General features: G+C 61.9%; 49 protein-coding genes and 2 tRNA genes (2 of these 51 cut by a window edge). 22 read left to right on the forward strand and 29 right to left on the reverse strand.

What is annotated here, in order from left to right; all coding sequences use genetic code 11:
- The 10 genes from EP837_RS00285 to EP837_RS00330 all read right to left on the reverse strand — a co-directional run.
- On the reverse strand, positions 1–985 hold the 5' portion of the coding sequence (locus EP837_RS00285) for a polysaccharide biosynthesis protein (protein WP_066523611.1). Its footprint begins 293 nt before the window's first position; only the first 985 of its 1,278 coding nucleotides appear in the window; the start codon lies at positions 983–985; its stop codon lies off the left edge, out of view.
- On the reverse strand, positions 978–1,778 hold the full coding sequence (locus EP837_RS00290; protein WP_066523612.1) for a WecB/TagA/CpsF family glycosyltransferase: 801 nt from the start codon (positions 1,776–1,778) through the stop codon (positions 978–980). The genes EP837_RS00285 and EP837_RS00290 overlap by 8 nt, the downstream gene beginning before the upstream one ends.
- A complete protein-coding gene (locus EP837_RS00295; protein ID WP_066523613.1) occupies positions 1,775–2,686 on the reverse strand; it encodes a P-loop NTPase in 912 nt (303 codons plus the stop codon). The genes EP837_RS00290 and EP837_RS00295 overlap by 4 nt, the downstream gene beginning before the upstream one ends.
- Complete coding sequence (locus EP837_RS00300) at positions 2,683–4,041, reverse strand: GNVR domain-containing protein (protein ID WP_066523615.1); 1,359 nt, start codon at positions 4,039–4,041, stop codon at positions 2,683–2,685. Before EP837_RS00300 ends, EP837_RS00295 begins: the two co-directional genes overlap by 4 nt.
- Entirely contained in the window at positions 4,038–5,456 is a 1,419-nt protein-coding gene (locus tag EP837_RS00305; RefSeq protein ID WP_066528386.1) for an ATP-binding protein, read from the reverse strand. The genes EP837_RS00300 and EP837_RS00305 overlap by 4 nt, the downstream gene beginning before the upstream one ends.
- Before the next feature lie 5 nt (positions 5,457–5,461).
- Positions 5,462–6,283, reverse strand: coding sequence for a polysaccharide biosynthesis/export family protein (locus tag EP837_RS00310; protein WP_066523617.1), 822 nt, complete (start codon positions 6,281–6,283; stop codon positions 5,462–5,464).
- 26 nt (positions 6,284–6,309) lie between these two features.
- Positions 6,310–7,383 (reverse strand): porin, encoded by a 1,074-nt coding sequence (locus EP837_RS00315; protein WP_156518336.1) that lies wholly within the window; start codon positions 7,381–7,383, stop codon positions 6,310–6,312.
- A gap of 416 nt (positions 7,384–7,799) precedes the next feature.
- Positions 7,800–8,003, reverse strand: coding sequence for a hypothetical protein (locus tag EP837_RS20905; protein WP_066523619.1), 204 nt, complete (start codon positions 8,001–8,003; stop codon positions 7,800–7,802).
- Between the two features lie 152 nt (positions 8,004–8,155).
- Complete coding sequence (locus tag EP837_RS00325) at positions 8,156–9,547, reverse strand: exopolysaccharide biosynthesis polyprenyl glycosylphosphotransferase (RefSeq protein ID WP_066523624.1); 1,392 nt, start codon at positions 9,545–9,547, stop codon at positions 8,156–8,158.
- 294 nt (positions 9,548–9,841) lie between these two features.
- Complete coding sequence (locus EP837_RS00330) at positions 9,842–10,069, reverse strand: hypothetical protein (protein ID WP_066523626.1); 228 nt, start codon at positions 10,067–10,069, stop codon at positions 9,842–9,844.
- A gap of 430 nt (positions 10,070–10,499) precedes the next feature.
- On the opposite strand from EP837_RS00330, the gene EP837_RS00335 reads away from it, so the two are divergent.
- The 6 genes from EP837_RS00335 (at position 10,500) to EP837_RS00360 (ending at position 15,885) form a co-directional block, all read left to right on the forward strand.
- Positions 10,500–10,874, forward strand: a complete 375-nt coding sequence (locus EP837_RS00335) for a response regulator transcription factor (protein ID WP_066523628.1) — start codon at positions 10,500–10,502, stop codon at positions 10,872–10,874.
- Positions 10,871–11,995, forward strand: coding sequence for a YaiO family outer membrane beta-barrel protein (locus tag EP837_RS00340; RefSeq protein ID WP_066523630.1), 1,125 nt, complete (start codon positions 10,871–10,873; stop codon positions 11,993–11,995). Before EP837_RS00335 ends, EP837_RS00340 begins: the two co-directional genes overlap by 4 nt.
- Before the next feature lie 158 nt (positions 11,996–12,153).
- Positions 12,154–12,969, forward strand: a complete 816-nt coding sequence (locus tag EP837_RS00345) for a HEAT repeat domain-containing protein (protein WP_156518338.1) — start codon at positions 12,154–12,156, stop codon at positions 12,967–12,969.
- Complete coding sequence (locus tag EP837_RS00350; RefSeq protein ID WP_066523634.1) at positions 12,969–14,408, forward strand: glycosyltransferase family 2 protein; 1,440 nt, start codon at positions 12,969–12,971, stop codon at positions 14,406–14,408. Before EP837_RS00345 ends, EP837_RS00350 begins: the two co-directional genes overlap by 1 nt.
- Before the next feature lie 47 nt (positions 14,409–14,455).
- A complete protein-coding gene (locus tag EP837_RS00355) occupies positions 14,456–15,151 on the forward strand; it encodes a hypothetical protein (RefSeq protein WP_066523635.1) in 696 nt (231 codons plus the stop codon).
- On the forward strand, positions 15,046–15,885 hold the full coding sequence (locus EP837_RS00360; RefSeq protein WP_197486290.1) for a hypothetical protein: 840 nt from the start codon (positions 15,046–15,048) through the stop codon (positions 15,883–15,885). Before EP837_RS00355 ends, EP837_RS00360 begins: the two co-directional genes overlap by 106 nt.
- 275 nt (positions 15,886–16,160) lie before the next feature.
- On the opposite strand, the gene istB is transcribed toward EP837_RS00360, so the two are convergent.
- On the reverse strand, positions 16,161–16,958 hold the full coding sequence (istB, locus tag EP837_RS00365; protein ID WP_066523638.1) for an IS21-like element helper ATPase IstB: 798 nt from the start codon (positions 16,956–16,958) through the stop codon (positions 16,161–16,163).
- Positions 16,958–18,253, reverse strand: a complete 1,296-nt coding sequence (istA, locus tag EP837_RS00370; protein WP_156518341.1) for an IS21 family transposase — start codon at positions 18,251–18,253, stop codon at positions 16,958–16,960. The genes istB and istA overlap by 1 nt, the downstream gene beginning before the upstream one ends.
- A gap of 233 nt (positions 18,254–18,486) precedes the next feature.
- Between istA and EP837_RS00375 the strand changes: the two genes are divergently transcribed.
- Together EP837_RS00375 and EP837_RS00380 are read left to right on the forward strand one after the other, a co-directional pair.
- Complete coding sequence (locus tag EP837_RS00375; RefSeq protein ID WP_066523645.1) at positions 18,487–19,524, forward strand: rod shape-determining protein; 1,038 nt, start codon at positions 18,487–18,489, stop codon at positions 19,522–19,524.
- A gap of 31 nt (positions 19,525–19,555) precedes the next feature.
- Positions 19,556–19,774, forward strand: coding sequence for an NAD-dependent epimerase/dehydratase family protein (locus EP837_RS00380; RefSeq protein WP_066523647.1), 219 nt, complete (start codon positions 19,556–19,558; stop codon positions 19,772–19,774).
- Between the two features lie 285 nt (positions 19,775–20,059).
- On the opposite strand, the gene EP837_RS00385 is transcribed toward EP837_RS00380, so the two are convergent.
- From EP837_RS00385 to EP837_RS00410, 6 genes are all read right to left on the reverse strand, one after another.
- Positions 20,060–20,135: transfer RNA gene (locus tag EP837_RS00385), tRNA-Lys, on the reverse strand.
- Positions 20,136–20,258: 123 nt separating this feature from the next.
- The gene (gene rodA, locus EP837_RS00390; protein ID WP_066523649.1) at positions 20,259–21,374 is read right to left on the reverse strand and encodes a rod shape-determining protein RodA; all 1,116 of its coding nucleotides are present in this window, start codon (positions 21,372–21,374) and stop codon (positions 20,259–20,261) included.
- Entirely contained in the window at positions 21,371–23,440 is a 2,070-nt protein-coding gene (gene mrdA / locus EP837_RS00395) for a penicillin-binding protein 2 (protein WP_066528392.1), read from the reverse strand. Before mrdA ends, rodA begins: the two co-directional genes overlap by 4 nt.
- Complete coding sequence (gene mreD, locus EP837_RS00400) at positions 23,437–23,964, reverse strand: rod shape-determining protein MreD (protein WP_066523651.1); 528 nt, start codon at positions 23,962–23,964, stop codon at positions 23,437–23,439. Before mreD ends, mrdA begins: the two co-directional genes overlap by 4 nt.
- Positions 23,961–24,875 (reverse strand): rod shape-determining protein MreC, encoded by a 915-nt coding sequence (mreC, locus tag EP837_RS00405; RefSeq protein WP_066523653.1) that lies wholly within the window; start codon positions 24,873–24,875, stop codon positions 23,961–23,963. The genes mreD and mreC overlap by 4 nt, the downstream gene beginning before the upstream one ends.
- A gap of 17 nt (positions 24,876–24,892) precedes the next feature.
- The gene (locus EP837_RS00410) at positions 24,893–25,939 is read right to left on the reverse strand and encodes a rod shape-determining protein (RefSeq protein WP_007685698.1); all 1,047 of its coding nucleotides are present in this window, start codon (positions 25,937–25,939) and stop codon (positions 24,893–24,895) included.
- Positions 25,940–26,099: 160 nt separating this feature from the next.
- Between EP837_RS00410 and mutL the strand changes: the two genes are divergently transcribed.
- Both mutL and EP837_RS00420 read left to right on the forward strand, forming a co-directional pair.
- Entirely contained in the window at positions 26,100–27,884 is a 1,785-nt protein-coding gene (gene mutL, locus EP837_RS00415; protein WP_066523655.1) for a DNA mismatch repair endonuclease MutL, read from the forward strand.
- Positions 27,885–27,886: 2 nt separating this feature from the next.
- Positions 27,887–28,429, forward strand: coding sequence for a hypothetical protein (locus tag EP837_RS00420; RefSeq protein WP_066523657.1), 543 nt, complete (start codon positions 27,887–27,889; stop codon positions 28,427–28,429).
- A gap of 3 nt (positions 28,430–28,432) precedes the next feature.
- On the opposite strand, the gene EP837_RS00425 is transcribed toward EP837_RS00420, so the two are convergent.
- The 9 genes from EP837_RS00425 to EP837_RS00465 form a co-directional block, all read right to left on the reverse strand.
- Positions 28,433–28,897, reverse strand: coding sequence for a MaoC family dehydratase (locus EP837_RS00425; RefSeq protein WP_066528395.1), 465 nt, complete (start codon positions 28,895–28,897; stop codon positions 28,433–28,435).
- A gap of 47 nt (positions 28,898–28,944) precedes the next feature.
- A complete protein-coding gene (locus tag EP837_RS00430) occupies positions 28,945–29,475 on the reverse strand; it encodes a DNA-deoxyinosine glycosylase (protein ID WP_066523659.1) in 531 nt (176 codons plus the stop codon).
- Between the two features lie 3 nt (positions 29,476–29,478).
- Positions 29,479–30,579, reverse strand: coding sequence for a redox-regulated ATPase YchF (ychF, locus tag EP837_RS00435; protein ID WP_066523661.1), 1,101 nt, complete (start codon positions 30,577–30,579; stop codon positions 29,479–29,481).
- Positions 30,580–30,648: 69 nt separating this feature from the next.
- Positions 30,649–31,305: a DUF2490 domain-containing protein gene (locus EP837_RS00440; RefSeq protein ID WP_066523663.1), complete on the reverse strand. Its 657-nt coding sequence runs from the start codon at positions 31,303–31,305 to the stop codon at positions 30,649–30,651.
- 110 nt (positions 31,306–31,415) lie between these two features.
- Positions 31,416–33,044: an alpha-D-glucose phosphate-specific phosphoglucomutase gene (locus EP837_RS00445; RefSeq protein ID WP_066528397.1), complete on the reverse strand. Its 1,629-nt coding sequence runs from the start codon at positions 33,042–33,044 to the stop codon at positions 31,416–31,418.
- A 263-nt stretch (positions 33,045–33,307) separates the two neighbouring features.
- Complete coding sequence (gene pth, locus EP837_RS00450) at positions 33,308–33,877, reverse strand: aminoacyl-tRNA hydrolase (protein ID WP_066523668.1); 570 nt, start codon at positions 33,875–33,877, stop codon at positions 33,308–33,310.
- Between the two features lie 171 nt (positions 33,878–34,048).
- On the reverse strand, positions 34,049–34,663 hold the full coding sequence (locus EP837_RS00455) for a 50S ribosomal protein L25/general stress protein Ctc (RefSeq protein ID WP_066523669.1): 615 nt from the start codon (positions 34,661–34,663) through the stop codon (positions 34,049–34,051).
- Between the two features lie 176 nt (positions 34,664–34,839).
- Positions 34,840–35,718, reverse strand: a complete 879-nt coding sequence (locus EP837_RS00460; protein WP_066523670.1) for a TraB/GumN family protein — start codon at positions 35,716–35,718, stop codon at positions 34,840–34,842.
- Positions 35,715–36,629 (reverse strand): TraB/GumN family protein, encoded by a 915-nt coding sequence (locus EP837_RS00465; RefSeq protein WP_156518345.1) that lies wholly within the window; start codon positions 36,627–36,629, stop codon positions 35,715–35,717. The genes EP837_RS00460 and EP837_RS00465 overlap by 4 nt, the downstream gene beginning before the upstream one ends.
- A gap of 162 nt (positions 36,630–36,791) precedes the next feature.
- On the opposite strand from EP837_RS00465, the gene EP837_RS00470 reads away from it, so the two are divergent.
- The 3 genes from EP837_RS00470 to ppdK all read left to right on the forward strand — a co-directional run bounded on the left by EP837_RS00470 (position 36,792) and on the right by ppdK (position 42,707).
- Complete coding sequence (locus EP837_RS00470; protein ID WP_066523671.1) at positions 36,792–37,664, forward strand: glycine--tRNA ligase subunit alpha; 873 nt, start codon at positions 36,792–36,794, stop codon at positions 37,662–37,664.
- Positions 37,664–39,862 carry a glycine--tRNA ligase subunit beta gene (gene glyS, locus EP837_RS00475; protein WP_066528408.1) on the forward strand — a complete coding sequence of 733 codons (2,199 nt, stop codon included), beginning with the start codon at positions 37,664–37,666 and terminating at the stop codon, positions 39,860–39,862. Before EP837_RS00470 ends, glyS begins: the two co-directional genes overlap by 1 nt.
- A gap of 145 nt (positions 39,863–40,007) precedes the next feature.
- Positions 40,008–42,707, forward strand: a complete 2,700-nt coding sequence (gene ppdK / locus EP837_RS00480) for a pyruvate, phosphate dikinase (protein WP_066523673.1) — start codon at positions 40,008–40,010, stop codon at positions 42,705–42,707.
- Positions 42,708–42,763: 56 nt separating this feature from the next.
- On the opposite strand, the gene EP837_RS00485 is transcribed toward ppdK, so the two are convergent.
- Entirely contained in the window at positions 42,764–43,204 is a 441-nt protein-coding gene (locus EP837_RS00485) for a hypothetical protein (RefSeq protein WP_066523675.1), read from the reverse strand.
- 140 nt (positions 43,205–43,344) lie between these two features.
- Between EP837_RS00485 and EP837_RS00490 the strand changes: the two genes are divergently transcribed.
- Positions 43,345–43,421: transfer RNA gene (locus tag EP837_RS00490), tRNA-Arg, on the forward strand.
- A gap of 53 nt (positions 43,422–43,474) precedes the next feature.
- Here the strand turns inward: EP837_RS00490 and EP837_RS00495 are convergent.
- A complete protein-coding gene (locus EP837_RS00495; protein WP_225870557.1) occupies positions 43,475–44,401 on the reverse strand; it encodes an endo alpha-1,4 polygalactosaminidase in 927 nt (308 codons plus the stop codon).
- A gap of 603 nt (positions 44,402–45,004) precedes the next feature.
- Here EP837_RS00495 and EP837_RS00500 point away from each other — a divergent pair.
- The 8 genes in view from EP837_RS00500 to pelF are tightly spaced (at most 19 nt apart) and all read left to right on the forward strand, a layout consistent with a single transcriptional unit that may run on beyond the window.
- Positions 45,005–48,958 carry a cadherin domain-containing protein gene (locus EP837_RS00500; protein ID WP_066523676.1) on the forward strand — a complete coding sequence of 1,318 codons (3,954 nt, stop codon included), beginning with the start codon at positions 45,005–45,007 and terminating at the stop codon, positions 48,956–48,958.
- A gap of 19 nt (positions 48,959–48,977) precedes the next feature.
- A complete protein-coding gene (pelG, locus tag EP837_RS00505; RefSeq protein ID WP_066523680.1) occupies positions 48,978–50,375 on the forward strand; it encodes an exopolysaccharide Pel transporter PelG in 1,398 nt (465 codons plus the stop codon).
- Positions 50,372–51,220: an endo alpha-1,4 polygalactosaminidase gene (locus EP837_RS00510; protein ID WP_066523691.1), complete on the forward strand. Its 849-nt coding sequence runs from the start codon at positions 50,372–50,374 to the stop codon at positions 51,218–51,220. The genes pelG and EP837_RS00510 overlap by 4 nt, the downstream gene beginning before the upstream one ends.
- The gene (locus EP837_RS00515) at positions 51,217–52,959 is read left to right on the forward strand and encodes a tetratricopeptide repeat protein (protein WP_066523693.1); all 1,743 of its coding nucleotides are present in this window, start codon (positions 51,217–51,219) and stop codon (positions 52,957–52,959) included. The genes EP837_RS00510 and EP837_RS00515 overlap by 4 nt, the downstream gene beginning before the upstream one ends.
- Positions 52,956–54,491, forward strand: coding sequence for a hypothetical protein (locus EP837_RS00520; RefSeq protein WP_066523696.1), 1,536 nt, complete (start codon positions 52,956–52,958; stop codon positions 54,489–54,491). Before EP837_RS00515 ends, EP837_RS00520 begins: the two co-directional genes overlap by 4 nt.
- Positions 54,491–55,441: a hypothetical protein gene (locus tag EP837_RS00525; RefSeq protein WP_066523697.1), complete on the forward strand. Its 951-nt coding sequence runs from the start codon at positions 54,491–54,493 to the stop codon at positions 55,439–55,441. Before EP837_RS00520 ends, EP837_RS00525 begins: the two co-directional genes overlap by 1 nt.
- A complete protein-coding gene (locus tag EP837_RS00530; protein ID WP_156518348.1) occupies positions 55,438–56,301 on the forward strand; it encodes a hypothetical protein in 864 nt (287 codons plus the stop codon). Before EP837_RS00525 ends, EP837_RS00530 begins: the two co-directional genes overlap by 4 nt.
- Positions 56,298–57,671: the 5' portion of a GT4 family glycosyltransferase PelF gene (gene pelF / locus EP837_RS00535; RefSeq protein WP_066523699.1), read on the forward strand. 120 nt of this gene lie beyond the right edge of the window; 1,374 of the gene's 1,494 nt are visible here — the first part of the coding sequence; the start codon lies at positions 56,298–56,300; the stop codon falls past the right edge of the window. Before EP837_RS00530 ends, pelF begins: the two co-directional genes overlap by 4 nt.

Raw genomic sequence — 57,671 nt, forward strand, 5'->3', positions numbered from 1 at the left:
TCGGCTTCAGGATCAACTGTGGAAAGCCGAACAGCACCAGCGCAGCAACGATGCAGGTCGCCGCCCATAGGAAGACCAATGCGCCCATAAAGATGCGCTCCGACTTGATCGCTCCATCATGATCGCCGCTGGCCACCGCACGCGTCATACGCGGCCGCTCCAACTGGGTTAGGGCTGTGATGCACACATTCACCGGGCGGAAGAACAGCATACCCACGGCTACCGGAGCAAAGGCGGCGGGCCCGGCGAGCAAGGTCACTATGTAGCTGTGCGCGTTGGAGGTTGCCTCGGTCGAGAGCACGCCAACCAGCGTCCAGGCGGATTGCTCGCGCCACACTGGCTGGTAGTTGTTTAAGGCCCTGACTGGCCCGATCGCGACATGCCGCCGCACATAGGCAAAACCAAAGGGCAGCAGCCCGATGATGCTCGCTGCGACCAAAATTCCGCCGATGCTCGCCAGATCGGCGCCCGTTCGGCTCGCGATCAGTAGCGCGACCAGGATTGTCGCCGCATAGGCGAGGTCCGAACGTGCGGCGCTAGCAGGTTTGTGATGCGCATAGGCATTGGACCGCCCGAACCAGCGCACCAGCGACAGCGTCCCCGCCAACCCAAACATCGCGGCCGCTGCTGGCGATGCCGTTGCCCAGGCTATTCCCGCACAGATTACCCCCTGGCTCAGCGCCAGCAGCAGGTTCACCGGGAAGAAGAAGTCAAACGACTTGCCGTCCGCCTCGTCGCCTTGATTGACCGCGATCGTATAAGGCGTTGAAACCAGCGCGTTGGACAGGCTGTAGCCGAACTGGATGATCACCAGGAGAAAGGCCAGCGTCCCGATTGCGGCCGTGCCCAGATGATGGATCGAAAACAATTGCACGCCCAGATGGCTGACCGACACGATCGCTGATGACAGGCTGGCCAGGCCGAAGCGCCCGAACAGGCTGCCAAGGCTTTTGATGCGCCCTGCCAACGCCGCACCATCAGCCATGGCGATGTTTCCAAATCAGCCACAAGGCGTGCGGATTGGTGGTGATGTAGCGCCAGGCAAGCTGCTTGGGCCGTGTGACCATCCGATGCAGCCACTCCAACCCAGCCTTCTGCATCCACAGCGGTGCGCGCGGATAATCACCCGTCACATAGTTGAAGAGCCCGCCGCATGTAACGATCCACCCGGCTTTGATCCGGTCGCGATGGCGCACGCAAAAGGCTTGTTCGCGCGGTTTGCCCGTACCTACCCAAAGCACATCGGGCGAAGTTGCGTTTATCTCCGCGATCAGTGCCTCTTCCTCTTCACGGGACCAGAAGCCATTGCGTCGCCCAGCCAGTTCCAGTCCCGGCGTTGCCTCGATGATCCGGCGCGCGCATTCGGCGTTCACCTTCTCCTCGCCGCCCAGCAGAAAGTAGCGGACACCATGCTCAGCCGCCCGGCCGAGGCTGTCTATGAACATGTCGGTAGTGCTCGACCGGTCCGCGATCGGCGTGGTGCTGAACCACCGGGACGCCAGCACGATAATCTGGCCATCAGCATGGATGAGATCCGCCTGCGCCAGATCCGCCCGGAACGCTGCGTCGCTGGCGTTCATGGACAGCCCTTGGCCGTTGCAATCGAACACCAGCAAAGCCGGTTCCTGCTGCATCCGTCGCAGCGGCGCATCCCGCACCATCTTGTTGATCAACGCGTCGAGAGAGAGGGTGGAAACCGGCACCCCTCCCACCATCACGCTTTTCTCTTGCCCTTCCGACGAAGGAAAGGGCTGGCGCAGCGCCTGCTCGGTATTCATGCAATCACCGTCCCGGCGATCGGCACGCCCTGACGATCCAGATCGTCGATGATGCGCCGCATGTCGGCGATCACTGTGCCACCCCGTCGCGCAACGATAGCGACTGCATCAAACCCCGCGAGGATGCTGCCGAAAGGGGTTTGTTCGCCCTTGCGCTCGGCAAGGTAGAACAGCATCGACGTTTCCTTCAGGCCCCAGCCATTGGCCGTTTCCGCCAGCGGCCCGCGCGTGATCATGCTCGACGCGCTGCCCGAGGCCCGGCCTGCTGTCATCAACCACAGCCCTTCGATCGCGGTCTTGGCGGCGGGAAGCAGGGCAGCGCTGCCCATCAACTGTTCGGCCAGGCCCGACTTGTTGGCAACGCGGAACAGGCGGTCGAGCGATGGATTGCCCATATCGACATCGATCAGCATCGTCGGACCGTCCATCTGCGCCAGCACTACTGCCAGGTTGGCGGCCATGGTCGCCGCCTCATCCCCCCCATCGACCGACAATACCGCCAGCCGTAGAGAGGAAGGATCGCCAGCCTTGGACGCAGCCTTCAGCTTCGCCCGGACTGTCCGTATTTTGGCCGCATAGGGGCTCGTAGGGTCAAAGGCGGCGACAACCAGCGGGTCGATCCGCTGATCCCCGGCGGGTAGCAGTGAGAAGCCACCTGCCAGCGCCGCCAACAGTCCAGCGGCCTCGCTGTCCAGCATCCCCAGTTCGACCGCCGCTTCATGGAAGGGAAGGCCCTGCGTCCGCGAATGTACATCGACCCGATTCACATCGGATTCCGCCAGGAACCCATGATCGACAGCCAGCTTGGCAAAGCTGTGATTGTCCCGCACGCGGGGGCGCAGGGCGGCGGTCCCGCCGCCGCCCGGCATCATATGAGGTGGGGCGCCTGCCGTGGAACGCAGTCTCATGCGGCCTCCTGCTGTTTGAAGAACCAGCCGCCCGCAACCGGGACCGGCACCAACTCGGTAATCACTTCGACTTCCGTCGCGCGCGCCACGCCAGCAGCGGAGCGAACGCGCGGCTTTAGTATCTCGGCGATGATGACAGCCGCCACTCCGCCGACCAGGCCCAGCGCAACGCCCGCGATCAACCACAGCATCAGGTTGGGCTTGGCAGGCAGAAGGGGCACGCTCGCCTCATCCAGCGGGCTGGCATTGGGCTGGGAGATTTGGCTTTTCAGGGTCGCTTCGTTGAAACGCTGGCGGACCGTGTCATAGGTTTGCCGCGCCGCATCGACATCCCGCTGGAGCACCATCAGTTGATCCTGCACTTCGGACATGCGGATCATTCGGTCTTCCTGGCCGGCCATGTTCGATTTGAGGTCGCCTTCGCGGCGGTTGGCGGCGACGCTGTTCGCGCTGACGGCGCCCGCTTGGCTCGAACGGGCGGAAGCCAGCTTGGACTGAAGCTCCGACAGCAGTGCATTTGCGGCGGTCATGGAAGGGTGATTGGGGCCCAATGTCTTCGACAGTTCGGAAACCTTGGCTGACTGGGTCGCCACCTGCTCTTGCAGGTTCTGCACGATCAGCGAACCTTCAATGTCGGATACCGCGCCCGCACCAGCCTTGCCCCGCGCTGCGGCGGCTTCCGCCTGCGCCTGCGTCAGCTGATAGGACATGTTCTTCAGCTTCTCGGCCTCAAGGTCCATGCGGTTGATGCCGATGATGTCATGCGCCCGCTGGAAGTCGGACAGACGCCTCTGCGCCAGTTCGTAGCGGCGACGCACTTCCTGCGTCTGCTCGTCGAACCATTTCGCCGATCCGCGGGCAGGGGAGGCGCGCAGTTCCACCTGTTCGCGCATGTAAGTGGTGGCGATCAGATTGGCGACTTTCGCGGCCACCTGGGGATTGGGATCCAAATATTGAATCTGCAACACGTTGCTCTGTCGCCCGGTGGTGATCGTCGTATTCTTGGCGACCTGTGAGGCTGCGGATTGCAATCGCGCTTCGGCGGGCATGTCGGCAGGCTGCGCGTTAACGAACCCCGCCTGCTTGGCGACCGCGTTCATCACCTTTCCGCTGCGGATGATGTCGGTCTGTGTCCCCAATATGGATTCTGTGTCGGGCTTTGCCCCCTGCGCCGTGTTGGTGTCGGTCGGATCGGTTTGCGACAGATCGAGTAGCAGCGATGCCGTGCCCATATATTGTCGTGGCTGAAGGAAGGCGGTGATGGCGATCGCCAGGAACAATATGCCCCCGATAATCGCGGCCATCCGCCAGCGCGCCTGCACTGCGGACAACAGGTCGATAGGGTTCATGGTCATAGCCCGTCCACTCCCTTCAGCATGGCCCGCATCTCTTCGGCAGGCGTGGGGGCAGGGGGTGCGCTCGGCACCGGCTGCTTCGCCATCAGCAGCAGGAATTGCGGCGCAAGCGTGTCCTCAAACATGAACAACTCGCCGCCCGGCATGGACGTGAGAGCGGGCTCCAGCCGCCGCATCGCCTCAGCCGCCTGACCTTCGTTGATCGATCCGCCGCCCAGCACTTCATGACCAAGCCGCACCAGCCGGTCATAGGAAATCAGCGACATTTGCGATGCAGCCACGCCCGCCAGCGCAATCATGCGCCGGCTCGCATGGGCTTCCCACAGCACGCGCTGAAACAGCGCATGCGTGGCGCCGCTCATTTCGGCCCAATCCTCTAGCGCGGACGCGAGCCCCTGCTCTACATCGGCCAACGTCATGCGGTCCCGTCCGCCTGCCTCGGTCACCAGTGCCGCCTGCATCCCGAACAGCCGGGCATGATAGGGCGACCCCATGGCAGCGCCCGCCAGCGCATCAAGCGCATCGGGATCCAGCCGCAGCTGCGCATTGTCTGCGCAGCTCATCAGCAGTCTTTCCAACTCGGGCTTCGGGATTGGCGCCACCCGTTGAGGTGCGATGTGCCGCCGCAGCGAGGGATGAGCAGCAATCAGTCCATCGACATCTCCCGCAATGCCTACGAGCACCACCTGCACCGGCGAATGAATGTCGGTCAGCAGCTTCAGCAGTGTCGCGACGTCCGACTTCGCCTCGTCGGATCGTACCCGGTCATATTCGTCCAGGATCAGGATAGAACGCTGACGCACGTCTTCCACTAGCAACGCGGCCAAGCGCGTCACGTCCAGAGGCTCATTCATCAGCTTTCGCGCTTTTTCCTGTCCGGCCGCACTCATCGGCAGTTCGGAAAGGAAAGGCCGGAACAGCGAGTCGAAGTCGGCGTCGCCGCTCGCGGATCCGTAAAGCGCAACGCAGCCAGCTTCGTCCGCCAAGTCGCCAAACACCCGCGCGAGCGATGTCTTGCCCGATCCCCGTGTGCCAAAGATGACCGCATGTTTCCGCTGGACGACGATTGCCTCGACCAGCTTTTCCAGTTCGCTGTTGCGCCCGGCCAAGCCGTGGCGATCCGTTACGGGCATCGCCGTGCTGAAAGCGTTGTAGATGGAATCCCGCCGCAGACTGATTGGCTTCAGCGGTGCGGCGATAGCGCCCATCGACAGAGGCCGGGGGCCTTCATCGGCATTCTCTTCTTTCTGGATTGGCCGAAAGCCGGGCGACACGGGCGTGTCGAGCAACAGGGGCTCGGCTGCTGCCATGCGCGGCCCCCCGGCAGAGGCGTCGGAACGGGCGATGTTGCGGCGAAAGGACATGAGCCAGTCCAGCATTCCGCTGGGCCGGTCATTCACGAAGCCATGATCGATTGCGGTCAAAACAGCTTCTCCCGGATGATGAGGACGTCTTCAGGCTGAACCGGATCATCCAGGTTCGCCTGTATTTCCTTCCCCCCCCGGCGTACTTTTATGCGTTTGGTGGAACCGGCCAGCGTCGGGCCGCCCGCCAGCGCGAGCGCCTGACGGAAGCTTTGACCCGGCACGAAAGAAAAGGCGCCCGGCTGCTGCACCTGGCCGTAAACATAGACTTTCTCTGCAGGCGGCACGAACAATATGTCCCCCGCCTTTAACTGCCTGCTGCCGCCCACCGCCATGTCGGCCAGCGATATGCGCACCGGCCCGCTGCCATCGGCTGGCGTCAGGATGACCGCATTGGCCCCGTCCTTGGTCGATCCGCCAGCCTTTGCTAACATCGACGCGACAGTATAGCCGCGATCCAGTGGATAATTGCCCGCTTGCGGCACATTTCCCAGCACCGTTACGAAGCGGCTCACATAATTGCTCACCTCCACATTGACGGAGGGATTGGTAAGGAATCCGCCGCTCGCATAGCTGGATGAGATTGCCTGGGCGAGCTGCGAACTGGTCTTGCCGCGGGCAGAGACTGGGCCGATCAGAGCGAGGGTGATCGTTCCATCTTCCTTGATCCGCGTCGTGGTCGATAGGTCCGGTTGACCGAAAATGGCGATCTTCACCTCATCATCCGGGCCCAGCTGATAACCGGCGTCGGCAATGGGCTGCGCTGGCGCAGCTGCCGTGGCGGTGGCCGCCGCGCCAGCCGTTTGGGCAGACGCAGCCATTGGACCGGCCGAGGCCAGGAAGATCGAAAGGCTGGTCAGGAGAGTCTCTGTTTTCACAGCTCATGCTCCATCATGTTCGAGGGTCAAAATCGGAACGCCGCGCCCAGTGTCACCTGAGTGCCGCTGAATTCGGCGACATCCGTGTCAGTGCGCCGCTTGTAGTGCTGCGCATCCAGCGTGATGTCCGCGCGATCGGTCAGTTTCCGCTTCAGCAGAGCGCCAAAGCGCTGGTTCCGGTCCGCCGTGATCGAAAAGGGGCGGAGCGCCGCGTCTTGCCGGAACTTGCGCCGTTCCCACTCTCCATAAAGGCCCACCGAAGTCAGCTCGGAAATCGCGAACTCGCCTTGCAGGCGATACCTCGTGCGGATGGCGAAGCCGCTGGCGATCAGGCTGTCATTGACGATGCTGCGCTCCGTTGTCGCGGTCAGTTTCAACCGCGGCACGATGCTGCTCGACAGGCTCAGATCCCAGCCCAGACCGTCATAACTACCCACCGCAGCGGAATCGCTATCGACGTTCAGCCATCGGACCTCGGCATCGATCTGCGTGATCGGTGACACTGCGCGCTTGAACCGCACGCCATAGCTGTTGGTCCGGTTCTCGATGCCCAGCTTGCCCCGGTCGCTATTCACCCGCTCGTAAAAGGCGGTGACCGTCCCCAGACTGGGCATATTATAGCCAACACCTGCCAAATAGGTGTCGCTGGTCTGGTCGGCATAGTCGAACGCGTCATCATTGCGCGTCAGGTCGCGGCGGTAGCTGGCCACCGGGAACAATCCCGGCCGCTCGCATCCCAATTCCGCGCCGAACGCCGTGAAGCGCTGGAGATTTTCGGTTTGCTGGTTGAGGTCGCCATAGTCGGCGCGCTGCTGGCGATAGGATGCCATTGGCGTGATTGAGCATGTCGCGCCAAAGCGGATGACTGCCTTCGCTTCCGTATCCAGCCGCAATTTGCTCCGCTGCCCTTCGGAGATAAAGCGGTCATAGCCGATCTGTCCTCGAAACAGCAGGTCATGCCGGCCGATCGGCTTGCCATAGGTGAGTTCCACCCAAGGCGTGACGATAAGATCCTTTGTCGGATCCTCGATCCGATCATCGACGCGATAGACATTGTCATCATACAGCAGGTCGAGCCCTGCCGTGGCTTGCAGCCCCATCGTTTTGATGCGGGCTTCATCACTGACTGATGAACTTTGTGCGTTAGCGGTTTGCGCATTTGCAGATGTGAAAGCAGCAGCCGTGACGGCGCAGCCCAGGACCGCAGCTACCGCGCAGCAAGACCAGGAGAATTTATGTTTTGCAGGCGCACAAAAGCGCCTCCGAAAGCGGGGAGTATAAGTAATAACCAAAAGTGCGACCCTTTATTGCATTGCAGCAATAAGGGCATGCTAGTCGCGTTTGCACGCAAAACGAACCACCGCGGAAGCGGTTTGTCGCGACTAAGCAACGGTTCGGTTGGTCGCAAAATTGGCCAAAGCGAACAACTTAGTTGCAGTCCAAAGCTGTTCATCTGGGAGCAATGTCAGCGCCTGCTACCTGTTCATCCTGTAGCAAGGTTACGCGGCGAGTCTGGTCAGAAGATGAGCGAACCTATCGCCGCCACCGCAGCTGCGAAGGTACCAATGCCGGCCCAGCGCGACAGGATTTCCACGCCACGATCCGCTCGGTCGGCAAAAGCGCGCGGGGCCGTCTCGAACGCCACTCTCCTCCGTTGGTCGGTCGTGCTGTTCAAGGAAGAAGGTTGCGCAACGGCAACCGTCGCAAAATCGTCTGCCACGTCTTTGGTCCGCCCTGTTCGTGATGACGGACATATCCGATTTTACGCTTAACAAATAGTTTTCACGCGGGCGAAAACGTCATCATTTCGTCGCAAAATCAATGAGGTGGTGCAAAATGCCCACGCGTTAGCGGAGATCGCGGTGACTGGGATCAGTAGGCGTTGCGGTGAACCAGTACGTTGAAGGTCCCGAACAGGATCGCGATGTCGCGCATCAGGCTCCAGCCATGGAGATATTCCAGGTCCGCCTCGACTCGATTGAGGATATCGCGACGCGTTTCAGTCGCCCCGCGGAAGCCCCGGATTTGCGCCAGGCCGGTGATGCCGGGCTTCAGGGCATGGCGGTGCCAATATTGGCGATCGACCTGCCAGAAAAGTTGTTCTTCCGCCGTCGATCCCAACGCATGCGGGCGGGGGCCGACCAGGCTCATTTCGCCGAGCAGCACATTGATCAGCTGAGGCAGTTCATCAATGCTGGTCTTGCGGATGAAAGCGCCAACACGGGTAATGCGGTTATCATCTCTCAGCGTCGAGGCCGCACCTGCCGCATCGCACTGTTCAACGCGCATGCTCCGGAATTTCAGGATATGGAACAGGCGGTTTCCGCGACCTATCCGCTCCTGCTTGAAGAAGATTGGGCCGGGCGAGTCGAGGCGGATCGCTATGGCGATCACGACAATCAACGGCGCCAGTGCGATAAGTAGCGGCACCGTGATGGCAATATCCAGCAGGCGTTTCTTGGCCCGATTGGCGAGGTTGAGCGGACCACGAGCCACGACCAGGGTGGAAACGCCGCGATAGGTCTGGACCGCCAATGGAGCCATATGATCCAGCTCCGGCACGATAATCTCGCCCAGAATATTGCCGCCCTTTAGCATCTGCGCCCAGTCGGCCTTCCGATCGGAAGGGCAGGATATGACGACGCGATCGAAATCGCGGAGCAAAGTGCCCAGGCGGTGAAGCATGTAGGGATCGTCAAGGTCAGCTTTGATCCCTGCCGCTTCGGCATCGACAATCACCATGCCGCTCACATCATGCGGGATCGTTCCCCCGTCTATGATCAGCAATTGTGCGAACAGATCATCGCTGAAATTTCGCCGCACTGCCCGTACGATCAGCAGTCGCTGCACGACGAGCAACGTGCTGCTACATAAAATACCTGCGGAAATGCCCAGCCGCGACAATTGCCCCGTCGCTTTGAGGGAAAAGACAACGAGCAGGAAGATCAGCAGGGTTCCCGCCAAGGCAAAGCAGGCATTACGCAAGCTCGGTGTCACGCGGGTGAGGCAGATGGGGTTATAGGCTTGGTTGTGGAATGCCACGACGCCATAGACAATCATGCCGCCAGCAAGCGGCTGCCAGAATTCGCTCGATAGCAATGGAATGCCAGCCGTGCGGAGGCCCAAAGCAAAACCCGTTGCTAGCGCGGCCATATCAGCCACCAGCAGCAACAAGCACAGCCAAAGCCTCACATTCCGCTGAACGGCGGCCCCTACGGGCTGGCGACTAGGAGACCCTTCGATCGCCAGATCAATTTTCGACATCTGCAACCCTTTTTATGTCCTGACGTCAAACGGCTAACCGGTCCGAAGATCGGCTTGCGTGCATCAGACATCCGCTGCCTTTTGATTTATGTTGCGGAGCAGCAGGGCATAAATGTTTTGGAGTAGCAATCATCGCTGGGACGCCCGGACGGTCTTTTCCGACGATCCGTTGGTCTCAAGGGACGCAATGCCCCGCTCGTGCGACGACCCGAAATTTGACCGCGGGAATTTGCAAGCAAAAATTTATGGTTCAATCGAAGCCCTTGCTCGAATCAACTGCAGTGCGAACGCGACTCAGTCGATGAACCACCAACTGATCAGTGCGAGCACGATGAGCAGCACGGCAGGTCCAGCCCACCGCGATAGCAACTCTATCCCGTTCTCCGCCTCGTCATGCGTTAATGGCCACCAGCCCCGGCTTTGAGACGTCTTTACGGGCGCAATGATGGCCGGATCATGGCGCGGCTGCAGCTCGGTCGGCCCGGAGCTTTTATCTTGAGGTTGAGGTGACAGGTCGATCATCTTCAAATGCCCCGGAGCGCGCCATTTCGCTCATGTGAGTAAAATAGTGGCTTTGGCCAAAAAGAGAAGGGAATTTGCGACCGCTCACACCATTGCAGAGGAGTAAAATCGAGCGTTTCGCGAATGTCGATATCTTAAGGCGACGGGGGTCACCCCGGCGCGGTTACAATCGCTTGTCGTGAAAGGCGAAATTTTCTGTTTGCTCTCGCGTCGGTATTGCGCTGGTTGGTCGGGGCACTGCAGAGCAGCACGTCGGCTCGTTACCAAGGCGAGTTCAGCCTGAGGGCGACGCGTCTCCGTTGAACCGTTTCCCCGCTACGGCGAACTGCACCGAAATGGCGGTTTATCCATTGTTAACAAAGAAAATTTTTCGCACTCAGCATCTCGCGCTGCTATTCAGGGATTAGCAGCATAAAAGGGGACGGGTCGGGTGGCGCATATCCTGGTTGCAGATGATGATGACTTGCTCGGCGAATTAGTCCGCTTCAAATTGGAGGCGGCTGGTCATCATGTGACGATCAAACAAGACGGCGCTTCGGCCCTGAGGGAAGCGCGCGGCGGCGACTATGACCTAATGGTGCTAGACGCCATGATGCCGGTTATGTCCGGCCCCGACGTGCTGAGGGCGCTGGCCGCCGAACAGCCTGAGATGCCGATCGTGATGCTGACATCGCGCAAGGCGCAGGCGGACGTTCTGGCTGCTCTGACTGCGGGTGCGCGTGACTATCTTACCAAGCCGTTCATCCCCGATGAACTTGTTGTCCGCGTCAACGCCATATTGAAAACCGTCGGGCGGGTGCAGTGATCCTGCTTGTGTCGACCGCTGCAGCGGTGCCCCTGGCGCAAGACACTGCACCTAATGCGAGCCGCAGGGAACAGATTGCTCAGGCCCGTGCGGCTGCGGCCCGGCAGGACTTTGCCCGGGCGATCCGTCTGTTGGAACAGGCAGACGCGGTTCATCCTCAGGATCCCGAGATTTTGCGTCTGCTGGGAAGCGCATATGCGTTCGACCAACGCTATCCTCAAGCGATAGCGACGCTTCGCCGCGCGTCCTTGCTCGCTCCCGACGATCTGGATATTCGCGCCGCGCTTGCGCGCGCCTATCTTTGGTCCGGTGATCGCGCCGCCGCACGGGGCGAAGCGGCCGCTATCGAGGCGCGATCGCCCGGTAACGCTGACGCCGCCGCCATACGCCAGCAATTGCTCACATCGCAGACGTCGGCCAGGGAGAGTGAAAGGAAATGGGGCTTGGCGGCCGCGCAAAGCTTTTCCCATGTCACCTTTGCGAACAGGCCGAGCCAGACCTGGGCAGACACAAGCTTCGCGGTCTTCGGGAATATAGGCCCCACGACCGCCCTTTCGGTCGGAGTGGAGCGCGAGGACCGGCGAACGGCCACTGACACCCGTTTTGAAGTCCGGATCGATCAACAACTCAGGCGAAGTTTGCGCATCTATATCGCCGTTGCCGCCACGCCCAATGCCAACTTCCGGGAAAAATGGGGCGTGACAGGAGGTGTAGAAGCGGATGTGGCGTCCTTCGCGACATTGCTCGCCGACCTGAGGCATGCGGAATATCAGGACGCGTCAGTGACTGTGTTTCAGCCAGGCGTTCGCATTGCCATGCGCAAGCTGGGACTGAATGCGACCGTTCGCATGATCAATCTGTGGGATGAAGACGGAACCCATCGTTCGGGCCTGTCCGGCCGTCTCGATCGGCCTTTTTCCAGCAGCGCCACGCTTTTCGCCGGAGCCGCTACATATCCTGACACTGAGGCAGGCATCACAAGGCAGGTGCACTCCCTGTTCGCGGGCGGCACCATGCCGCTGACGCAGAAAGTGCTGCTACGCGCGGGCATCGACTATGATCGGCGGCGCGCGACCTACACGCGCAAGGGTGCGTCGCTGGGCATCCAGGTCAGGTTCTGATCGTGCCGGGTATAGCCGTTGCGGATGATGTAGCCCGGATCGCCATCCTGATCTCCGTCTATGGCGCCCTTGCGATGGCGGGCCTTTTACTCTTCCTGGTGATGCGCCGTGACTGAAAGGAGCGCGCCGCCACGGTCACTGCGGAATTGACGCGCGCCTTGACGCGGGAAATCATGGGAGCAGGCGAGAATGTCGCTGCGTCGCCCGCCTTTCGTCAGGCGCGCCCAGCCGAACGGCTCGCGGCAATCAGCCATCTGGTACAATTGTTACGCGGCGAAGACCGGGATCGGCTCGTCGCGCTGACCGAAGAGCAGGGATTGCTCAAGGACGCGCTACGGCGCGCTAGGCGCTCCCAACAACGGCAGCAGATTGATGCGCTGCGCCTGTTGGGTGGCATCGGTGGAGATCAAGCGGTTACCACCCTTGATGCGGTTCTGCGTGAAGACCCGCGTCTCGACACGCGATTGGAAGCGGCGTCACTGCTTGCCCGGCTCGACGCCTTGCCGCAGCCAGACGAACTGATCGAGCATCTCGCCCTGCGCAGCGCCCGGATAACGCCTCTGCATCGCACTCTGTTCAGGTTGATCGCGTCTCGCCATCCAGCAGAACTGTTCGCTCTTGCTCGCTCTGAAGACCTGCCCCCTGCAGTGAGGGCGCTGGTGATCGACGCGCTTGGCTGGACGGAGGATTTTTCGGCTCTGCCCCTTTTGGCTGCTGCCGCCAGTGATCCGCATGCCCCCGTGCGGCTGGCGGCGCTGGATTCCGCGACCAAGCTTGGTCATTCGGGCAGCGCGGGTTGGATCATGCCGCTGCTGAGAGATCCGGTGCCGCCGGTCCGCGCCCGCGCGATCCGCGCCTGCCAAATCATGCGCCTCAGCGATGGCCTACCCGCCATAGCTGAGTTGCGCCACGATCCCTCGCCCTGGGTCAGGCTGCGCGCCCAGCAGGCGCAGCAGGTGTTGGGAACAGCCTGATGCTCGTTGAAAACATCCTTGCAGCCGCTCAAAGCATAGGCGTGGCGACGCTGGTGGCGATCAGCATCGTCTGCTTTCTGGTCGTGACGATCCGCAATCTTGTCTCGACAATCCAGTTGCTGCTTGCCGCACGGGTCTTTGCGACCCGGATCAAACCGGCGCAGCGATCCTATGATCTCTGGTCGCGCTATGCCGACCTCGCCTTGCCGATCTCCGTCATCGCGCCATGCTTCAACGAGGAACTGTCGATAGCGGACAGCGCCCGCGCCTTGTTGGCCTTAGAATATCCGGACCACGAAGTCATCTTGGTCAATGATGGATCGAGCGATGGCACCCTTTCGGTACTGATCGAGCAATTCGATCTGCGCCCTATCGAGCGCGAACAACTGGCGGTGCTGCAAAAGACGCGCATCCGCGGCATATATGGCTCGGCGCGCTATCCCAACTTGATCCTCATCGACAAGGACAACGGGCGTAAAGCCGATGCGGTCAACGCGGGCCTGGGGTTTGCCGCTGCGCCGCTGGTGTGCGTCATAGATGCGGATTCCATCATCGAGCCGGACGGCCTGCTGCGCGCCGCTGAGCCTTTCATGACGGACGACGGTTCGCTGATGGCGGTGGGCGGGGCAATTCGCATCGCCAATGGCTCCATCGTCGAAGGAGGGCATGTACGCCAAATCCGCCTGCCGGGCCGCTGGTTGCCGCGCTATCAGATCCTCGAATATCTCCGCGCCTTCCTGACTGCGCGCATCGCTAATGCTCGGTTGGATATGCTGATGCTGATTTCGGGGGCCTTCGGCATGTTCCGCCGGGCGCCTCTGGTGGAAATTGGCGGCTACCGGCACGATACCGTCGGAGAGGATCTAGAGGTCGTCACCCGCATCCATCGCCGCATGAGGGAGGATAAGCGTCCGTATCGCGTCGCCTTCGTACCCGAAGTGGTCTGCTGGACCGATGCGCCGGAAAGCTGGCGGGGCCTGCGCAATCAACGGGCGCGTTGGGAACAGGGCGCGTTGGAAACCATCCTCGAACATCGCCGCATGCTGTTCAACCCGCGCTATGGCCGCGTAGGGATGATCGGCATGCCGTTAATCGTCATAGAAGATGTGCTGGGTCCGCCATGCGAACTGTTCGGCTATCTTTTGATCCCGCTCCTCTATCTCATGGGTATTGAATCCGGAACGATCGTCCTGGCCTTCTTCTCGATCACCGTCCTTTTTGGAACCGCGATCAGTCTTGGCACCTTGGCGCTCGAGGAGATGCAACTTCGACGGACGCCGAGTGCGAGGGATCTCTTCATGATCGGCATCGCCGCTGTCGTGGCAAATCTCGGCTATCGTCAGGCCAATCTGGCATTCCGCATCTATGGCATGTGGCGTTTCTATAGGAAGGACAACCGCTGGGCCGCAGCGGGGCGGGCCGGATTTTCGCGCGGGTGAGGCTAGCGCATCTTTGCTTGCTTATCGCGGCGCTCGGAAGCGGCAGCATGGCGGAGGCGCAAGCGATATGGGAGGCCCCGGTGGTGAAGGGCTGGCGTGAAGCAGAAAGTATCGACGTTCACGGCACGATGAACGATGGCATTTTCCGCCCGGACGCCATCGCGATCACAGAATTCCATGGCGTTACCGCACCAGCGCTGGTGCCCTTGGGCGAGAACATCCTTGGCTTGGCTCAGCCTCGCCCCTTTGGTGTCGAGGAGCGGGTGGTGATCCGCAAGGACGGCGGCCAGGTGGTAATGGACTGTAAGCCCGGCCGTTCTCCGGCTGGCCTCATCTTGCGCTGGCCCGATTTTCGCCTTCCAACGAGTTACCAAGGTCAGTGGCTATTGAAGGGCCACAACGATGGAAAGATCGCGGTTACCCCGGTTAAAGCAGGGCAAGACGCCCCAGCGGTGCCTGCCGGCTACTGGAAGGGCGAAGCACTCAGCCTTGCATTCACCGAGCATGAAGATCAGGCGCTTGTCCTCGCCTGTCCGGTAGAAGGCGCGTCCGCGCTACTCCAATCTGTAACGCTCGCCCCTGCGGAGAGTAGCACCTCTGTGCTTGCGCGGGGTACGTGGATATGGAGGGAGGAGGATTGGCGCCTGACCCGGAGGACTTTGCCGGAGCTGCTGCTGCCGCTGGTTTCACTGAACTCGCCGTGCAGGTGCCCGCCAAGGCCGATGCAGCCTTCGCGCGATTGATCGGAGCGCTGGAGCAGCGCGGCGTCGAGCTGAGGTTGTTGGACGGAGACCCATCCATGGCCACGCCTGATGGACTGAAAAGGGCGGTCGCAAGAATCAGCCATTTGCGGAGTTGGAAAGTGAGACATGGGGCTCCTCAAGGTCTCATGCTCGAACTGGATATCGAACCCTATGGCCTGTCCGGGTTCGCCGCTGATCCAGAAAGGGGATGGCGCGGTTGGGCGGTGGCGGTGCAGGCGCTGGCGGCCGCATGGGGCGGTCCTGTTGCGGTCGATGTGCCATGGTGGATGCAAAAGTCGCCAGCCGGGGCGGCGGCCGTCCGGGCCGCCAGTTCCGCCATCAGAGAATTTGTCGTGATGGCATATCGGACCGACCCCCATTTGATTCTGGATGCCGCCGAGCCATGGTTTGGTCACGGCAAGGCGGTGCAGGTAGCGGTAGAAACCGGGTCAGTCGCGCCGGAGGTCACACAAACCTATCGGCGCGCCAGCCGGGGAACCCTGCGCCTGAATGACAGCTCTGTTGCATTATTCCCGGCAGCGCAGGACGTGGAACCCGGAGAGGCCGTTTACGCACTGCAGGCCCAGACCATTACTGACCCGGCGCGGGTTAGCTTTCATGGGGTGGAGGATCGCGCTGCCGAAGTAGAGCGACAACTATCTCCCATATTACGTGGCTGGTCGAACTTTCGTGGTTTTCGTCTGCACGGATGGCAGCTGAAGGTTTCGGGATGAAAAAATCTGCTTAAACTGCATCAATGTAGCGTTGTGCTCTGTGGCCTATCTTATTGGACGCGTGCCACTATTCCTCTTAAGGGCCGCTGGTCTAATCCAGATCAACCCCTAACGGCCTTGTAATAAATCTCCGTCCGTGTCCTACTGATCGGCGCAGGCATTTGCCCGCATTGCGACCCGAACTGGCCCCGCCTCCCATCCATGCGAGGCGGGGGTTTTCTTTTCAAGCGACATCGGAAAGAGTCCCCTTAGCGACACCTAAAACTGGCCCCCTTTCATGATGGTTCGTTGCCTGCTGGTTCAAGCGACGGAGTGGCCTTTTGCAAAAGGCCACTCCGTCGCTTTTCGCGCAATCGGTAGCTGTCGCCGCGTATCGTGATGACGTGGCTGTGGTGAAGAAGACGATCCAGGATTGCGGTGGCCACCACCGGATCGCCAAAGACGGTTCCCCATTCTCCCACGCTGCGGTTGGAAGTGATGAGCATCGCTCCTCGCTCATAACGGCGTGACACTAGCTGGAAGAACAGATGCGCGGCGTTTGGGTCGAACGGGAGGTAGCCCAGTTCGTCCACGATGAGCAGCTTAGGTTTGGCAAGGAAGGCGAGGCGCTCTTCAAGTCGCCCTTCGCCATGGGCTTTTACCAAGGCGGCAACCAGCGCCTGCGCGGTGGTGAACAGCACGGTATGGTTCTGGCGGATCACCTCCCGGCCCAACGCGATCGCCAGGTGTGATTTGCCCACGCCCGGTGGACCCAGCAGCAGCACTGCTTCTCCATGGGCGACCCAGCGGGCCGTGGCGAGCTCCCGTATCTGAAGGGGATCGACGCTGGGCTGGGCGTCAAAGTCGAACCCGTCAAGTTCGCGGGCATGCGGGAAGTGAGCGATCTTCATCGCCATCTCTACCCGGCGCTCGTCCTTGCGCGCGATTTCGCGCTCACACAGGAACGCCAATGTCTCGCGCATGGTCAGATCCTGCCGCGCGGCCTCATCGAGCAACGTATCGAGTTGGTCGCGGATAGCGGTGAGCTTCAGCCGGCTCAGCCAGCCCAGCAGCGTTTCATGGTCGATAGCCATCACCAACGCCCTCCTGCCAGCTGCTCATATTCAGCCAGGGGGCGCAGCAACTCGGGCAGATGCAGCCGTGGCTCCTCGAAGGTTTCGGCACGCCGCACAGGACCGTTGGCGCCCGCAACGCCGACAAAGTGCGCAGGGTCTGTCAGCCGGCGATGGCGACCCGCAGCCTCGGCATGCTCGGCAACCAACCGCCCCGCATGGAAGACCGACACACGTCCAGCACTGACTGTTACCTGCACGGTTTCGCCCACCAGGCGCCAGGGAACCGAGTAGGCGTTCGTATCGATCTCGACGGCACAGTCGCCGTGCACCTTGCGCACCAGCTCGCGGATCTGCCGGAACGGCGGCCGGCCATTCAAGGGCCTGAGCTTGCTCGCCTCGTCACGGACAAAGCGCTGCAGCGGGGGTTCCCCGGTCGAACCATGGCAGCGTAAATCCGCGATCTCGCGCATCCACCAGGCCAGATGCTGCTCCAGTGCCTCCATGCTGGCAAAGCCATGACCCGCTAGTGCATTGTTTTTTACGTAGCCGACGCCGCGCTCGTCCTTGCCTTTGGTGCGAGCACGATAGGGCGCGCATGCCCGCGGCCGAAAGCCCCAGTAACGTGAGAAAGCATGTAGCCGATCGTTGAGCACAACTTCCCGCGTCGCCGCGTCATGGCGCGTGACCAGCGCCGCCGCATTATCCAGCAGCACCTCTTCGGTTACGCCGCCAAAATGGCGAAAGGCTGCCTCCATGCCATCGAACCAGGCCGACTGCCGCTCATGGCGGAATGCCATCGTGAAGGGGCGGCGGGAATAGCCCAGGGTCGCGACAAAAACATATATTCGGACCCTATCACCACCGATGCAGACGCGCTTCTCGCCAAAATCGATCTGAAGCTGGTGACCTGGCGGCGTCTCGAACCGTGTCGTCGCGCGCGCTTCTGCCGCCAGCTGTTGCCGAAAGCCAGCCACTGCTCGCTCAACCGTCCGCAAACTCGCTACGACACCGAGTTCACGGGCCAAATCCTGCCGAACGACATCGGCATTGCCCCGGTGCCGGAAAAATCGCTCACGAAGCCATGTCTCATGACCGGCCAACATCCCGCGAAGTACCCGCCGCTGATAGGGTTGCCACCGGCCTGCCCCAAGATATCGCTTTACGGTCGTGCGCGAACAGCCAAACTCTCGCGCCAGGCGCTTGCTGCCCCAGCCCAGCTTCCTCAACCTCAGCATCGCCGTCACCTCATCAGGCTCAAGCATCGCGTCCCTCCGCAAGCCAACTGCGGAGATCGTCTCATCATCCATATTCATCTGTCCCGTCCTCCTTCCGGAGGGGGCCAGTTTTCAGTGACGCGAGGGGGTCAGTTTTGCATGTCGCCTAACATTTCTCCCGCTCTTGATCGCTGTCTAAGCGCGGTCCGTCGCGCCTCTCATCACTTGAACCCGCTAACCAGACGGGTCGTCGCACGGCTCTTCTGCTGATGTGGAGGGATGGGCAGGGGCAGGCTTCCCGCCGCCTCCTTAGAAAAGATTGCTTCGCTTCGATGAAATTGCCTCGGTTCCTTTCGTCCTCTGCCTTTGACATGGCCATCGACCTTGGCACTGTTAACACCGTCATCCATGTTCGCGACCGCGGCATCGTGTTGAACGAGCCGTCCGTGATCGCCATCGAAACCCGCCAGGGTTTTCGTAAGGTGAAGGTCGTGGGCAATGAAGCCAAACTGATGATGGGGAAGACTCCCTCGAACATTCAGGCGATCAGGCCGCTGCGCGACGGTGTTATCGCCGACATCGATGTTGCGGAGCAGATGATCAAGCATTTCATCGACAAGGCGTTGAACGGCAGCCGCTTTGGACGGCGTCACGAAGTCGTGATCTGCGTACCTTCGGGCTCTACCATGGTCGAACGGCGTGCGCTTCGGGACGCTGCCGCCAACGCTGGCGCGGCCCATGTGCAGTTGATCGAGGAGCCGATGGCCGCCGCAATTGGGGCAGGTCTGCCCGTTACTGAACCGCGTGGGGCGATGGTGGTCGATATAGGCGGTGGTACGACCGAAGTCGCCGTGCTGTCGCTACGCGGCATCGCCTATAGCAATTCCGCGCGCGTGGGTGGTGACAGGATGGATGATGCGATCGCCTCCCATATCCGGCGCAACCATAATCTTATGATTGGCGAAGCGACTTCCGAACGAGTGAAGTGCGAAATCGGCGCTGCTACGGCACCTGATGGCGAGGGACGGCGGATCATCGTCAAGGGACGGGACCTGGTGAATGGCCGCCCTGCCGAGATGACCATCAGCGAGGCAGAGATCGTCGAGGCCCTCTCTGAACCCGTTGGGCAGATCAAGATGGCCGTCAGAACCGCGCTGGAGCAGACCGCGCCGGAACTTGCCGCTGACATTATCGAAGAGGGTATCACCCTGACCGGAGGCGGGGCGTTGCTCCGGCGACTGGACGAAGCTCTGATGGACGAAACCGGACTGCCGGTTAAAATCGCCGACATGCCGCTGATGTGCGTGGCGATGGGCGCAGGTAAAGCCCTGGAGGACTCCGCCTATCAGGGCGTCCTCACCATCTCCTAATCCTTAAAGGAACCAACTGCCGACCAGGGCTGTGCAAAGCTCCAAGCTCGATTGCCATGTGCTGTCCGGCAACGACATCACCCTCTATGGCGACGGCTCGCCGATCCGCAGCTTTTGCTATGTTTCGGACGTGGTCGACGGGCTGCTAGAGTTGCGCATAACCGACCTACACCCGGTCATCTCGGCAACCGGAAAAAAGCATCCTCTATTGGAGTTAGCGCAGTTGCGGCCGGCACCGCGTTCTGCGTGATCCACAAGCCCTTGCCCATTGACGATCATCGCCTCCGCAGTCCGGATACAAGCGCGCACGCATGTCTCCGCTGGGAAGGGGTGGCGAGCCTTTTTCGAAGGAACTGTTCGCCCAAAGGTCGAGCTATGTAATCAGAATGACAATGAGCAGCCCTGGGCCGGTGTCGAGCGCGGGACTTGCCACCAAATAAAGCGGCGTTGGCGCAGTGCAAATAACAACGCGCGAATATAAGTCGTAGCTACCGATGGGGGCGCAATCGACAATATCCGGTGATATGTAGGAAAATGGTGGACGCACTAGGGCTCGAACCTAGGACCCGCTGATTAAGAGTCAGCTGCTCTACCAACTGAGCTATGCGTCCACACTCGCTTCGGGATGATGCCGCTTGGGGCCTCACCGTGGCGTGGGCGGGCAGTTAGCATTGTCATCCAGCTTTGCAAACAGTAAATCGCCTTGCGGTAGAAATTTTTGGCCGTGCGGGACTTTAGCCCCAATTTCCGCTGCGCTGACGTCCACGCCGCGTCGATCGGTCGATCGCCATGATGATGCCGATGCAAAGCATCACGGTCAGCATCGACGATCCGCCATAGGACATGAAGGGGAGGGGAATGCCGACCACCGGCGCGAGGCCCATCACCATCATCAGGTTGATCGCCACATAAAAGAAAATGGTGGTGGTAAGGCCCGCTGCCACCAGCCGCGCATATTTATCCTGCGCCCGCAGCGACACGCCGATACCCCATCGGAACAGCAGGAGGAATGCACCGATCAGGAATATGCCGCCGACCAATCCCCATTCTTCCGCCATGGTCGCAAAGACGAAGTCTGTATGCCCCTCCGGCAGATAATCGAGATGGCTTTGCGTGCCCTTCAGGAATCCCTTGCCCCAAATGCCGCCCGATCCGATCGCGATCTTGGATTGGCTGATATGGTAGCCGGCCCCCAGTGGATCGCTTTCCGGGTCCATGAAGATCAGCACGCGCTTTTGCTGATAGTCATGCAGGAAGCTGAAGGCGATCGGGACGATGGCGGCCAAGGTGAGGCCCGACCCGACAAAGAGGCGCAGCGGCAATCCGGCAAGGAACATGACCGTGACGCCGCCCGCTGCGATCATCGTCGCCGTTCCAAGGTCCGGCTGCACCAGCACCAGCGCCCAAGGCACGCCAATCAACACCAGTGCCGGCCATATGGCGGTCCAACGCCGTATCTCGCCGACCGGCAGCAGGGCGTAGAAGCGCGCGACCGCCAGCACGATGATCGGCTTCATGAATTCGGAGGGCTGCAACTGCATGAAGCCCAGGTTGATCCACCTCTGACTGCCGCCCGCCACGCCGCCGATCAGTTCGACCAGCACCAGCGATAGTAGGACCGCGCCGTAGGCGGGAAAGGCTGAGCGGGCGAACAGCTCCAGCGGCACGCGGCTCAGCCCGAACGCCATCCCGGAAAAGAGGACGAAGCGCACGCTCTGATTGACCGCCCAGGGAGTGATGCTGCCCCCCGCCGCGCTGTAAAGGACCAGCGTTCCGAACCCTGCGATCGCCAGCAAGATGCCCAGCACGCGCCAGGGAAATTCGGTGAGGGGTTGCGGGACGATGCTCATTGTGCAGCCGCCGGGTTAGGGCCGGGCGGGGGTGGGGCATCGTCGTCGCCGGGTGCGGCAGTCGTAGCATTGGCCGCATTGCCTGCAGCGTTGGCGGCTTCGCTCGCGTTGCCAGCTGCGGGCGGAGCCTCTCCCTTCTCGATCGCCTTGGCAAGGCGATACGCCCCCATCTGCCGCGCCAGCCGTTCCGCAGGCGGGCCGCCCCAGCCTTTTTCCAACGTCTCCAGCTTCTCCATCGCCTTGGCCTGATCGAACAGAAAAGACATGGTGTCGCTCGCGATCATGGGTGCGTCCTCCACGCGGTTGGTATGGCCGCCATGTTCGATGATGCAGGCGATCGCATAGCGCGGATTGTCGAAGGGAGCGAAACCCTGGAACAAGGCGTGGTCGCGTAGTTTGAAGGGCAGGGACGCGTTGCCGCGAACGCCGCCTGCGCGCTCAGCCATGGTGATGCGCCGCACTTGCGCCGTGCCCGTCTTGCCCGCGATCATGACACCCGGGATGCCCATCCGCGCAGCGCCTCCGGTACCCCCGCCATTGACCACCGCGCTCATGGCGTCGCGGATCGTCACCAGATGCTCTTCGGGCACGCCGACAGGCTCCGGGTCCGGCCTGTGTGCGCCCAGAAGGAAGTTGGGCATCAACTGCCGCCCGGTGGCCAGCCGCGCCGCCATCACCGCCATCTGCAGCGGGTTGATGAGCATATAACCCTGACCGATGGTCGCGTTCACCGTGTCATAGACCTGCCATTTCTGCCCATATTTCTTGAGCTTCCATGCAGGATCGGGAACCGTGCCGTAGCTTTGGCTGGCGAAGGGCAGGGGAAATTTCTGCCCCATGCCCACGCGGCGGGCCATGCTGGCGATACGGTCCATGCCGATGCGCTGCGCCATCTGGTAGAAATAGATGTCGCAGCTCTGGGCGATGGCTCCGCGCATGTCGAGCGATCCGTGCCCTCGCTTCTTATGGCAGTGGAACAGCGTATTGCCGACGCGAATGGCGCCCGGACAATTGATCCGGTCCTTGGAGGAAATTCCGGCCTCCAGCAGTGCCAGCGCCACCATGGGCTTCACTGTCGATCCGGGCGGATACAGCCCCTGCAAGGTCTTGTTGCGCAGCGGGACATGGTCGTCCTTCGACAGCATTTCCCATTCCAGATGGCTGATGCCGTCGGAAAAGCTGTTGGGATCAAAGCTTGGCATCGACGCCATCGCCAATACGTCGCCATTGCGGCAGTCGAGGACGACAACCGACCCGCTCTGGGTCGCCAGCCGCCGGCCGGCATATTCCTGCAGGCCCGCATCGATCGTCAGCTTGATGGCATTGCCCGGCGTGTCGGGCCGGGTGGTCAGTTCCCGCACGATCTTGCCACGCGCGGTCACCTCCACCCGCTTCGCGCCGGGCTTGCCCGTCAATTCGCGGTCGAAGGATTTCTCCAGCCCGTCTTTGCCGACCTTGAAGCCGGGTGTGATCAGCAAGGGGTCCTTGCGCTCTTCAAAATCCTTGGCCGATGCCGCGCCGACATAGCCCAGCAGGTGGCCGACCGTGGCGCCTGCGGGATAGTAGCGGGAAAAGCCCTGGCTGGGGGCTACGCCAGGCAGGTCCGGCAACCGGACGCTGACGGCCGCGAACTGGTCATAGGTCAGTTTTTCGGCAACCTGCACGGGCCGGAAGCCCGGCGACTTCTCCATTTCGGTCCGGATGCGTTCCACATCCTCAGGCGCAAGGGCTAGCAGGTGCGTCAGGCTGCGGATCGTCCCCTCTGGATCCGTGACCCGCTCGGGAATCAGATCGACGCGAAAGTCGGTGCGGTTGTTGGCAAGAGGCTTGCCGGTCCGGTCCAGAATCCACCCGCGCCTGGGCGGGATCAACGTCAGGTTAACGCGATTGCTCTCCGCCAGGACGTTATATTTCTCATTCTCCGCAACGCTGATCCACCCCATCCGGCCGATCAGCAGCGCGCCGATGCCAGCTTGCAATCCACCCACCACCATCGCGCGGCGGGTGAAGGTAAAGGACAGCGATGCTTCGGTAACGGTCTTCCGCTTGAGCTTGGGCAGCTTCATGCCATCACGCGCCAGCGATCGATCCGGGCGCATTGACGCACCACGAAGGGGAAGAGCAGGACCGTCCAGAGCATTTGCGGCGCAACCAGTTGCAGCTTGATGTTTCCTCCACCGGTGATCCGCGCGAAGAACACTCCACCAGCGATGCAGAAGATAATCCCGGCCGACGCGATTAGCCAGTCCTGCCGGTAGCTGCGCCACACCATGCGATGTTCGATGGCGTCGATTCCGATCAGCATCACCGTCCACAGGAACATGGCCGAACCGATCGGCTGGCCACTCATGATGTCATCGAACAGGCCGAGCGGCAGGCCGATCCAGGCGCGCCACAATTCCGGCCGCAACAGTCGCCAGGATAGGAGCAGCAGCAGGCCGAAGGGCGGCATGACTGGCGCCTGGGCAATGACCGGCAGAACGGTTATCGCCGATCCCAGCATGACCGCGATGACCGGCGTACCTGTCAGCCGGAAGCGCGACGGATGCCGCCCCAGCCGCGGAACATGCTGGAGATGTGGGTCGATCATGGCGCGGTGGCGTTCGCCGCCACCTCCGGCAAGGCGCCGTCCGTTGCGGCCGGGTCCGTCCGCGTCACCGCTTCCTCGAAAGAGCGCTCGACCACGACCGCATCGACCTTGGACGGGTTGGCGAGCGGCACGCCATAGGCGATCTCTCCCGCGATCCGCACAACTACCGCCACGGGAATATTGGGCTGGTAAACGCCGCCGACGCCGGAAGTGACGAGAATATCGCCCGGACTGAAAGGATTACGGCCAGCCGCCAAGGAACGGATTTCGACCGTCCCGTCGCCAAGCCCGGTCGAGATGGCGGGCACGCTGTCGGTCGCGCGGCGGATCGGCACGATGTTGCTGCTGTCGGTTAGCAGCAGGACTTCGGCGGTATTGGGCGTCACGCTGTGGATACGGCCGATCAGCCCTTCTGGCGCGCGCACCGGCATGCCGGGCCGCACGCCCTGCCAACGCCCGGCGTTCAACCGCGCAAAGCGGCGAGGGCTGGATGAAGAGGAGGAAATGAGCCGCGCCGTCAGTAGGTCGGTCTGATCCTCATCGACCAGCTTCAGCAGCTTCTTGAGCCGCAGATTTTCCTGCGCGATCGCCTTGGCCTCGATGATTCGGTTGCGGTCTGCCTCGACCTGGTGGCGGAGCGCAATATTCTGCGACCCCGCGCGCCAATAAGCGGTCAGCACCTCGTCAAGCGAGCTGGCGCCGCTCACCATATTGCGCAGCCCGAGCGAGGCCGGACGCGAAATCTCCGATGTGGCTGTTCTTATCGCTGCAAAGCCGGTCGGATCGAAGATCGCGACGGCGATCAGCAGCAGGCCGACAACCGCGCCCGTTACCGCCACCACATAGCTGGCGAACAGGCTATACTGCGCCTTGCGGTTGTGGCCGGGACGCCGGCTGGGTGGCCGCGCCATTTGATGGTCCCCCGGCCTTAAGCGGTCTGCAGCACGCCTCGGAAGATCGGATCTTCCATCGCCCGGCCGGTTCCGATCGCGACACAGGTCAGCGGATCTTCGGCGATCGTGACCGGCAGGCCGGTCTCGTCGCGCAACTCATCGTCCAGGCCCTTCAGCAACGCGCCGCCGCCGGTCAGGACGATTCCCTGATCGACGATGTCCGCCGCCAGTTCGGGAGCGGTGTTTTCCAGCGCGATGCGTACGCCCTCGACGATGGTGCTGATCGGCTCAGCCAGCGCGTCGGCGATCTGACCCTGGTTGATCGAGATTTCCTTGGGCACGCCGTTCACCAGGTCGCGGCCCTTGATGTGGATCGTCTCTCCCACGCCGTCTTCGGGCGGCTGGGCGACGCCGAACTGCTTCTTGATGCGCTCGGCGGTCGCTTCGCCGATCAGCAGATTGTGATGACGGCGGACGAAGGACACGATGGCTTCGTCCATCTTGTCGCCGCCCACGCGCACCGAAGTGGTATAGGCGAGGCCGCGGAGCGACAGCACCGCGACTTCGGTCGTGCCGCCGCCGATGTCGACGACCATGGAGCCGATGGGCTCGGTCACCGGCATGTCAGCGCCAATGGCAGCGGCCATGGGTTCCTCGATCAGGAACACCTGAGAGGCGCCCGCATTGCTCGCCGCGTCGCGAATCGCACGGCGCTCGACGCTGGTCGAACCCGACGGCACGCAGATCACGATTTCCGGGAAGCGCCAGGGACGCGACTTGCCGCCATGCACCTTGGTGATGAAATGCTTGATCATCTGTTCGGCGACGTCGATGTCCGCGATGACGCCGTCGCGTAGGGGACGGATAGCCTCGATCGAATCGGGGGTCTTGCCCATCATCAGCTTGGCGTCGTCGCCGACGGCCTTGACCCGCTTCACGCCGTTCAGCGTCTCCACCGCCACAACCGACGGTTCATTCAGCACGATCCCGCGGCCACGCACATAGACCACGGTGTTAGCCGTGCCGAGATCGATAGCCATATCCTGGGAGGAAAGTTTGAAAAGTCGCGAAAAGATCGACATGCCTGTTCCTGTTCAGCCCGCCCTTCCCGGCGACGCGAACCGGGGCGTTCGGAGGTCCCTGCCACGTTCCGGCGTCCCTGTCATCCTCCTCTGTCGGGAGGCAAAATTTTCGGGGGGCAACGGCTCGCGGAAAGCGCTCGCTTGGGCTAGTCACTAATCAATGTCAATACGCCGCCTGCCCGAACATCTGGTCAACCGTATCGCTGCCGGTGAAGTGGTTGAAAGACCCGCCAGCGCGCTCAAGGAAATCGTTGAAAATGCGCTGGATGCCGGAGCAGCCCGCATTTCCATAAGGTTAAGCAATGGCGGCCTCGACCGGATCGAGGTCAGCGATGACGGCTGCGGCATGGCTCCGGCTGAAATCGCCCTTGCGCTTGAGCGGCATGCCACCTCGAAATTGCCGGACGATGCGATCGAAAATGTATCGACGCTCGGCTTTCGCGGCGAAGCGCTCCCTTCCATCGCCAGCGTCGCTCATCTTTCGATTGATAGCCGTCCGATGGGCCAGGATGGATGGAACCGGACGATCGACAATGGCGCCCTGGTATCGGAAGGTCCTGCGGCCCTTCCGCCCGGCACCCGCGTCACCGTCGAGCAACTCTTCGCCCGCGTGCCTGCCCGCCGCAAATTCCTGCGCTCGCCCAAGGCGGAATATGCCGCCTGCCTGGATGTCGTGCGTCGCCTAGCCATGGCGCATCCCTTGGTAGCTTTCACCCTCGAACATGACGGCCGCCGCGCGATCGGCGTGCAAGGCGGAGAAGCGCGGGAGGACCGCGTAGCCGCCCTGACCGACCGGGCGCTCGCGGAAAATCACGTCATCGTCTCCTTGGAGCGTGAGGGGGTCCGCTTGTCCGGCGTCGCCTCGCTGCCCACCTATAATCGGGGCGTCGGTGATCATCAGTTTCTCTTCGTGAACGGCCGTCCTGTGCGCGACCGCCTGCTTGTGGGCGCGGTGCGCGGCGCTTACGCAGACATGCTGGCGCGGGATCGCCATCCCGTGGTCGCCCTGTTCCTGGACGTCCCGCCGCTAGAGGTGGATGTCAATGTCCATCCCGCCAAGACGGAGGTGCGTTTCCGCGATCCTGCGCTGATTCGCGGCATGATCGTGTCCGGCCTGCGCCGTGCCTTGGATGCGGAAGGCTTCCGTTCGGTGCAGCAGGCGGACCCGGCCGGACTGGCGGCGTGGAAGGCGGAGCCTGTCTCGCCCACGCCGATCAGCGCCCTGCCGATATTCGAAAGCGCATTTCCATCATCCTACGCCCTAGCGCCCTCATCATCCTTCGCCGACCGCCGCCCCAGCTTTTCGGCTCCGCCACCGCAGGCCCGGGCCGAGCCTGCCGCCGCGCCCGCACCAGAAAGTGCCAGCTTTCCCTTGGGAGTCGCGCGGGGCCAGGTCGCACGCACCTATATCGTCGCTGAGGCCGAGGATGGGCTGGTGATCGTCGATCAGCATGCCGCGCATGAGCGGCTCACCCTCGAACGCATGCGTCGCGCCATGGACGGGCAGGGCGTCGCCGCGCAGGCACTGTTGCTGCCCGAAGTGGTCGAGTTGGATGAACCCGCCTGCGACCGCCTGGAAGCGCGGATCGACGAACTGCGCGACTTCGGCCTGGAACTGGAGCGGTTTGGACCCGCCGCCATGCTGGTCCGCGCGACGCCTGCGATGTTGGGGCAGGGCGATGTGCAGGGGCTTGTTTCCGACCTTGCCGACGACCTCGCCGCCTATGACAGCGCATTATCGCTGAAGGAGAGATTGGACCTGGTCGCCGCCACCATGGCCTGCCACGGCTCCGTTCGCGCCGGTCGGGTGCTGAGCGTGACCGAGATGAACGCACTGTTGCGCGAAATGGAAATCACCCCCCGCAGCGGCCAGTGCAATCATGGGCGGCCTACCTGGGTTAAGCTTGGCCATGGCGACATAGAAAAGCTGTTCGGAAGGAAGTGACGATGCGCGTGACCGCCTGCCTGCTCGCCTTATGCTTCGTGCCCGCACTGGCCAATGCCCAACCCGCGACAGTCTGCAAAGACGCCCCGCCGCCGCCCGAGCCCTGGACCAGTTGGATGCAGAGCGGAAGCGCAATAGCGGGCGCTGAGCCCATATCCGCTCCCCGGCTGATTCTGGGGAAGCCGGTCGTGGCAACGCTTCGTCCCGTCGCACAAATCCAGTTCGCCGCGGCCCCTGCCAAGATTGACGCCAAAAGCCATGGCGGCCTCTTCACCCTGGCGGTTAAAGCGCCTGCCCGCATTGGCGTCGCGCTCTCTGGTCCGGCCTGGGCGGACGTGGTGATCGGCAGCACATCTCAGCCAGTCGTCGATCATGGCTACGGCCTAGAATGTTCGGGCATCCGCAAGATCGTCTGGTTCGATCTTGAGCCAGGATTGCACATCGTCCAGATCGCCAACGCACCCACGCGCGAAATGCGCATCATGGCCGCCGACGCTATCGCCAATCGCCCGCTTCCCCGTGCAGACGGGAACGAAGCCTTCTGAATGTCAGGCGGGCCGCGTTCGAAAGAGCGCGATTGGCTTCATCGTCATCACCGGCTCGTCATTCTGGTTGATCATTGTCACCCGGGTCCGCACCACGCCCATCTCGGGCCGGTTGCGTGACGCCTTGGTCTCGATCACCTCGGACATGCCGCGCAGCGTGTCGCCCGGCCGCACGGGCCTTAGCCAGCGCAGTTCATCCACGCCGATCGCACCCAGGCTTGCTTCCTGCCGCCCCTGGACCTTCTGCATTTCGGCGACGAACATCTTCATGAACAGGGCAGTGCTTTGCCAGCCGCTCGCGGACAGGCTGCCGAAATGCGTGGCCGCTGCTTCCTCGTCGGACAGGTGGAAGGGCTGGGGGTCATATTCCGCGGCGAAGGCGATTATCTCCTCCCGACTTACGCTGAGCGGGCCGAAATGAATCGTGTCGCCTACAGACACATCTTCGAAATAGACGACTTCGCTCATGACCGGCTCCTTGGTTGGCTGCAACCTAGGAGTGCCTTACGTTAACGTCAATCTTGCGGATCGATCCACTTGCGCAAGCCTTGCCAGACTTGCGCCTTTTTCTCGCGTGAAAGCATCGCATAGGCGCCGCTGGAGGATGGGAGATCGATGAGCGTCAGTCCTTGCGCAGATCCGATCTGCCGCCGCCCATGTAGCGCTGCAGTTTTACCGTTGAAAGCGACCGCTTCCAGCTTCGGCAAGCGAGCCACAAAAGCCGACAGGTCCCGCAACTCCGCACCGCGTATCGCACTGTCCAGGCTGCCCTCCCGGTCGGCGCTTTCGATCACGTCCCAGAGGCCAACCCCGCGCGCCCGCAACTTCTTCAGCCGCCTGGCATAAGGCAGGGCGCGCAGATCCTCGTCCAGCACGCCACCCATCAGCGTCCAAAAGGCGTTGCCGCGATGGGCATAATATTCGCCCTGCCGTATCGATGCGTCTCCCGGCAGGCTGCCCAGTATCAACAGCCGCGTAGCTTCATCGACGCTCGGCGGGAAGGCGGCCTTGCGCTGCGCAGGCATTTGGCCGGGGCGCAGCGTCATGGCTCAGACGTTGAACCGGAACAGCATGATGTCGCCATCCTGGGTCACATATTCCTTGCCTTCCGACCGCCACTTGCCCGCTTCCTTGGCGCCCGCTTCGCCGTTGAACTGGACATAGTCGGCATAGGCCATAGTCTCGGCGCGGATGAAGCCCTTCTCGAAATCGGTATGGATCGCGCCCGCTGCCTGCGGAGCCTTGGAGCCCCTTGCAACCGTCCAAGCCCGCGCTTCCTTGGGGCCGACGGTGAAAAAGGTGATGAGGCCCAGCAGTTCGTATCCCGCCCGGATGATGCGCGCCAGACCCGCTTCCTCAAGGCCGAGCGCCTCCAGATATTCCGCCCGTTCCTCGACCGGCATGGTGATGAGTTCCGCCTCGATCGCAGCGGACACGATTACTGCCTTGGCACCTTCCGCCGCAGCCTTTTCAAACACGCGCGCGGAATGAGCATTGCCTTCCGCCGCCGCATCTTCCTCGACATTGCAGACATAGAGGACAGGCTTGGCCGTCAGCAGTTGCGCCTGCCGGAAGATCCGTTCCTCCTCATCATCGCCCGGCTGCGTCAGGCGAGCGGGCTTGCCGTCGCGCAGCAGGTCCAGCGCCTTGCCCAGGACGGACGCAGCAGCCTTGGCTTCCTTGTCCCCTTGCGCCGCCTTCTTGGCGAAGTTCGGCACACGCTTTTCCAGACTTTCCAGGTCCGCTAGCATCAGCTCGGTCTCAACCGTCTCGGCGTCGGCGATGGGGTCAACCTTGCCCTCGACATGGGTGATGTCGTCATCCTCAAAGCATCGTAGCACATGGACGATCGCGTCCACTTCGCGGATATTCGCCAGGAACTGGTTGCCCAACCCTTCGCCCTTGGACGCGCCGCGCACCAGCCCTGCGATATCCACAAAGGCCAGTTGCGTTTCGATGATCTTGGCCGACCCGCCGATCTTCGCGATCGTCTGCAGTCGCTCGTCGGGCACCGCGACCTGGCCGACATTGGGCTCGATCGTGCAGAAGGGATAGTTCGCCGCCTGCGCCGCCTGCGTTTCGGTCAACGCGTTGAACAGGGTGGACTTGCCCACATTGGGAAGCCCGACGATACCGCAACGAAAACCCATGGATATGCCTTCACGTCAAAATGATGGCCGCGCCGATAGCCTGTTCCGCGCGCGAAGGCCAGCCTGCGCTCAGTGCCGGAAGAAGAGGGTGATCGACGCCACATGGTTCATCCGCTTGGCGCTCCCTTGGTCGATATATTGGTTGAGATAGCCGATCTCCGTCGTGGACTTGCCCATCAGCTTGATCTCAGCGCCCACGAAGCTGCGCAACTGGTCAAATCCCGCCTTCTGTCCCCAGCCCGTATTGTTGAGCGCGGCAAATCCCTCCGCATAGGCAAGCGCGTTGATCGCCTCGCCTGCGGGCTTCAGCGGCTTTTCGTAGCGCAGCATCTCCCGCAGCCGCCATCCAATGCCGCCGCCATCCGATCGCCACCGCTGCTCCAGCCGGGTTCTTGATGATAGTTCGCCCTGCCAAGGCTTGCCGATCGTCCAGTTGACCTGCTGGAAACTCCGCTCCTCATTGACGTCACGACCAGCCTGTGTGGGAAGCACGACATGAGCATAGCCCTGATAGACCGATAGGCTTCGCGAAAATTTCCAGCCTACCGCGCCTCGCAGGATCGTCTGATCAATCCGCGAAACGCCATTGCCGATACGCGGTTGGACTTCGGTGAAATAGATCAGGTCGCCCGTCACTGCGCCCATGGCGGTCAGGTTCATCCAGACCTGCTCATCCTCCGCCGTAGCAGCTTTCACCGACCCTGGAGCCAGCAAGAATCCTATCATGATGCCAACAGCTGGCGTGAGGGCGCGGCGAACTCGAAATCTGGGCATGCTGCGTCGTTAGGTGTTTGGCCTTGCCTAGCCATGTCCCGAACGTAACTTTTCGTGACCGATCAGGTGATGACGCTCGGCCGCTCCATCCCGGTGAAGCCAGCAATGTCCGCCACTTCCTGGGCCGCGCGGACCAGCGGGGCCAGCGCGTCAGCGGTTTCCAATCCCAACTCGTTGTCCTCACCGACATAACGCTCGATATAGACCCGCAAGGTTGCTCCTTCCGTGCCGGTGCCGGACAGGCGAAAGACGATCCGCGATCCATCTTCGAACAACAGCCGCACGCCTTGGCTGCGGCTGACGGATTGATCGGTGGGATCAGTATAGGCGAAGTCGTCCGCGCTCTTCACTGTGCCGCCGCTGTTCACCGTTGCGGGCAGTGTCGCCAGCTTATCCCGCAATGCCGCCATCAGTCCATCGGCCCGATCCTTGGCGATCGCCTCATAATCGTGCCGCGCATAATAGTTTCGGCCATAGGTCGCCCAATGTTCGGCCATGATCTCCGCCACGCTCTGCCGCCGCACGGCCAAGATGTTTAGCCACAGCAGCACGGCCCAGATGCCGTCCTTCTCGCGCACATGGTCCGATCCGGTGCCGGCGCTCTCTTCGCCGCAGATCGTCGCCATTCCCGCATCCAGCAGGTTGCCGAAGAATTTCCATCCTGTGGGCGTTTCATAAAGAGGGATGCCGAGCTTCTCCGCCACCCGGTCCGCCGCGCCGCTGGTCGGCATGGACCGGGCGATGCCTTTCAGCCCGCTCGCATAGCCCGGCGCCAGATGTGCGTTCGCCGCCAGCACCGCGAGTGAGTCCGACGGCGTCACATAGCAATGCCGCCCGATGATCAGGTTACGATCGCCGTCGCCGTCCGAAGCCGCGCCGAAATCCGGCGCGTCCGCCGCCATCATCCGGTCATATAGCTCCTTGGCGTGGACCAGATTGGGGTCCGGATGATGATGGCCGAAGTCGGGCAGGGGGGTCGCGTTCTGCACTGTACCAGCAGGCGCGCCGAGCCGCTTTTCGAATATCTCGACCGCATAGGGGCCGGTAACCGCGCTCATTGAATCGAAGGAGAGGGTGAAGCCCTCGGCGATCATTGTCCGGATGGCGGCAAAGTCGAATAATTGCTCCATCAGATCGGCGTAGGCGGCGACAGGATCGACCACTTCGACCGCCATGCCGCCTAGCTTACTCGTGCCAAGCCTGTCGATATCAACGTCCTCCGCCTGGAGAATGCGATAACTATCGATCGCCAACGTCCGGGCATGGATGGCGTCCGTCACCTTTTCGGGCGCAGGGCCGCCGTTCGACACATTATATTTGATCCCGAAATCCTCGTCCGGCCCGCCCGGATTATGGCTGGCCGACAGCACCAGCCCGCCAAAGGCGCTCGAAGCACGGATCAGATGCGAAGCTGCCGGAGTGGACAGGATGCCGCCCTTGCCCACCAGCACGCGGCCAAAGCCGTTGGCGGCGGCCATCTTCAGGACGATCTGGATGACTTCCCGATTGAGGTAGCGTCCGTCGCCTCCCACCACCAGCGTCTGGCCTTCGAAACCCTCCAGACTGTCGAACACCGACTGGACAAAATTTTCGGCATAATGGGGCTGTTGGAAAATGCGGACCTTCTTGCGCAGGCCGGAAGTGCCCGGCTTCTGATCGGAAAAAGGCGTCGTCGCAACGGTCTGAATCACCCGCATCCCCTTGGGAAAATGGAAAGTCAGTCCCCTCTATGGCCCGCCAATGCGACAAGGGGCAATCCGTCCACCGCGCTTTATCGCGAAGGAACGGCGCTCAGCCGCCAAACTGAGTAAGATCTATGGGCCCCAGTCGAAACGTCATGCCGAACCCAGTTCAGCACCAAAGGTGCCATTGCACCAGGTTCGCGGGCGGAGCGCATATATGGGATTCGGTATGACGACTCCTCTGCATGTGCAGGACCGCGCATCAGCGCTTCCTACTCCGCCAGCCGCAGCGCAACCTCATTCATGAACCGCGCATCATCGCCCTTGGCAAGCCATTCGGCCTCGGCTCCGATCGCTCCCAGCATATCGGACAGCGCGTCCATCTCGCTCTTGTGGTAATTGCCCAGCACATAGCCATGCACCCGGTCCTTATGCCCCGGATGGCCGATGCCGATCCGCACGCGTCGAAAATCCGGGCCGATATGCGCGTCCGTCGATCGCAGGCCATTATGTCCCGCATTGCCGCCGCCGCGCTTAACCTTCACCTTCATCGGCGCCAGGTCCAGTTCATCGTGGAAGACTGTCACATCCTCTGGCGTCAGCTTGTAGAAACGCATGGCCTCGCCCACCGACCGGCCGCTTTCGTTCATGAAAGTTGCGGGCTTCAGCAGGATGATCTTCTCAGGGCCGATCCGGCCTTCCTGGACCCAGCCCTGAAACTGCTTTTTCGCGGGTGAGAAGCAATGCAGGTCGGCGATCACGTCAGCCGCCATGAACCCGACATTATGCCGGTGCATGGCATATTGGGTGCCAGGATTACCTAGGCCGACCCAGATCTGCATTTGTCAGCCCCAAAAGGACGAAACTCCGTCTGTCCTGAGCGGGCATCGAGCGAAGTCGAAATAGCATATCGAAGGACCGATCTGGTGGACCGATGCTTCGATACGGGTCTTCGACAAGCTCAACCCCTACTCAGCACAAACGGAGTTTCTTCAGATATAGTGGTGAAAGGCTTACGCGCCTTCCGCCGGGGTCTCATTGTCGCCCTCGGCACTCTTCAGCGCGGAAGGAGCGACCACGGTTGCCACGGTGAAGTCCTGCTCGTCATGGGCAGCCTTTGCGCCCTTGGGCAGCTTGACCGCGCCGATGTGGATCGATTCACCAACGTCCAGACCGGTCAGATCGACGACGACATCGTCGGGGATCTCGGCCGCATCGACGATCAGTTCGATCTCATGCGCCACGATGTTCAGCACGCCGCCCTTCTTGAGGCCCGGCGAAGCGTCTTCATTCTCGAAGCGCACCGGAACGTTGACGTGCACGGTGGCATGTTCCGAAACGCGCAGGAAGTCAGCGTGCAGCGGACGATCGGTCACGGGATGGAAAGCGACGTCCTTCGCCAGGGTGCGAACCTGTGCGCCGCCAACCTCGACCATGACGACCGAGTTGAAGAAGTGGCCGGTGCCGAGCAGCTTGTTGAGGAGCTTTTCCTCGACGTGGATCGACTGCGGTTCTTCATTGTTACCATAGATGACGGCGGGTACGCGGCCCTCACGGCGGAGAGCGCGGGAGGCTCCCTTGCCTGCCCGATCGCGTGCCTCGGCCGACAGCGTAAGCTGCTCGCTCATTGCGTGTCTCCAAAAGCAAATTGATGTAAGCGCCCGCCACGCCTCCAGGGATGACCATGTCGGGACCGCGGCCCAATAGCAGAAAAGCGAGAGAAGGCAAGGGCACGCCGCTCTCAACCAACCCGATCCGTCCCCACATCCGTTCGTTTCGAGCGAAGTCGGCAAACGGCTGGCGTTCACTGCACCCGCGTAACTTTGTAGCCCTTCGCTTCCAGCAACTGGATCAGGTTATCCCGCCCGGTCAAATGCCCAGTGCCCACCGCGATGAAGGGCCGCCCTCTCAGCTTCCCTACAACATCGCTCCAGTCCCGATTGCGCGCAATCAGCACCGCTTGCTCCACGACCGGGTCTGGCTTTTCCCCCGCCTCATCCTCCCGCGCGATTGCCGCCATGTCGCCCTCGAGCCAGGCCCGCATGATGCGTTCATAAAGCGCCTTCATTCGCCGCGCTTCCTCCACCGTCTGCGCCAGCAACCGCCGCTGTGCGGCTTCGGGCAGCGTATCGAATGCGCCGAACTGCCGCGCCACGGTTTCCAGTCCACCGATAGGCTTGTCCTCCTCCCGGAAGTCCTTGATCAGCGCGGGCTCGACGCCTTCGTCCCCACTCACATGTAACGACTGCTGGGCCGCGGCCGACAACAGCATCGCCGCCGCCCAGCTTTCATAACCGGACAAAAGCTGCGTGCTGGTCCCGCCTTCACCGGCGATCCGCTGAAGTTCATCCCGCTCGTTGACCGGCACTCGCGCTTCCAAAGGGGGCAGGCCAGGACTACGCCCCATCTTCTCGAACAGCGCCATCGTTCGCGCGCGATCCTGTATCTCAGCCGACTCCAGCACCAGCCGGTCAGACCCGTCGATGGCCGCCCGCACCTTCTCTGTTCGCCAGGCCACGCCCTTCGGCAGCACATGGATGGTCCCGAATAGCCACCCGTCCAGCCCATGGCCCTGCACGCGCCAAAGCGCCGGGCCTCTACCTTCCGCAGGGGCTGGGCCGTCGCGTCCACAGGCCGCCACCAGCAGCAGCGCACACAGTCCCAGCCATCGCAGCAAGCTCACTCGGCGACCCTGGCCGACGCGACGCCGAGCGCCTTCAACTGATCCTGCACGCTGCCTTTGCCCGCCAGGTGCCCGGCTCCGACTGCGATGAAGACCGTTCCGGGTTGTGCGAGCCGTCCCTTTACCCACTTCGCCCAATTGGCGTTCCGCTGGATCAGCAGCACCTGCGCCAGTTCCGGCGTTGCCTCCAGCGACTCGTTCATCTCCGCTGCCAGCTTGTCCGGATCGCCTTCCTTCCAGTGCGCGATGAGGCGAGCGAACTCGCTGTCCATGTCCGGCAAGCCCTCAACCGTCGCGTTCAGGAACTTGACCTGGCTTTCCATCGGCAGACCCGCGAAATAGCCAAGCTGCTGCTCCACAGTCTCCAGCGCGCCGACCTTCTTCCCCGCAGCCTTCGCCGCAGCCGTCAGCGTCTTCTCCGCGCCCAGATCCGCCTGATAGCCCAGCTTCTCCAGCGGCTGCACCGACAGCGCCATCCCCGCCATCCAGGGATTGAACGGCTCGAACATCTGCCAGTGGAGGCCGTTCGCGGTCATCGCCGCCTGATATTTCCCGCGCATGTCCGCACTTAGACGGTCGGACAGCTTCACCCCATCCCGCGCCAAAGCCGTATGCGCCATGGACGCCGCCATGGCTTGCGGGTCCTCGGGCTCGACGATCTCCAGCATCAGCTCGTCCGATCCGTCAAACGCCTGCTTGATCCCGCCCTTGAACCACTCCGTCCCTGGCTTCAGCACATGAACCGTGCCGAACAGATAGATGGTCGTATCCGCATCCTTCACCCGCCACAGCGCAGGCGTCACATAGGCCGTCTTCGCCGCAGGCGGCCTGGCGGAAGCAGTCTGCTCCTGCGCGCAGCCGGTCAGCAACAGAAGGCCAGCAGCCAGCACACGCGAAAGGGGCCATTTCATATCGGGCATCGATCCATTGCGAAGAGTTTCGCCGCCATCCATGCGGGGCAGGGGGCATTTGGGCAAGCGGATTAACCGCCTCCACGCCCTCTTTTCCTTGACCCTTTCGCCCTCCTGCGCCAAGGCGCGCGCGATCAAACTATCATTTCCAAGGGACCGTCCGTGGCGACAGGCAAAGTGCTCTCTTTTCAGGACCTGATCCTGACCCTGCACGCCTATTGGGGAAAGCAGGGGTGCGTTATCCTGCAACCCTATGACATGGAAGTGGGCGCGGGCACCTTCCACCCCGCCACCACGCTGCGCAGCCTTGGCCCGGACGCGTGGAACGCCGCCTATGTGCAGCCCAGCCGCCGCCCGACCGACGGCCGCTATGGCGAAAACCCCAATCGCCTCCAGCATTATTACCAGTACCAGGTCATAATGAAGCCGTCCCCGGCGAACCTCCAGGAACTCTATCTGGGGTCGCTGGCCGAAATCGGCATCGACCCACTGGTCCACGACATCCGCTTTGTCGAGGATGATTGGGAAAGCCCGACGCTGGGCGCCTGGGGGCTGGGCTGGGAAGTCTGGTGCGACGGCATGGAAGTCACCCAGTTCACCTATTTCCAGCAGATGGGGGGCTTCGACTGCAAGCCCGTCGCGGGCGAACTGACCTACGGCCTCGAACGCCTCGCCATGTATATCCAGGGCGTGGACAGCGTCTATGACCTTAAGTTCAATGACGCGGGCGTCACCTATGGCGACGTCTTCCTCGCCAATGAGCAGCAGATGTCGAAATGGAATTTCGAGATCGCCGACACCGAAAAGCTGTTCCGCTGGTTCAAAGATGCGGAAACCGAATGCAAGGCGAGCCTTGAGGCGGGCGTTCCGCTCGCCGCCTATGATCAGGCGATCAAGGCGAGCCATGTCTTCAACCTGCTCCAGGCCCGCGGCGTCATCTCGGTGCAGGAACGCGCCAGCTACATCGGCCGCGTCCGCGATTTGGCTAAGGGCGCTTGCGAAAAATGGATGGAAGTGAACGGGTGGGCCGCGTGATGACCGACTTCCTCCTCGAACTGCGCTGCGAAGAAATCCCCGCGCGCATGCAGATCAAAGCATCGGAAGACCTCGCCCGCCTCTTCACCGAGGAACTGGCGAAGGCTGGCCTGAAGCCCGAAAGCATCGACAGCTTCGTCACGCCCCGCCGCCTCGCCCTGATCGCGCGCAATCTGCCGCTGGAAACCGCCGCCGTCAGTGAGGAATTCAAAGGCCCCCGCACCTCCGCCCCCGCGCAGGCGCTGGAAGGCTTCCTCCGCAAGACCGGCCTGACCCAGGACCAGCTCGAAGACCGCGACGGCGTGTGGTTCGCCACGGTCAACAAGCCCGGCCGCGCCACGGCGCAAGTGCTGGCCGAAGCGGTCCCCGCGGTCGTCCGCACCTTCCCCTGGCCGAAATCCATGCGCTGGGGCACCGCTTCGCAAACCACCGAAAGCCTGCGCTGGGTCCGCCCGCTGCAAGGCATCGTCGCCATCTTGGGCGAAGACCTGGTCGATATCGAGATCGAAGGTATCCGCAGCAGCTACGCCACGCTCGGCCACCGCTTCCATCATCCCGGTGAAATCACTATCGGCAGCGCCCACGATTATGTCGAAAAGCTGCGCGCCTGCCATGTGATCGTCAGCCACCAGGAACGCCAATCGATCATCGAGGCTCGGGCCACCGAAGCCGCCGCGGCAAAGGGCTACACCCTGATCGAGGACAAGGGCCTCGTCGCGGAAAATGCGGGCCTGACCGAATGGCCAGTCCCGCTGCTCGGCGATTTCGATCCTACTTTCCTTGAGGTTCCGCCTGAAGTCATCCAGCTAACCCTCCGTATAAACCAGAAATATTTCGTTCTGCGCGACAGCGCGGGCAAGCTCGCTCCCGCTTTCATCTGCACCGCCAATATCGAGGCGAAGGATGGCGGCGAAGCGATCATCGCCGGCAATCGCAAAGTCCTCGCCGCGCGCCTGTCCGACGCCCGTCATTTCTGGGAAGAGGATCAGTGGCACCATGAGGGCACCGGGGCTTCGCGCCACCGCTCGACCCGCAAGGCGCTGGCCGAACATGCGAAGAAGCTGGAGCGCATCACCTTCCACGAAAAGCTCGGCACGGTTCACGATAAGGTGGAGCGCGTCGCCAAGCTGGCCCGCTGGCTGGTGGAAGAGGGCATCGTGAAGGCTGCGGACGCCGATCAGGTCGAACAAGCCGCGCGCCTCGCTAAGGCTGATCTCGTCACCGAAATGGTTGGAGAGTTCCCCGAACTTCAAGGTGTTATGGGTGGCTATTACGCGCGCGCGGAAGGTCTGCCCGATGCCGTGGCCGATGCTATCCGCGATCATTATAAGCCGGTTGGGCAGGGGGATGATGTTCCGACTGCCCCACTGACCGTTGCAGTATCGCTCGCGGACAAAATCGACACGCTGGTCAGCTTCTTCGCTGCAGAGATGCTTCCGACCGGATCAAAAGACCCCTTCGCTCTTCGACGAGCCATGCTGGCCGCGCAAGCGCTGACCGAGACCTCTGGTCTTCGCTTTGCCTTCAAATCCGTTGCTCCTAAGGCGCTCGATTTGCTTTGCCCAGTTAAGGATGGCGAGCGTTGGATATGGGGGCGGAAAGCATTTACCGAGGACGAAAAGCAGAAATTCGGTGAGGGTCTGGATTGGTCTCCGCAAACGCGCGTGGACGAACCCAAGGCGATTAGCGCTTTGCTCGATTTCTTCGCCGACCGCCTCAAAGTCCAACAAAAGGAAGCAGGCGTCCGCCACGACCTGATCGACGCTGTGTTCGCGCTTGGCGGCGAGGATGATCTTGTGCGTTTGCTCGCCCGCGTGAAGGCGCTTCAGTCCTTCATCGTTACCGAAGACGGCACCAATCTGCTCGCCGGTTACAAGCGCGCCGCCAATATCCTGAAGAAGGAAGGCGTCGAAACCGCCGAAAAGGTCGAACTGACCTATACCCCTGAACCCACTGAAGCCGATCTCATAACAGCCCTCGACGCCGCGGAGCCCCGCGCGACCGCCGCTGTCCAGGCAGAGGATTTCGAGGGCGCCATGGCCGCGCTCGCAACCCTTCGCGCCCCGATCGACGCCTTCTTCGACAGGGTAACCGTCAACGACGCCGATCCGGCAAAGCGCGCCGCTCGCCTAGCTCTGCTGGCACGGGTGCGCGAAGCCGTCCACGCAGTGGCCGATTTCTCGAAAATTACGGCCTAAAACCGAAAGATACCCGGCCAACCGGGAAAATCGATGAAGTGAGAGAGCAATTATCGTAAAAGCGGGTGCGTCTGTCGCCCGCCTGTTGTTTTGGAATTGTTGCATCGCACAAATACACGGCAATCAGTGCAGGAGAGCCGCGACTATGTTGACAAGGGAAGAGGCCAGCATGAGCACCACCGCGACACGTTATGTCTATCGTTTCGGCGGCGGCGTTGATGACGGCGGCAAGGGGGACAAGAATCTCCTGGGCGGCAAGGGCGCCAATCTGGATGGTATGGCGGCCATCGGCTTGCCGGTGCCTCCGGGTTTCACCATCACGACCGAAATGTGCACCCGCTATTATGAGGATGGCGGGGTCTTTCCCGAAAGCCTGAAGGCACAGGTCGCCAGCGGCATTGCCCATATCGAGGGTGTCACGGGCAAGAAGTTCGGCGATGCAGCCGATCCGCTTCTCGTCTCTGTCCGCTCTGGCGCGCGCATTTCGATGCCCGGTATGATGGACACCGTGCTGAACCTTGGCCTCAACGACGAAACTGTTGTCGGCCTCGCTGTTGCGTCCGGCGATGAGCGTTTCGCCTGGGACAGCTATCGCCGCTTCATCCAGATGTATTCGGACGTTGTCCTGGAACTCGACCATGGCGCCTTTGAGGAAGCCCTTGAGATTGCCAAGGAAGATCAGGGCTACACGCTCGACACGGAAATGACCGCTGACGACTGGAAGGCGCTGGTTGCCGAATATAAGGGCCTTGTTTCAAAGCTTTGGAACAAGCCTTTCCCTCAGGATGTGAACGATCAACTATGGGGCGCAATCAGCGCGGTGTTCGGTTCCTGGCAGGCCGACCGCGCCAAGGTCTATCGCCGCCTGAACTCGATCCCGCATGATTGGGGCACCGCCGTCAATGTGCAGGCGATGGTGTTCGGCAATATGGGCGACACCTCGGCCACTGGCGTTGCCTTCACCCGCGACCCCGCGACCGGCGAGAACGCCTATTATGGCGAATATCTGATCAACGCGCAGGGCGAGGACGTCGTCGCCGGCATCCGCACGCCGCAATATCTCACCCTCGCAGCGCGCGAGCGGGCAGGGGCCAAGCCGCTGTCGATGGAAGAGGCGATGCCCGAAACCTATGCCGAACTGGCGCGGGTCTTCCAGATCCTCGAAACCCATTATCGCGACATGCAGGACATCGAATTCACGGTGCAGCAGGGCAAGCTCTGGATGCTCCAGACCCGCTCGGGTAAGCGCACTGCCAAGGCCGCGCTCAAGATCGCCGTCGATATGGCGACCGAGGGTCTGATCACGGAGCAGGAGGCCGTCGCCCGCGTCGATCCCGCCGCGCTCGATCAGCTTCTCCACCCGACGCTTGATCCCAAGGCGCCGCGCGATGTGCTGACCAAGGGTCTGCCCGCTTCGCCGGGCGCGGCTTCGGGCGCGATCGTGTTCGACGCGGATACGGCCGAGCGCCGCAATGAAATGGGCGAGGCGGTCATCCTCGTCCGCGTCGAAACCAGCCCCGAGGACATTCATGGCATGCACGCGGCCAAGGGCATCCTGACTGCGCGCGGCGGCATGACGTCACATGCGGCCGTGGTCGCGCGCGGCATGGGCCGCCCCTGCGTTTCCGGCGCGGGCAGTCTGTCCATCGACAACGCCGCCAAGACGCTGCGCATCGAGGGCCGCACGCTCAAGGAAGGCGACATCCTCACCATCGATGGATCGACCGGCGAAGTGATGGCGGGCGAAGTCCCGACCGTGCAGCCCGAACTGGCGGGCGACTTCGGCGTGCTGATGGCCTGGGCCGACAAGGTTCGCCGCCTCAAGGTCCGCGCCAATGCCGAAACCCCGCTGGATTGCCAGACCGCGCGCGATTTCGGCGCGGAAGGCGTGGGCCTGTGCCGTACCGAGCATATGTTCTTCGACGCCGCCCGCATCACCGCCGTCCGCGAGATGATCCTCGCCGACACGGAAAAGGGCCGCCGCGCCGCGCTCGACAAGCTGCTGCCTGAGCAGCGCGACGATTTCGCGCAGATATTCATGGTGATGGCGGGACTGCCCGTCACCATCCGCCTGCTCGATCCGCCGCTGCACGAATTCCTGCCCCATGGCGAAGCGGAGTTCGAGGAAGTCGCAAAGGGCGCGGGCGTCAGTGTCGATACGCTCAAGCGTCGCGCTGCCGAACTGCATGAATTCAACCCGATGCTCGGCCATCGCGGCTGCCGTCTCGGTGTAACCTATCCTGAAATCTACGAGATGCAGGCCCGCGCCATCTTCGAAGCCGCGCTGATCATCAAGCAGCGCAGCGGCGAAGCACCGATCCCCGAAATCATGATCCCGCTCGTTGCGACGAAGAAGGAGCTGGAACTGATGAAGGCGATCGTCGATCGCGTCGCCAGCGAAGTCTTCGCCGAGCAGGGCGCCTCGGTCGAATATCTGGTCGGCACCATGATCGAACTGCCGCGCGCCGCTCTGAAGGCGGGTGAGATTGCCGAGGTCGGCGAATTCTTCTCATTCGGCACCAACGACCTGACGCAGACCACGATCGGCATCAGCCGTGACGACGCGGGCCGCTTCCTGACGCAATATGTCGATAAGGGCATCTTCGCCCGCGACCCGTTCGTCAGTATCGATGTGGAGGGAGTGGGCGAACTGATCCAGCTCGCCGTCGAGCGGGGCCGCGCAGCGCGTCCGGGCATCAAGCTCGGCATCTGCGGCGAACATGGCGGCGATCCCGCCTCGATCGCCTTCTGCGAGGCTACCGGCCTCGATTATGTCTCGGCCTCGCCCTACCGCGTGCCCATCGCCCGCCTCGCCGCCGCCCAGGCCGCCTTGGCGAAGAAGTAAGGCGTTCACACCCCATCACCCCCTCCCGTTAGCGGGAGGGGCCAGGGGAGGGCCTGTCAGTTCGTCTCGATATACCGCCGCTCATGCTCGCGGACCTTCCCGGTCTCGAGCAGCCGGGCCTGTGCGCGCCATTCCTCCCGCGCGATCGTCCCCGGCTCGCGCCCCAGCCGAGCCTCCAGCGCCGCCTGTTGCTCGTCGCTCATCGCGCCGATCTGATCATAGCGGTGATAACCGGCCTCATGCAGCGCCGCCGCATCCTTTGCTGAAATCCCCCTGATCCGGGTCAACTCGTCCCGGCCGGTCCCATCGTCCCTTGCCGTCGCCGCCGGAGCAGCGGCCAAGCGCGCATCGCGGTCCCTGATCGTCTGCCGGTGCGCCATCTGCTCGTCGCGCCACAGCCGCTTATACTTGCCGCGGCCGCTCAACATCAGGCCGATCAGCAGCCCTGCGATCAACGCGATGACCAGCAGCGAAATCTCGTTCAAAGTGAAAGCCATGCCTCTCCTCCTTCCCCCAATCCGCAACGAGCAGGAGCGGCCAAAAGTTGCGTTTGCGAAACTGCGTCCGGGTTGCGGCAAAAAAAGTTAAAAAGGGGCTTGCCCAATCATCCGCCCCCCTCTATCTGCCGCTCCACAACGCGCCCGTAGCTCAGCTGGATAGAGCATCAGACTACGAATCTGAGGGTCGGACGTTCGAATCGTTCCGGGCGCGCCACTTTTCTTTTCCAAGAGAATTAGCAGCTTATCTGATGATCTGCAAAGATCGTCTCAGTTGCATCGATCTGCCGCAGGCCGGTCGAGATCCACCACAGCGATGATCGTCGAAACCTTCGCGGCGGCTGACACGCTGCACACTTTCGCCCTATCGAAGCTGCCTGGCCAATTCTCCGGATATTCAGCATTGAACGCCGGTTTGCCTGCATTGACATAAGGCGCGGCGTCCCCGCAAAAATCGCCCTCCACGCAATCTTCGAACAGCACCGCGTCGAACAGCGTCAACAGCTTGGCAGCCGACCCGCTCGCATTCTTTTGCACGGGCTTCAGCCCATAGCCGCGCGCCCGTGCCGACAGCGCCGTCACATAATCAATCATGTCCCGCTCGCTTAGGGAAAAGCCGGTCACCGCCGCGCCATCCTCGAAAGCGTCCATGACGTCGAACTCGACATAATCGAAGTCTTTGTCCCTGCACATGCGCAGTCGATCGTCCATGATCTGGATAAACTCGGGATAGCGGCGAATGTCGATGTAGCGCTCCGACGGGAAGCCCGGATAAGCATTGCCCAGCAGGCCCGATATGGCTGACAATCGGGAATAGTCCGGCCGGTTGCTTTCGGCCGATCCCACGTCGAGATAGCAGATCGTCCTGGTCCCCCGCGACTTGGCGAGCGCCACATAGCTGGCCGCCGAGTCAAATCCATCGACATCGAGAAAATCGACGCCGGGCGGCGTCGCGGGCAGGCCCTGGCTTTGCAGTATCCAGTCCCAGCTTGGGAGGGCGGAAGGCGAAGGAGCGGGGGGAGGAGACGGAGCGGGAGAAGGCGACGGAGAAGGCGAGGGCGAGGGGCTAGGCGCAGGCGTCCCCGACGCATTGCTGCCCGCACCGCCTCCACCACATGCGCCCACCGCCAGCAACGCCGCCGCCAATGCGGGAAAACCCACGTCCCTCAGACGCGTCGCATGCCGCTTTGCCGCCATTGAACGCGCTCCCGCCAGCAAGCAGCCACTTTCCTAGAAAAGGGACTTGCCGCGCCGCTGCGAGCCGCCAAGCACCGCAGAGAATATAGAAGCGGTCGCCCAATATTGGCAAGCTAAGCAAATGGAATTATTGAACTCGGCATATACCCATTGGTATATCTATGGTGGCCCTGCAGTAGCGACCGCCCGCTCCTTGGCATTTTCTCAGACTTTCCATGATGAAAGAACATTGGCGTTGACTCATCACTGGGCTTGTTATGAATTAACCATAAGCGGGAAAGTCCGGACACGAGTCGCTCCGCTGGCACGGGATATATTCCCGAATAGCGTCGCAACGGTATCCCACCAAGGGCCCCGCGCGAAATAACAGGTCACCAGGGGGCAATAACCATCTGCGTTGAAGCAGAGCAATAATGCTATCCCTTTGATCTTCATTTATCATCGGAAATAAAGGGTTATTTCGAAGATTATCTTTATTGATCTGGTCGGTAAATGGCCTGAAATGCTACCAGATAAGCCTGAGAAAATCAGAGAATCGCAAAGAAAAAATAGGGGTCGCTATCCTGAACATGGACCATTGGTCCATATTGATGGGGAGCAGCCATGCCTACCGGCCACAGCGTCACTATTGATGGATCGTTGAGCGACTGGTTCGCTGCAGACAGGATCGACGGCAATAACGCCGCCGGTTACGAAATCTACGCGACCGTTGATAATGGCGATTTCATATTGGCGTTCAAGGCGCCCACGGCAATCGGCACGAACACGACAGCATGGCTCAATACCGATCGTGATAGCTCTACTGGCTATCAAATATTCGGATTTGCCGGAGGGGCCGAATTCAACGTCAATTTCGCCGCCGATGGTACGGTCAATCTTTACAGTGGAGCGGCGGGACAGACGCTGATCCTGTCGGGACTGACTGCCGCCTGGTCCGCAGACCGCACGATAGTTGAATTCCGCTTGCCCAGCTCGGCTATAGGCAATCCGGCGGCTATCGATACCCTATACGACATCAATGACGCTACCTTCCTTCCCAGTAATTACAGCCTCGCGCCCTTCACCATCTTCAACGATACGGGGGTAACCCGGTCTGCGGACACCCGGATCGGCATCGTTTATTCGGAAACGACTGCCCACGCATATTTCAGCGAGACCGCCTATTCGCAACTGTTCATGTCGGTCCAGTCGCAAGCGATGCAGGCCGGCATCCCCTTCGACATCCTGACCGAAGCTGACCTGACGGACCTCGCCAAGCTCGCCCAGTATGACACGCTGGTTTTCCCATCCTTCCGCAACGTCCCGCAGTCGCAGGTCGCGGCGATCTCCCACACGCTCGAACAGGCGAGCAAGCAACTTGGCATCGGGCTCGTGACCGCTGGCGAGTTCATGACGAACGATGTCAATAATGATCCGTTGGCGGGTGATCCCTATGCCCAGATGAAGCTGCTGTTCGACGTCACGCGCGTCACGGGCGGCACGGGGAATGTGACGGTCACAGCTACCGATCCTACCGGCCTTGTGCTCGACGGCTACAGCAATGGCCAACTCGTCAACAGCTATACCGGCGTGGGTTGGAATGCCTTCGCCAGCGTCAGCGGCACCGGGCAGACCATCGCGACAGAAACGATCAACGGCGGCGCCTCCTATGCCGCCGCGCTCGCCACGCAGACGGGTGGCCGCAACGTTATCTTTTCCAGCGAAGGCGTCATGGCCGATGCTAATATGCTGCAGAAAGCGATCAGCTATTCGGTGAACGGCACAGGTCCATCGGTTGGCCTACAACTCACGCGGCAGGCGGGCGTCGTCGCTGCCCGCATCGACATGGACCAAAGCCAGGAAACGGAGGATGTCGATCCCGCAGGCAGCACACCGGGCATCTATGACAAGCTGTTGCCGATCCTCTCGCAATGGAAGGCTGCCTATAATTTCGTCGGCAGCTTCTACGTGAATATCGGCAATGATCCGACCCAGGGGCAAACCACCAACTGGTCCAAGTCATTGCCCTATTACAAAGCCATTCTCGACCTCGGGAACGAAATCGGCAACCACAGCTATACCCATCCTGAAGACACGAACCTGCTGAACGCGTCGCAGATTCAATTTGAATTCGGCACCAGCACCAACACGCTCAACAGCCAGCTGAGCGCCTATTTGGGGCGCGCGTTCCAGATCGCGGGCATTGCTTTGCCCGGCATGCCGGAATCGCTGGTGACGGCTGAAAAGATACTACCCTATGTTCAGCATTATCTGACCGGCGGCTATGCGGCGCAGGGGGCGGGCTACCCCAATGCGTTCGGCTATATCGCGCCCGATCAGCAGAATGCGATCTATTTCGCCCCCAACACCTCGTTCGACTTCACCCTGATCGAATTTCAGCACAAGACGATCGCCGAAGCGAGCGCCGCCTGGGCTGCGGAATTCAACAAGCTTATCGCGGGCCGGGAAACGCCAGTCATTGTCTGGCCATGGCATGATTATGGTGCGGCGGATTGGACCTCGGGCAGTCCCGGCGTCGATAGCCCCTATTCGACGCAGATGTTCACGGACTGGATCGCCAGGGCCGCCAACGCGAACATGGAATTTGTGACGCTGGATGACCTTGCCCTGCGCATGTCCGCGCTAAAGGCGGCGACCGTGACCACCGCCGTCAACGGCAACACCATCACGGCCAGCGTGACCGGCTCGAATGTCGGCAATATGGCGCTGGACGTCGATCGTCTGGGTTCGCTGGTGATCCAGAATGTCGCGGGCTGGTATGCCTATGACAATGACAGCGTCTTCTTGCCGCAAAGCGGAGGCTCCTTCACGATCAACCTTGGGGCGGCGCAGGATGATGTGACCCACATCACCAGCCTGCCCATGCGCGCGGTGCTGCTGTCGGCGGCGGGCGATGGACGCAATCTGTCATTTTCCATCCAGGGCGAGGGCAGGGTAATCGTCGATATCGCGGCCCTGGGCAGTTCCAAGATGGTCGTGTCGGGCGCGACCATCGTCAGCCAGGTGGGCGAGATCGTCACGCTCGATATAGGGGCGAACGGCCTGCACAATGTCGCCCTGTCATTCAGCGGCGCGCCGCTCATCACCTCGAACGGCGGCGGCGCGACGGCGGCCATCGCGCTCGCGGAAAATCAGACGGCGGTCACCACGGTCATCGCGGTCGATCCCGATCCGGGGACGACGCTGGTCTATTCGATCGTGGGCGGAGCCGACCGGACGAAGTTCTCCATCAATCCTTCAACGGGCGCGCTCGCCTTCCTGACGGCGCCCAATTACGAGGTGCGCACCGATGTAGGCGGCAACAACGTCTATGATGTGATCGTCCGCGCCTCTGACGGATCGCTGTTCGACGATCAGGCGATTGCCGTCGCCATCACCAATGTGAACGAAGCGCCGGTCATCACGTCCAATGGAGGGGGCGCGACAGCTGCGATCTCCCTCGCCGAAGGGGTGCGGCCGGTCACATCGGTGAAGGCCACCGATCCCGACGCAAGCACGATCCTGACCTACTCCATCGTCGGCGGCGTCGATCAATCCAAATTCTCGATCAACAGCACCAATGGTGCGCTGACCTTCATCACCGCTCCCAATTTCGAAGCGCCTACCGATGTCGGCGCGAATAACATCTATGATGTGATAGTGCGTGCCTCCGACGGCACGATGTTCGATGATCAGGCCATCGCCGTCACGGTCACCAACGTCAACGAAGCGCCGGTCATCACATCCAATGGCGGCGGCGCGACCGCCACGATCCAGGTGCGGGAAAATACGACAGCGGTGACCACCGTGGTCGCGATTGATCCCGACGCTCCGGCGGGCAGCTTGACCTATTCCATCGTGGCGTCCGGCGACGGGGCGCACTTCACCATCAACCCGACGACTGGCGCGCTCAGCTTCATTTCCGCACCCGACTATGAAGCGCCGACCGACGCCAATGTGAACAATGTCTATCAACTGCGGATACTCGCCACCGACCCGCAAGGTCTGCAGGATTTCCAGGATCTATCCGTCGCCGTCACCAACGCGGTCGGCATCTCTCAAACTGCGCTCTCCACCGGATCGACGCTGAACGGCACGGGAGAGGAAGATACGTTGAACGGGGCCGGCGGCATCGATTTTCTCAACGGTCTGGGGGGCAATGACAAGCTGGTCGGCAATGGTGGCAATGATTTTCTGGATGGCGGGACTGGGAATGACCAGCTCACCGGCGGTGTCGGCGCCGACAATCTGACCGGCGGGGCCGGTGTGGACCGGTTCATCTACACGGCAACAAATCACAGCACCAACGCAGCGCCAGACATCATCACAGACTTCCTGGAAGGCACGGATCGCATCGACCTGTCGGCCATTGACGCCAGCAGCCTCTTTCTGGGGAACCAGGCTTTTGCTTTCGTCGGCTCTGGGCCGTTTCTGCTGCCGGGCCAGCTACGCTATTTCACCGATGGCGCAGGCGACACGATCATTCAGGGCAATGTGGATGCCAACCCCGCTACGGCCGAATTTTCCATCAAGCTGCTGGGGAGTCATACACTGACGGCCGCCGACTTCGTCCTCTAGCGCCGGGGAGGGGCGAAAAATGGCCGGCATCGGTTTCAAACTCGATCGACTTGCCAGGGAAGACGGGCTGCGGGGCATCGCTGGCGCAGCCTGTCACGGGGCGGTCATCAGTTCAGGCCCCTGGCTGATGACCGCCTCGGCCGTGCTCATCCTCAATGGATGGACGCGGTCTGCCATGGCTCCGGCCGACCACATGCTGCTTCAAACCAGCCTCGTCTACGCGTTCAGCATATCGGCGGTCGTTACCGCGCCGATCGCGACGGTCGCGACGCGCCTGGCGTCGGACCGCCTCTACATGGGCGATCGGGACGCGGTCCCTTCGATCCTGCTGACTGCGCTGCTTTGGACCACGGCCGCATCGCTGATCGCTGGCACGCTTCTGTTCGGCCTCGCGGCGGGGATGCGCCCGGACCTGTTTCTGCTGGCGACCGCCATGATGACGCTTTTCTCGCAAATCTGGATCGCTGGGCCCTTCCTCCATGCAACCCATCGCTATGCACCGATCTTCGTTGCTTATCTGACCGGGGTCGGGCTTGTCGCATCGGCCTTGTTTCTTGTTGCGCCCCGCGGTCCCGCTGCTGTGCTGGCGACTATCTGCGGTGGCCTGCTCGCGACATTGGGGTTGCTGCTCGCGGCTGTAAGGGAGGATTTTCCTTCGGTCCCGATATGGCGGCCGGATTGGCTCACGCAGAACCGTGGCGCGCTTGCGCTTGGCCTTGCTGGTCTCACCAACGCCGTGGCCGTGTGGATCGACAAATGGATGCTTTGGTGGGCGCCGGACAGCATGGCCGCCCTTGGCGCGCTCCGCGTCAATCCGGTGAATGACCAGGCGAGTTTCCTCGGCCTGCTGACGATGATCCCTGGGCTGACGCTGATCCTGGTGACGACGGAGACGCGCTTCGACCGCGCCTTTGGTGCGCTTATGGACCATTGCACCGGCACCGCGAACCGCCGCCGTATCGAAAATGCGCGGCGCAAGGTCGCCTTCGTCATCCGGCGGGATCTGCGGCTGCTGATGGTGCAACAGGCGATCATCGCCGCCTTCTGCTGGGTTCTCGCCCCGGAGATCATCCGGTTCCTCAACCTCGATGCGCGCGGTATCTTCGGCCTTCGTCTCACCGCTCTGGGCGTCGTCTTCCACCTCGTCGCGATCCAGATGAGCATCATCCTGTCCTATTACGACCTTTTCGGCCGCATTGTCGCGATATGGAGCGTGTTCATCATCGTCAGCGCCGCAACAACCTCCTTTTATAGCAGCGCGGGCATTGCGGGCTTCGGCTTTGGCTATCTGACCGGCGCAGTCGCTGCCGCCTCCGTCGCGGTCGCCCTCGTCGTAGAAGCGACAGTAAAGCTGACCTACCTTGTCTTCGTCGGCAACAACCCCGCCGTCGTCGGCCAAGCGAGGCTATGGCCATGACCCTCCTCCCTTTCCACAGACGCGATCTTTTCGCTATTTCCTTGATGGTTTTCGGTTTTTCGGCCGGCGCCTCCCCAGACGCTGGCCCGCAACTATGGGGCATCGACTATGGCGGCTCCACCGATCCCGCGCTCGCCCGCCGCTACAATCTCCTGGTCCTCGAACCCGGCTTCAACCGCCCGCTCGCACCTCTCCGCGGCAAAGGAGCGAAGCTCCTGGGTTATATCAGCCTCGGCGAAGTCCATATGGACCGCCCCTTCGCGCCCGCCCTCGCAAAGGCCGGCGCGTTGGGTGATCCCAACCCCAACTGGCGGGACGCCCGCTACGCCGACCTGCGCCATCCCGCCTGGCAAACCATGGTGCTGGACGAACTCGTCCCCACCATCCTGCGCAAAGGGTATGACGGCATTTTCATGGACACGCTCGACAACGCCGAAGCGCTTGAGCGCCAGAAGCCCGGTATGCTGGCAAGCGCAGCAGAACTGGTCCGGGCCATCAGGAAGCGCTTCCCCGGCACGACCATCATGATGAACCGCGGCTACGCCATTTTGCCGAAAGTCGTCTCCCATATCGACATCATCCTCGCCGAAGCCATGGCATCCCGCTGGAACTTTGCGGGAAAACATTATGAGATGACTTCCGCCGACGATTGGGAATGGCAGGCCGTGAAGCTCAACGCAGCTCGCGCTGCTAATCCCCGGCTGAACCTTATGACGCTGGATTATTGGGACCCGGCCGACCAGGCGACGATAGCGGCCCTCTATGCGCGCGAACGTGCCGCCGGGTTTCAACCCTATGTTTCAACGCTGGCGCTCGACCGGCTCATTCCGGAGCCAAGATCATGAACATCACGATGATACGCGGTCAGAAGATGGCCTATATGGGCCCTCTCCTTGGGGGCGGTCTGCTGCTGGCGGGCACGGCGCTCCTTCTTCCCAATCGAGGACAGATCGCAGACGCGATCCGCCGCGCTACATTCGTCGCCCCAGCACCTGCGGCGGTGTTGCCGCCCGCTACAACGGCTGAACTGATGCAGCGCTTCACCCAAGGCAAACCGCTGACAGAGCCCGACCTGCGCCATCTGCTTGCCGCTTCAACCTCTACCGCAAGCGGTCCGCTTCTCTCGCGCATGGCTAACCAACTGGAAAGGTCTGGCGGCCAGGCCGCAACTGACCGCATCACCTATGACATTCTCGCCAGCGGCCGTAGCGACGCTGCGCTAGCCTTTCTCGATGGCCGGCCCGATGGACGTTCATCGCCGCTCTGGCGGCTCCGCTTCGAACTGTATCGCAAGCTTGGGGACGATCAGGGGGCGATCGATCTGCTGCGTGCCGCAGTCGTGACTAAGGGAAGCGCGCCTTCGCGCGATATCGCGGAGGCTGCCTATGCGCTCGCCCGGCCGGATATGCTGATTACGGCGGCCGAACATGGCATCGTCCCTCCGCTCACCCGCACCCAATCGCTGGACCTCGCCTCATGGGCGAATGGTGAGAAGCGATATGAGTTGATCGGGCGGATCGATCGCGCGGGGACCCGTGCTTGGCGAGGGGATAATCCCTGGCTCGCCATGACCTTGGCGCAGCGGGCAGGGGATACCGCTTCGGCGTTGCGCTACGCCGCCCTGTTGCCTTCTGGCAGCGACGCGGCACGGGAAAGCATCCTGATCGCCTCGGGTGACAGAGGTGCCATGCGCCGCCTCCTGCTTGAGCGCGCCGCCACAGGCCGGGAAGATCGCGCAGCTGTCGCGCAACAATTGTTGGAAAAAGGGTTCCGTCCGGACGCCATTGCCCTGCTGCGGCAGCAGTCGGCAGGACGGGCAACCGGCGATCCTGCCGCTAACCGCATGCTCTACCTGATGGGACCGCGACCGAGTGCTCAGGACCTCGCCTGGCTTCGCGCGCGCGCCGTGGGCGATCCCAGATGGATTCCCGCCTATCTGGATCGCGAGCAGCCCGCACGCGCGCTGGCATTCCTGGAGGGGCGGTCCAATGCCACCGACACAGCAATTTTGCTCGACCGCATCAGGTTCGCCAGTGCCGCTCATGACGAGGACGCGGCCCGGAGGGCACTTGATCTCCTTCTCGACGGCCGCAGCCTTGATGCACCTGCGATCAAGTCCGCAGCCTCTGCACCTATGTCCGCCGCCATGGCGAGCCGCTATGCTCCCCGCCTTGCCCAAGCGCGCATCAGGGCAGGGCAAGCCCGACCCGATGATCACATGACCATCGCATGGAGTGCTTGGGACAGAGGAGATGCTGCTGGAGCAGCGGAGCAATTGAGCGCCTATCTGCGCGAGAGACCCGATGATCGAGCGGCGCTGCGGCTGATGGCAACGGCGAAGGCCAAGCTCGGCGGTCCTTCGAGCGAAAAACCGTGGCTCGCCCGCTTGCTGCCCCTTACTCCGGCCATATCGCGTGAGCGCGCGGAGTTACTCGCCAAGCTCGGCCGGACGTCAGAAGCGATCGCGCTGTTCGAGGCCCTGCGGCAACAATCGCCCGGTGATCGGCAGCTTGATATCCAATATGCCCGGCTGCTGATCGCTGCTGGCGATCCGGGCAAGGCTCGCAAGGTCCTGCGGCCATGATGGTGGCGGCTGCTCTGCTGCTCTCGGCGCCATCGCTGCCCGTTCTCAGCATGGCGATGCTGAGTGACGATGACGTCACCGCTCCGCAACCTGCGTCCGAGGAGTTGCAGGTCAGTTTGAGTTGGCCAGCGCCAGTCCACCTGCAATTGGAGCGCAACCCCTATGAACTGGTTGTCCGGTTCGACCGTCCCATTGGCGATGTGGCGATCAAGCATTTCGCTCAAGAGGCTGGCGCCCAGCTGGCAGACCTGCGCTGGAACGATAACAGCCTGGTGATGCGCGCGGCGTCGGGCCGCCGGATCGAGGGGGTGGTTGAGGGCAGCAGGCTGACGGTTCGCTTCCTGCCGGACAGCGCCACATCTGCGGCAATAGCGCCCCGTTCGCCTGAGCCTGCAGAAACTGCAGATCCTGAGCTCGAACTAGCCATTGCCCGCGCAGAAGCTGACGCCGCTTCAGGCTTTCCCGATATGGCCCGCCGCCGCCTGGCCCCTTTCGCGCAAAGATATCCCGCCGATAAACGTATCCAGCGGCTGATTGCAGACCTGGATGTTGCCGAAGGCGCTCTGATCCTTGGCGCTGCGCGTTATCGCGAAATTGCGGCCGACGATCCCTTTGCCCGCCGAACCTTGGCGGAGGCTGGCGGCAATATCACAGCAGCGGTGACGTTACGCGGCGGGAAGGTTTTTTCGCAAGCAGAAGGAGCGGTGAGCGGGCTGATCCCGCTGGGGCGGCGGGTCTCGGTCGGAGCAGGCTACCGCCATACACGAAGCAAGGCCGATGTCGTTTATGGCCCCACGGGCATCCTGACCGATGTGGTATCACATACCAGCATCGCCGACCTGCTGGCGAACGTGCAACTGGCGCGCACCGTCCGGCTTGAATTGCAAGGAAGCGCGCAACTGGATGAGAGGGTGGTTGGCGGTGGCGCACGCCTCTATGCGGGCCCGCCCGAACGGCAAGGGCGTTTGCTGCTCGCCTACCTGCCTGATGTGGCGACGCCTGAGCAATCGACCTTCGGCGGCTATGTCAGCCGGGCGGGCATTGGCGGCACGTTGAGGCTTACCCCGGAACTGTCGGTGCAGGCCGATGGCAACTGGAACGGCTATGGACTGCGGGGAACCGGCGATCGGACCCGCAGCATTTCGGTGTCAGGCGGGATCGATTATCTACTCCGCCGTCAGTCGCCTTCGCTCGCGCTCACTTATCGGCTCGATGCCGAATATATCGGCCGGATGCGCGCCCGGCCCAATGGACTTGCCTATATTCCGCTCAGCGATCGTGAGAATCATAGTTTCCAACTGGTGGCGGGAAAGTCCTGGACCAAATGGCAGGTCACGGGCGCAGCCGGTTGGACCTTTGACCGGCTAGGGAACACTGACGGGCCCACCGCCAACGTCAGCGCCACCGGGCGGCTCAGCGATGGATGGCGGCTTCAAGCGAGCGGCGGTGTCAGTTCGATCAGCCGCCCGGGCATATCGGGCCGCCAACTGTATCTGCGCCTGGCACTTACACGTTATCTCGGGAGGCTTTGATGTTGAAACAAAGGCCTATCTTCCTGCAGTGCGCCGAGATGCTGGTGATGTTCGCGGTGCTGATGGCGATCGATCATATGCTGCTCGACGCAGACGCGTTTCAGCAACTCAATCCCAACCCCTATTGGCTGCCCGTGCTGGCCATGGCGATCAGTTACGGCACCGGTATAGGTCTGCTGGCGGGACTGGTCGCCTCGGCAATATGGCTCTCGACCCCGCATGCCGGACTGGACATGCCTGATCAGCTGGAAATGCAGTTGCGCCTATCCATCATGCCGCTGCTCTGGATGGTCACGGCGCTCGTCGCAGGCGAGGTAACGGCGGTTCGCATGGCCCGGCTCGCGGCGCAGGATGAGCGCCATCAGGCGATGGACAATAATTGGCAGCGCCTGGCCGAGGTTATCGCCCGTCTTACTAGCATCAATCGCAAGCTACAGGTGCGAATCGCGATCGAGCAGCGGACGGTGAACCAGGCGGTCGCGGCCGCGGTGGGGCTGGCCGAACCCGACCCAGCGCTCCAGATCGATGCAATCGCCCGGCTGATCGCGCTGGCTGCCCAGACCGAGGACTTCACCTTCTACGATATCAGGGCAGGGCAAGTCGTCGCCCGTTTCGCGGGGCGGGATGCGGCAGGGCGGCCGGCTGACCTATCCCGGACGGCACTTGCCCACGCCATGATGGAAAATCCCCGGCCTCTGCATGAGGGCCATTCCACCGAGCAGGGGATATTGGCGCATTTTGGGCTGATCGCGCTGCCTGTGTTTCGGGACGAAGATGAGTTGGGCGGGATGATCATCATCCACAGCGCGCCCAACCTGCGCATCACTGAAGCACGTGTGGCTGAACTGGCGCATATGGCCGAGTTGTTTGGCAACTGCTCGGCACTGTTCGGTGGTGAGCATATGTTCGCGCAAGGGAAGTGGCTGGTTCCAGGAGGCAAAGTGGCGTGATCCGAACGCTCAGCCTCTGCGCATTGGGCGACATGGCGCTGCTACCCGCGTCTGCGTGGCTACCTGGAGGGGTGGTTGGGTTTGCTTTCGCGCATCTTGCCCTGACACTGACCGCGTTAGCGGTCTGCCTCGCGCGGCCGCCCGGTACGGCAACGGCACGAATGCTCGTCTTGCCAGTTGGTGCTGCCTTTGGGCCATGTGGTATGTTGTCACTAACCCTGCTGTCTCCGCATCTGTGGGTTCTCCGACGAAGGCGGCAGCTCACCTATCGGCCTCCGCGCACGCGCCGCTATCATGGCGCGAGAAGCATCAACCCGATCGAACGGCTCTCCCGCATCCTGGATGAGCGGATACGCTATCCCGAAGTGGACGAAGTAGGATCCCTGGCAGGAATGCTGCGCCATGGCAGCCTTCAGTCCCGCTACAAGGCCCTCGAAACGGTGGTCACCTCCTTTGAGCCGAGACTATCACCACTGATCATCATAGCCCTTTCGGACGAAGATCAGACCATCCGCGCTCTTGCTGCCGCAGCAGCAGCCCAGATCAGCTACAATCTGACGCAGCAACGCCAGGAACTGGAGGCGAAGATCGCTCCCAGCCAGAATATGGATGATCGCTACGCGCTGGCGATCTTGCTGGCGGATCATGGATGCCATAACCAGTTGCTACCACAAGCGCAGCGCATGCGTCTTTGTCAGGAAGCGGCCGCTCAGGTGCGCGAGATTGGCAAGATGCTCCCCGAGGATGATGTGCGGCAGCGCCCGTTGCGCACGATCAGTTCGCAGGTCGCGCTGGAAATGATCCATCACAAGGATGCGTCACCCAGGGCGCGCGCTCAGCCTCTGGAGGTCGCCACATGATGGACGACGGCGACGAGTGCGATGTGTGCCTGATCGTCGAGGGAGCCTATCCATTCGTTGTCGGCGGCGTTTCAAACTGGTTGCAGGACCTGATCCTCAGCATGCCGGACGTCCGCTTTTCCGTGATCGCGATCAAGGCTGGCGCTACGATTCAGCCCTGGCGCATGGTCCCGCCGCCCAATGTGGCGCAGATCATTGAAGTTCCGCTGATCGTAGAGCCATCGCCGCCGCGGCGCTTTCCGCCCAGGCAAATGCGGCTGATCGGCCGTTTATTGCTCGCATTTCTCTCCACTGGCGGCAAGGACGACCTGGTGCGGTTGACCGAGGCGCTGGCGAACCTGAAACCCACCCCAACGGCCGGTGACCTGCTCTCCAACGGTGAAATGTTCGCGGTGTTCACCCGTTATTATGACACGGCGTTCCGCTCCGCCTCATTCCATCATTTTTTCTGGGCGATGCGCGTGTTGCTGGGCGGCTTGATCAAGATGCTGCTGACGCCGTTGCCAAGGGCGCGAGTCTATCACACCATATCGACTGGGTTCGCCGGGCTTCTCGCTGCCCGCGCAGCCTATGAAACGGGACGTCCGGCCTTCATCACGGAACATGGCATTTATCTGCTCGAAAGGCAGATAGAGATCATGATGGCGGACTGGATCGGCGATCAGATCGATACCGGCCTTGCGCTGGATCGCGGGGGACATGACCTGCGCGATCTTTGGCTTGCCGTGTTCGAGACCTATACGCGCGCCTGTTACGATGCCTGCAACCCGATAGTAGCGCTCTACACCGCGAATAATGAAACGCAGCGGCGTCACGGCGCGCGTCCTGACCGTCTGAGAGTCATTCCTAATGGGATCGACCCGGGGAACTTCGCGCATATTGACCGTCTCTGCGATCCGGTGCGGCCGCTCGTCGCATTGATCGGCCGAGTGGTGCCGATCAAGGATATCAAGACCTTCATTCGAGCGGCGGCTATTGTTCTAGGCGATATGCCGCAGACCCGCTTCGTCATTCTTGGGCCGCTAGATGAAGACCCGGATTATGCTGATGATTGTGAGACGCTGGTGAAGGAACTCGGCATCGATGGCGCCGTCCGCTTTGAAGGACGCGTGAATGTGACGGACTGGATGCCGCGCATCGACTTATTGGTCCTGACCAGCCTGTCGGAAGCCCAGCCGCTCGTCATATTGGAGGGCGGGGCGTGCGGAATCCCTGCCATTGCGCCCGATGTCGGCAGCTGCCGCGAACTGATCGAAGGCCGCCGCCGGGGCGCCGAGCCGCGTGGCGGGATCGTCACTGAGTTGGTCAATCCAGATGATACAGCCCAGGCGATCCTGAGCTTGTTGCGGGATCCTTCGACGCGGCGAGCG

This window comes from Sphingobium sp. EP60837, assembly GCF_001658005.1.
Taxonomy (GTDB): domain Bacteria; phylum Pseudomonadota; class Alphaproteobacteria; order Sphingomonadales; family Sphingomonadaceae; genus Sphingobium; species Sphingobium tyrosinilyticum.

What these genes read in the sequence shown, in the direction of transcription:
- EP837_RS00290 (WP_066523612.1), bottom strand. Translation starts at nt 1,778, where the DNA reads ATGAATACCGAGCAGGCGCTGCGCCAGCCCTTTCCTTCGTCGGAAGGG.
- EP837_RS00295 (WP_066523613.1), bottom strand. Translation starts at nt 2,686, where the DNA reads ATGAGACTGCGTTCCACGGCAGGCGCCCCACCTCATATGATGCCGGGC.
- EP837_RS00300 (WP_066523615.1), bottom strand. Translation starts at nt 4,041, where the DNA reads ATGACCATGAACCCTATCGACCTGTTGTCCGCAGTGCAGGCGCGCTGG.
- EP837_RS00315 (WP_156518336.1), bottom strand. Translation starts at nt 7,383, where the DNA reads ATGGGGCTGCAAGCCACGGCAGGGCTCGACCTGCTGTATGATGACAAT.
- EP837_RS00325 (WP_066523624.1), bottom strand. Translation starts at nt 9,547, where the DNA reads ATGTCGAAAATTGATCTGGCGATCGAAGGGTCTCCTAGTCGCCAGCCC.
- EP837_RS00330 (WP_066523626.1), bottom strand. Translation starts at nt 10,069, where the DNA reads ATGATCGACCTGTCACCTCAACCTCAAGATAAAAGCTCCGGGCCGACC.
- EP837_RS00350 (WP_066523634.1), top strand. Translation starts at nt 12,969, where the DNA reads ATGCTCGTTGAAAACATCCTTGCAGCCGCTCAAAGCATAGGCGTGGCG.
- EP837_RS00355 (WP_066523635.1), top strand. Translation starts at nt 14,456, where the DNA reads ATGGCGGAGGCGCAAGCGATATGGGAGGCCCCGGTGGTGAAGGGCTGG.
- istB (WP_066523638.1), bottom strand. Translation starts at nt 16,958, where the DNA reads ATGGCTATCGACCATGAAACGCTGCTGGGCTGGCTGAGCCGGCTGAAG.
- istA (WP_156518341.1), bottom strand. Translation starts at nt 18,253, where the DNA reads ATGAATATGGATGATGAGACGATCTCCGCAGTTGGCTTGCGGAGGGAC.
- EP837_RS00375 (WP_066523645.1), top strand. Translation starts at nt 18,487, where the DNA reads ATGAAATTGCCTCGGTTCCTTTCGTCCTCTGCCTTTGACATGGCCATC.
- rodA (WP_066523649.1), bottom strand. Translation starts at nt 21,374, where the DNA reads ATGAGCATCGTCCCGCAACCCCTCACCGAATTTCCCTGGCGCGTGCTG.
- mrdA (WP_066528392.1), bottom strand. Translation starts at nt 23,440, where the DNA reads ATGAAGCTGCCCAAGCTCAAGCGGAAGACCGTTACCGAAGCATCGCTG.
- mreD (WP_066523651.1), bottom strand. Translation starts at nt 23,964, where the DNA reads ATGATCGACCCACATCTCCAGCATGTTCCGCGGCTGGGGCGGCATCCG.
- mreC (WP_066523653.1), bottom strand. Translation starts at nt 24,875, where the DNA reads ATGGCGCGGCCACCCAGCCGGCGTCCCGGCCACAACCGCAAGGCGCAG.
- EP837_RS00410 (WP_007685698.1), bottom strand. Translation starts at nt 25,939, where the DNA reads ATGTCGATCTTTTCGCGACTTTTCAAACTTTCCTCCCAGGATATGGCT.
- mutL (WP_066523655.1), top strand. Translation starts at nt 26,100, where the DNA reads ATGTCAATACGCCGCCTGCCCGAACATCTGGTCAACCGTATCGCTGCC.
- EP837_RS00420 (WP_066523657.1), top strand. Translation starts at nt 27,887, where the DNA reads ATGCGCGTGACCGCCTGCCTGCTCGCCTTATGCTTCGTGCCCGCACTG.
- EP837_RS00425 (WP_066528395.1), bottom strand. Translation starts at nt 28,897, where the DNA reads ATGAGCGAAGTCGTCTATTTCGAAGATGTGTCTGTAGGCGACACGATT.
- EP837_RS00430 (WP_066523659.1), bottom strand. Translation starts at nt 29,475, where the DNA reads ATGACGCTGCGCCCCGGCCAAATGCCTGCGCAGCGCAAGGCCGCCTTC.
- ychF (WP_066523661.1), bottom strand. Translation starts at nt 30,579, where the DNA reads ATGGGTTTTCGTTGCGGTATCGTCGGGCTTCCCAATGTGGGCAAGTCC.
- EP837_RS00440 (WP_066523663.1), bottom strand. Translation starts at nt 31,305, where the DNA reads ATGATAGGATTCTTGCTGGCTCCAGGGTCGGTGAAAGCTGCTACGGCG.
- pth (WP_066523668.1), bottom strand. Translation starts at nt 33,877, where the DNA reads ATGCAGATCTGGGTCGGCCTAGGTAATCCTGGCACCCAATATGCCATG.
- EP837_RS00455 (WP_066523669.1), bottom strand. Translation starts at nt 34,663, where the DNA reads ATGAGCGAGCAGCTTACGCTGTCGGCCGAGGCACGCGATCGGGCAGGC.
- EP837_RS00465 (WP_156518345.1), bottom strand. Translation starts at nt 36,629, where the DNA reads ATGAAATGGCCCCTTTCGCGTGTGCTGGCTGCTGGCCTTCTGTTGCTG.
- glyS (WP_066528408.1), top strand. Translation starts at nt 37,664, where the DNA reads ATGACCGACTTCCTCCTCGAACTGCGCTGCGAAGAAATCCCCGCGCGC.
- ppdK (WP_066523673.1), top strand. Translation starts at nt 40,008, where the DNA reads ATGTTGACAAGGGAAGAGGCCAGCATGAGCACCACCGCGACACGTTAT.
- EP837_RS00485 (WP_066523675.1), bottom strand. Translation starts at nt 43,204, where the DNA reads ATGGCTTTCACTTTGAACGAGATTTCGCTGCTGGTCATCGCGTTGATC.
- EP837_RS00495 (WP_225870557.1), bottom strand. Translation starts at nt 44,401, where the DNA reads ATGGCGGCAAAGCGGCATGCGACGCGTCTGAGGGACGTGGGTTTTCCC.
- EP837_RS00500 (WP_066523676.1), top strand. Translation starts at nt 45,005, where the DNA reads ATGCCTACCGGCCACAGCGTCACTATTGATGGATCGTTGAGCGACTGG.
- pelG (WP_066523680.1), top strand. Translation starts at nt 48,978, where the DNA reads ATGGCCGGCATCGGTTTCAAACTCGATCGACTTGCCAGGGAAGACGGG.
- EP837_RS00510 (WP_066523691.1), top strand. Translation starts at nt 50,372, where the DNA reads ATGACCCTCCTCCCTTTCCACAGACGCGATCTTTTCGCTATTTCCTTG.
- EP837_RS00515 (WP_066523693.1), top strand. Translation starts at nt 51,217, where the DNA reads ATGAACATCACGATGATACGCGGTCAGAAGATGGCCTATATGGGCCCT.
- EP837_RS00520 (WP_066523696.1), top strand. Translation starts at nt 52,956, where the DNA reads ATGATGGTGGCGGCTGCTCTGCTGCTCTCGGCGCCATCGCTGCCCGTT.
- EP837_RS00525 (WP_066523697.1), top strand. Translation starts at nt 54,491, where the DNA reads ATGTTGAAACAAAGGCCTATCTTCCTGCAGTGCGCCGAGATGCTGGTG.